The sequence below is a fragment of the Actinacidiphila bryophytorum genome (assembly GCF_016916835.1).
Lineage (GTDB): Bacteria > Actinomycetota > Actinomycetes > Streptomycetales > Streptomycetaceae > Actinacidiphila > Actinacidiphila bryophytorum.
Genome location: NZ_JAFFIX010000037.1, coordinates 1 through 48,023, shown reverse-complemented (window position 1 = coordinate 48,023; position 48,023 = coordinate 1). Strand labels below are relative to the sequence as shown.

At 74.2% G+C, this 48,023-nt stretch carries 14 protein-coding genes; all 14 read right to left on the bottom strand.

From position 1 onward, the window contains the following. On the bottom strand, positions 1 to 1,629 hold a 1,629-nt coding region (locus tag JT723_RS32675; protein ID WP_205048500.1), incomplete at its 3' end, for a methyltransferase. Positions 1,630 to 1,632: 3 nt separating this feature from the next. Further along, positions 1,633 to 7,257 carry an SDR family NAD(P)-dependent oxidoreductase gene (locus JT723_RS32670; RefSeq protein WP_205048499.1) on the bottom strand — a complete coding sequence of 1,875 codons (5,625 nt, stop codon included), beginning with the start codon at positions 7,255 to 7,257 and terminating at the stop codon, positions 1,633 to 1,635. A gap of 21 nt (positions 7,258 to 7,278) precedes the next feature. After that, positions 7,279 to 8,133, bottom strand: a complete 855-nt coding sequence (locus tag JT723_RS32665) for a class I SAM-dependent methyltransferase (RefSeq protein ID WP_205048498.1) — start codon at positions 8,131 to 8,133, stop codon at positions 7,279 to 7,281. Next, on the bottom strand, positions 8,130 to 8,927 hold the full coding sequence (locus JT723_RS32660) for an alpha/beta hydrolase (RefSeq protein ID WP_205048497.1): 798 nt from the start codon (positions 8,925 to 8,927) through the stop codon (positions 8,130 to 8,132). The genes JT723_RS32665 and JT723_RS32660 overlap by 4 nt, the downstream gene beginning before the upstream one ends. A gap of 61 nt (positions 8,928 to 8,988) precedes the next feature. After that, the gene (gene fabD / locus JT723_RS36330; protein WP_205048496.1) at positions 8,989 to 12,447 is read right to left on the bottom strand and encodes an ACP S-malonyltransferase; all 3,459 of its coding nucleotides are present in this window, start codon (positions 12,445 to 12,447) and stop codon (positions 8,989 to 8,991) included. After that, positions 12,444 to 16,094: a type I polyketide synthase gene (locus tag JT723_RS32650; protein WP_205048495.1), complete on the bottom strand. Its 3,651-nt coding sequence runs from the start codon at positions 16,092 to 16,094 to the stop codon at positions 12,444 to 12,446. Before JT723_RS32650 ends, fabD begins: the two co-directional genes overlap by 4 nt. A 106-nt stretch (positions 16,095 to 16,200) precedes the next feature. Continuing rightward, a complete protein-coding gene (locus JT723_RS32645) occupies positions 16,201 to 21,291 on the bottom strand; it encodes a condensation domain-containing protein (protein WP_205048494.1) in 5,091 nt (1,696 codons plus the stop codon). 375 nt (positions 21,292 to 21,666) lie between these two features. Continuing rightward, on the bottom strand, positions 21,667 to 22,062 hold the full coding sequence (locus JT723_RS32640; RefSeq protein ID WP_205048493.1) for a VOC family protein: 396 nt from the start codon (positions 22,060 to 22,062) through the stop codon (positions 21,667 to 21,669). A gap of 64 nt (positions 22,063 to 22,126) precedes the next feature. Further along, the gene (locus JT723_RS32635) at positions 22,127 to 22,969 is read right to left on the bottom strand and encodes an ABC transporter permease (RefSeq protein WP_205048492.1); all 843 of its coding nucleotides are present in this window, start codon (positions 22,967 to 22,969) and stop codon (positions 22,127 to 22,129) included. Beyond that, complete coding sequence (locus tag JT723_RS32630) at positions 22,966 to 24,015, bottom strand: ABC transporter ATP-binding protein (RefSeq protein WP_251513110.1); 1,050 nt, start codon at positions 24,013 to 24,015, stop codon at positions 22,966 to 22,968. The genes JT723_RS32635 and JT723_RS32630 overlap by 4 nt, the downstream gene beginning before the upstream one ends. Positions 24,016 to 24,095: 80 nt before the next feature. Continuing rightward, a complete protein-coding gene (locus tag JT723_RS32625; RefSeq protein WP_205048491.1) occupies positions 24,096 to 24,680 on the bottom strand; it encodes a hypothetical protein in 585 nt (194 codons plus the stop codon). Positions 24,681 to 24,787: 107 nt separating this feature from the next. Continuing rightward, on the bottom strand, positions 24,788 to 33,064 hold the full coding sequence (locus JT723_RS32620) for an SDR family NAD(P)-dependent oxidoreductase (RefSeq protein WP_205048490.1): 8,277 nt from the start codon (positions 33,062 to 33,064) through the stop codon (positions 24,788 to 24,790). After that, entirely contained in the window at positions 33,061 to 41,979 is an 8,919-nt protein-coding gene (locus JT723_RS32615; RefSeq protein ID WP_205048489.1) for an SDR family NAD(P)-dependent oxidoreductase, read from the bottom strand. The genes JT723_RS32620 and JT723_RS32615 overlap by 4 nt, the downstream gene beginning before the upstream one ends. After that, positions 41,966 to 48,001 (bottom strand): SDR family NAD(P)-dependent oxidoreductase, encoded by a 6,036-nt coding sequence (locus tag JT723_RS32610; protein ID WP_205048488.1) that lies wholly within the window; start codon positions 47,999 to 48,001, stop codon positions 41,966 to 41,968. Before JT723_RS32610 ends, JT723_RS32615 begins: the two co-directional genes overlap by 14 nt. Positions 48,002 to 48,023 lie beyond the last annotated feature (22 nt).

Below are 48,023 nucleotides of genomic sequence, written 5' to 3'. Positions count from 1 at the left end.
TCCGCCACGGGTACAGAAGTCCGGGTTCCGTCGCTTGAGGTCGGAGAGGTCCCAGCGGGTGACGTCACTGATGAGGTCGGTGCCCGCGACCAGGTGCTTCCACAGCTCGTCCAGATTCCGCGAGCCTGCGAACCGCCCGCTCAGCCCCACGATCGCCATCGGCTCCATGTCGTCCGACTCGGAGCCGGACCAGGAACCGGACGGGGCCGCAGGACCCACGACCGGCGGCGGCTCCGGCTCCGTAACCTGCTCCGCCTGCACGGACAGACCCAACGTGTCGACGAATGCCGTCAGTTGGGCGAGCGTGCCGTGCTCGAAGAGCACCGTCGTCGCCAGGTCGGTACCCAGCACCGCATTCACCCGCTGCACGAACTGGATACCGAGGATCGAGTCGAGCCCGTAGTCGCGGAAGGCGCGGTCTTCGGTTATGCCCGTCTCGGGCATCTGCAGCGCGGCGGCCAACTCACCCAGCAGCACCGCCCGGTGGCTTCGCGGCGCACCGGCCGCCGGTTCGCGCGGGACGGGCTCTGCTGCAGAAACCGCCACCATGGCGGCGGGACGTACCGCGGCTGCCTCCGGCAACACGCCGTCGCTCTCCGCGATCACGATCTGGCCCTCGACACCCGGGACGTCGGCCACGGGGAAGAAGACGGACCGGAATCCCGCCTCGGAGAGCACCTGCTGCCAGGACGCCGAGGGGAGCGCCGGGCTTGCGGGCATGCGCAGTTCGGGGTCCTCGTGCAGCCACCAGCCCTCCAGCAGTCCGAAGGCGACGTGGGAGAGCATCGAGCTGTCGTTCATCTCGTTGAGCACGAGCAGGCCGCCCGGTTTGAGCAGCGACTTCGCGTGCGCCACGGCGTCCCGAACCCGCCGGGTGGCGTGCAGGACGTTCGTCGCGAGCACGATGTCGTACGAACCCGTCTCGACGCCCTGCTCGGCCGGGGGCTGCTCGATGTCGAGGATGCCGGTGACCAGATAGGGCGCCTGCTCGCGGAAGTCCGACTCGGCCTGCTGGAGGAAGGCACGGGACAGGTCGGTGAAGCGGTACTCCCCGACCGCGTCCCGGACGCCGCTGAGGGCCTGGAAGACGTCCTGGCTGGTGGAGCCGGTACCGGCGCCGACCTCCAGGAGGCGGATCCGGGCGGAGGGGTCCTCGGTGCGGCGGTGCCGGACGTATCCGATGACGGCCTCGGCCACGACCTCGTTGAGGAAGTCGGCCATCGGGTTGCCGCGGTAGACGGAACGTACCAGTTCCGACGAGCCGCCGGGGAAGAGCACGTCGGTGACGAGCCGCTCGCCTGCGAGCAGCTGCGGCAGGGCGCGCAGCATCGCCTCGGCGATGACAAGCCGGGGGCGGGTGCTCGCGTCGGCGGACAGCTCGGCCTTGCGGCGCTCCCACTGCGCCCAGGCCTCGGCCGGGGGTTCGGCGTCGAGAGCGAGGCACAGGTCTCCGACGCGGCGCACCATGCCCTGGTCCTGCAGCCGGTCCATGCTCGACGCGAACCAACGGGCCACGTGCTGTGGCGCGTTGTGGCGGGCGGTCACCTCGGGGACGTCGGTCACGTCGTCGCCGCACCAGCCTGCGGTGCGCAGTTGCGCCCAGAGCAGCCTGCCGAGAAGCTCGTCCATTGCTCAACGCTCCGTTTCGTTCGTTCCGGCGAGCGGTGCGAAGGACCGCTGCCGCACCACCGCGAGCAGGTGCCGCTGGACGGCGGGCAGTGCCGACAGCCGGGGCGCCGGGTCCGCAACCCGCGGCGGTCGGGGCGGTTGCTGCGGGGTCTGCTCCCGCGGCACCGGTGAGGGCAGCGCGGCCGCGGGTCGCCAGTGGCGTTCCCGGGCGAAGGGGTAGGTGGGCAGGCTCAGCCGCCGCGGGGCGCCGCCGGGGTGGAGGAGCCGCCAGTCGACGTCCAGGCCCTTGGCCCACCACTGGAGCAGCGTCGCGAACCGGCCGCGGTCCACCCACGTCCGTGCGGTGTCCCGCAGGTCGTCGTCCTCGGTGAAGAGGGCGACGACGTCGCGGTGTTCCGCCGTGCGCGCGTGGTGCCAGTCGCCGGGCCGCCCGTCGAGGAAGCGGTCGAGCTGGTCGGCGAGTTCGTCCACCGTCCGTACGGCGACGGCGAATCGGCTCTCCATGGCGTCGCGGCCCTGCTGGAGGGTGTGGGCGAGCGCGACGAGTTCGCTTTCCGCGACATGCCCTGCGGCGATGAAGTCCCGCAGCCTGCGGGCCTGTTCGTGCAGCCGGTCGTCGTTCCTCGCGGACAGGACGGCCAGGGCGGGGCGTCCGGTCGGCGGGAGGTCCTGGCGCAGCGGCTGGTACTCCTCCAGGACAACGTGGGCGTTAGAGCCGCCGATGCTGAACGAGCTGACGCCGGCCCGCCGCGGCAGCGGCTCGCCCGCGGGGCCGGTCGGGGCGGGCCACGGCTCTGCCGTGTCGACCACCCGGAAGGGGCTTCCGGCCAGGTCGATGTACGGGTTGGCGGGGGTGGCGTGCAGGCTGGGGGCGATCGTGCCGTGGCGCAGTTGGAGCAGCACCTTGATGACACCTGCGACGCCCGCGGCCAGTTCGAGGTGGCCGATGCCGGTCTTGACCGATCCCAGCGCGGTGCGTGCGGTGTCCGCGGCGGGGCCGTCGGCGTACAACTCCTGGAAGGCGGCGGTGAGTCCGTTGATCTCGATCGGGTCGCCGAGCTTGGTGCCGGTGCCGTGGGTCTCGATGTAGCCGACGGTCCGCGGGTCGATGCCGGCCTGCCGGTAGACCTTGACGAGCAGGTCGGCCTGGGCGCGCGGGTTGGGTGCGGTGAGCGCCTGCGCCCGGCCGCCGTGGTTCTCCCCCGTCGCGCGGACCAGCCCGTAGATGTGGTCGCCGTCCTGCTCGGCGCGGGAGAGCGGCTTGAGGTAGAGCATGCCGGCGCCTTCGCCGCGCACGAAGCCGTCGGCGTCCGCGGAGAAGGTGCGGCACCGTCCGCTCGGGGACAGCGCACCCGACTTGCCGAGGCCGGTGTGCAGGCTGGGTTCGACCAGCAGGTTGACGCCGCCTGCGACGGCCGCGGAGCACTCCCCCGAGCGGATGGCGGTGACGGCGCGGTGCAGGGCGACAAGGGAGCTGGAGCAGGCGGTCTCGACGGGCTGGCTCGGGCCGCGCAGGTCGAGCAGGTAGCTGAGCCGGTTCGGGCCGAGCGAGGGGATGCGGCCGACGGCGCTGTGGCCCTCGACGTCGGCGTCCGGGTCGCCGAGCAGGCCGTAGCCGCTGTCGAGGGTGCCGACGAACACGCCGGTGTCGCTGCCGGCCAGCGAGGACGGTGCGTGGCCCGAGTCCTCGACGGCCGCCCACACGGTCTGCAGCAGGAGCCGCTGCTGCGGGTCCATCCGGGCTGCCTCGTGCGGTGAGATGCCGAAGAAGGCGGGGTCGAACTCGGCCACGCCGTCGATGAGTCCCGCCCACGGGAAGGCGGGGTCGGCCCGCTCACCCCAGCGCTCCGGCAGCCCGGCCTCGATGCAGTCCCGACCTGCCAGCAGGTTGTCCCAGAACTCCCGGACGTCGCGGGCCTTGGGGAAGACACCGCTGATCCCGACGATCGCCACCGGGTCGCCGCCGGTGTGCGGGACGGCCGCCGGTACGGCGGCAGGCGCGGCAAGCGGCACGGCGGCAGGTACAGCCTGCGGTACGTCCTCCGCGGCGGGCGGTGCCGCCAACTGGGGGTAGGCGGCGCCGAGATGGGCGGCGAGCCGCCCGAGGGTGCTGTGCTCGAAGAGGACCGGCGGGGTGAGGTCGATGGAGTACCGCGCGTTGATCCGGTTGGTGAACTCGGTCAGCGTGATCGAGTCGAAGCCGTAGTCGTGCAGTTCGGTGTCGGCGTCGATCTCGGCGGGCCGGACCCGCAGCAAGGCGGCGGCGAGGTCGGCGAGTTCGGATCGCAGTTCAAGTCGCGGGGTGCTGCCCGTGCGCTGCGTGTGCGGGCGCGCCGTCGCCGGGCGGGCGGGGGCGGCCAGAAGGGCCCGCAGCCGGTCGGGGTCGCCCGCGACGACGAGCACCTGGCTGTGGCCGAGGGCGAGCGCGGTGTGCAGGGCGCCGAGGCCCGCCCGGGTGCTCATCGGTTCGAGGCCGTGGGAGCGGTGCAGGGCGGTCAGGGTGGCGGCGTCGACGCCCATGCCGCCGTCGGCCCACAGCGGCCAGTCGACGGCGACGGTACGCCCGTGCCGCTCGCCCCTGGCGACCTGTTCGGCCCGGCGGTCGGCGAAGCGGGAGAGGAAGCCGTTCGCGGCGGCGTAGTCCGCCTGGCCGGCATTGCCGAGGGCGCCGCTGACCGAGGAGAACAGCACGAAGAAGTCCAGCGGGAGGTCCCGGGTGGCCTCGTCCAGGTTGCGGGCGCCGGCGGCCTTGGGGGCCAGGACGGCGGCGGTGTCGGCGGCGGTCTTGGTGGCCAGGTAGCCGTCGCGCAGCACACCCGCCGCGTGCACCAGGCCGTCGATGCGCCCGTGCCGTGCGACCACGTCGGCCACCAGCTGCCGGGTGGCCGCCTGGTCGGTGACGTCGGCCTGCCGGTAGTCCACGTGGACGCCGTCGGCGGCGGGGAGGTCCGCGTGGGGCGAACGCCCGGTGAGGACGACGGTGGCGCCGTCCGCGTGCCGGGCGATGTCCGCGAGGAGCAGTCGGCCGAGGCCGCCGGCCCCGCCGGTGATCAGGTACACCCCGCCGGTACGCCACGGCGCCGCCGGTTCTGGCGCGGCGGGCTCGGTCCAGCGGGCGGCGCGGAGCCCGGTCCGGTCGGCTCGTACCCGCGTCGCGCCGCCCGACGTGGCCGCCTGGTCGAGGAGTTCGCGGACCTCCCGTGCGTCGGCGTCGGCCCGCAGCTGGACCTCCTGGCCGCGGATGCCCGGGTATTCGCGCCCGGCGGTGAGCAGTATTCCAAGCAGCCCGGCGGTCAGGGAGCCGTCGGTGACGGCGAGTTGGACGAGCAGCGGGCCGGGGGCACGCGAGCGGAGTTCGTCCAGCAGCCGGACGGCGTCGTCCTCGTACGCCCCGGTCAGCCGCAGGCACTCCAGGCCGGGCGCGGCGGGGGTGCGTTCGTCCAGGACGACCAGCCGCTCGGCGGGCACGGGGGCGGATTCCGCTTGCGGTGCTTCCCAGGCGGGGACCAGCAGCAGGACGGAGTCCGTTCCGCCGGTGTGGCCTGTGCCCTCGCTGTCGGAGGTGGCGGCGGCGGTGTCCGCGGAGTGCCAGTAGCGCTCGCCCTGGAAGGGGTAGGTGGGCAGCGGCACCCTGCGGTGCGGCCTGTCCTGCCACCAGGCGGCCCAGTCGACGTCCTCACCGCGCCGGTAGGCCTGTGCCAGTGCGCCCGCCTCGTCCGCGGGATCGTCCCCGGGCGCCGAACCGGCAGCCAACTTCCCCAGTATGCGCGCCAGTTCGTCCAGGCTGCTGGCGACCAGCGCATGCCGGTGCGGCAGGTGTGTGCGGCCGAGGGCGAGGGTCGCGGCGACGTCCTGGAGCCGCAGTCCTGCGGAGTCCCGGGTGAGCCGGTCGGCGAGGCGGGCCGCCTGGCGCTGCAGCGCCTGCGGTGTCCCGGCCGACAGGGGCACCGGGTAGGCGGCGTCCGGTGTGCCGGCGGAGGCCGCGGTCCTGACGGGCGGCGCCTCCTCCAGCACGACGTGGCAGTTGGTGCCGCTGAAACCGAAGGAGCTGACGCCGGCGCGGCGCGGGTGGTCCGCGGACGGCTCCCAGTCGCGCAGTTCCGTGCTGACGCGGAAGGGGCTGCCGGCCAGGTCGAGGTGGCGGTTGAGGCGGCGCACGTGCAGCGTCGGCGGGATCTGCCGGTGGCGGAGGGCCAGCAGCACCTTGAGCAGGCCTGCGACGCCCGCGCTCATGATGGAGTGGCCGAGGTTGCCCTTGTGCGAGCCGAGGGCGCAGTAGCCGGTGCGGTCGGTGTGCGCACGGAAGGCCTCGGTCAGCGCGCGGACCTCGATGGGGTCGCCGAGCTTGGTGCCGGTGCCGTGCGCCTCGACGTAGCCGACGGTGTCGGGGCTGACGCCCGCGCTGTCGTACGCCTGGCGCAGCAGGGCCTGCTGGGACCGGCTGCTCGGCGCGGTGATGCCCTTGGTGCGGCCGTCCTGGTTCACCGCGGAGCCCTTGATCACCCCGTGGACGGGGTCGCCGTCGGCCAGTGCTGCGCTGAGCGGCTTGAGGACGACGGCGCCGACGCCCTCGCCGATCACGATGCCGTCGGCGTCGTCGTCGAAGGTCTTGCAGCGGCCGTCGGGTGAGAGCATGTTCGTCTTCGAGGCGAGCACCTGGAACTCGGGTGAGGTGAGCACGAACACCCCGCCCGCGAGAGCGAGTTCGCTCTCGCCGCGGCGGATGCTCTCGCACGCGAGGTGGACGGCGACCAGCGAGGCGGAGCAGGCGGTGTCGACGGTCAGGCTGGGGCCGGTCAGGTTGAGGTGGTAGGAGATGCGGGCGGCCAGGATTGCCATGTCGGTGCCGAGGAAGACCTGCGCGTTGGCGCCGTCGGCGCGCACCGAGCGGTCCAGGTAGTCCGAGGCGCGGGCGCCCACGTAGACGCCGACGCGGCGCCCGGCCAGCGAGTCGACGGCTATGCCGCCGTCCTCGAAGGCCCGGTAGGACTCCTCGAGGAACAGGCGCTGCTGCGGGTCCATGTGCTCGGCCTCGGCGGGCGAGATGCCGAAGAAGCGCGGGTCGAACCGGTCGTGGTCGTCCAGCAGCCCGGCCCATTTGCTGACCGAGCGGTCGGGGCGCTGCGGGTCTGGGTCGTAGAAGGCGTCCAGCGGCCAGCCGGGCCGGTCGATCTCCCGGACCCCGGTACGTCCCTCGCGCAGCAGCTCCCACAGCTGGTCGAGGTCGCGGGCGCCGGGGAAGCGCCCGGACATCCCGACGACAGCGATGTCGCCGGGGTCGGCGGCGGGCTCACCGGCTTCCCCTGCCGCCGCGGCGGTCACGGTTGCCCCTGCGGGTGCCGTGCCCTCGGCTCCGTCCTCGCCGTCGAGCCGGTCGCCGTACTGCTCCACCACGAACCGGGCCAGCTCGCGTACGTCCTGGTGGTCGAACATCACCTCGACGCCGAGGTCCAGGCCGAGTTCGGCGTTCGCCCGCTCGACCACCTCCACCGACATCATCGAGCTGACGCCCAGGTCGACGAATCCGCCGTCCAGGTCGTCGGCGTCGGCTTCTGCGCCTTCCTCGGCGAGGACGGCGCTGAGGACGGCCTTGAGCCGCCGCTCCACGGCATCGAGGGCACGGTTCATCCCTGAAAGTCCCTTTCGTGCTTACTTCTCGCCGGCCGACAGATACATCTGGCGCAGGATCGCGTGCTTGTCGTTCCGCATCAGGTCCCGCCAGGACCGGGCGACCTCGCCCAGCGCCTTGCCGCTCAGGTAGCCGTCGCGGACGAGCTTGGTGGGGATGCCGACGCCCTCGGACCCGAGGAAGCTCTTGCTGCCCACGATGTCGCTGTGGGCACTGACGACGGTGAAGGTGACCGCCGACAGGCCGCCGCGGCCGAGGATGCCGGGCAGTTCGCGGCCGATCGTCGGGTTGCCGCCCTCGTCGGCCCGCGAGCGGCAGTACGCGCCGTACAGCTCCGCGAGGGCCGGTATGTGCGGGGATGTCATCAGGTGCATCTCGAAGTCGTTGTCCACGAACACCGCACGGCCGCCCGGCTTGAGGATCCTGGCGACCTCGCGGACCGCCGCGACCGGGTCCGGGAGGTGTTCGAGCACCAGCCGGGTGAGGGCGAAGTCGTAGGTGTCCGACGGCAGCCCGGTGTCCAGGATGGACGCCTGCACGATGTCGAGGCGGTCGCCGTAGGCGCGCGAGAGCCGGTCGCCTGCGACCTCGACCAGCAGCGGGTCGATCTCGACGGCGGTGACCCGGATCGCGGGGTGCAGCTGGAGGATCTTCCCGGTGGTGAAGCCGGGGCCGCTGCCCAGCTCGACCATCGCGATGCCGTCGCGCAGCCCGTTGTCCCGGTAGTGCCGCGACTCGTCGGGCCAGAACAGCTCGACCTGGGCGCTGAGCCGTTCGATCTCGCGCTCGGGGCTGCTGGCGATGCTGCTGACCCGGTAGGAGGAGCGGTGCTCGGCCGGGTCCGTCACGTCGGTCAGTTCGGTCAGCTCGGTCACTTCGGGGCCTCCTGCGCGGGTGCCATGGCCTTGAGGAACGCGTGGGTGCGGTCCGCTACGGCCCGCCACCGCGGGTCGAGCATCGAGAGGTGGCCGACGCCGTCGAGCAGCACCGGCTCGGTGCCGTAGGCCTTCGCGGTGGCCTGCACCGACCGGGCGGAGACCACCCGGTCGGCGGTGGAGCCCAGCACCAGCAGCGGCACGGGCGGCGCCGAGGGGGCGGCGAGCACCCGCTTGTTCACCGCGTAGTTGACCTTGTCGGACTCGGGCTGGACCCGGGCGGCGACCGCGGCGCGCTCGGCCTCGGGGAGCGCGTCGGAGTAGAACAGCCGGGTCGGGAAGGCGCCCGCGCCCTTGTTGAAGGCCCGCAGCGCCCGCAGGTCGCGGAAGTGCCGGAAGATCAGCCGCAGCGACTCGGGGCCGAGCCCGGCCGGGGGCACGGAGTTCAGCAGCGCCAGTCCCGCGACGGCCTCCGGGTGGTCGCGGGCCACCAGCTGGGCCACGGCGCCGCCCATGGAGTGGCCGACCAGCACCGGGGTGCCGTCGATCTGCGACATGGCTTCGACCACGTCGGCCACGTAGTCGTCCAGGGTCAGGTCGTGCAGGCGGTCGCGGCCAGAGCTGCCGCCGTGGCCGCGCAGGCTGACGGCGTGGCAGTCGTGGCCGCGCTCGGCGAAGTACGGCAGGAAGTGCTCCTCCCAGCACCACGCCCCGTGGTAGGAGCCGTGCACGAAGAGCAGCGGCGCACCGGTGGCCCCGGTGGCGGACGGACGGTGGATGACTTCGAGGGACACGGATCTGGCTCGCAATCTCTTAGGTGGGGCCGGCGGTTCCCGTCGGCGCGGTCCGGTGTGCTCAGCGGACGGCGGGCTCCCGGTCCCGCGGTGCGGGGCGGCCGGTGCGGCCGTCGACCGAGGTGTCGCCGGTACGGCCGGTGCCGCCGTCGAGCGGCGCGTCGCCGCTACGGCCGAACATTTCGGCGAAGCGGCTGTTGACCAGCTCGGCGGTGGCGGTCATCAGCCGCAGGCCGATCTCGTCGGCGTGCCGGTTGCGCCAGTCCTCCAGGTCCGTGCCGCGCACCCACTGGTTGAAGCTGCCGAGGGCCGGTCCGCAGTGGATCTGGTAGTCGACACGGCGCTCCGGGTCGCCGTCGAGCGCGGCCCGCGTGGAGTGCGCGAAGTACCACTTGAACAGCAGCGCCATCCGGTACTTGGGATTGCGCTCGGCCTTCTGGATCTCCGCCGCCGGCTGGTGGGCGCGGACCTCCGCCCAGACCTGGTCGAAGTCCCGGTGGAAGTACTTGTCCTGGATCATGCGCAGCGTCTTGCCGTCGATGGCGTCGAGCGACTCGAAGTGCTTGTAGAGCTGGTAGAGGCGGTTGGACCGGCCGGGGAAGAAGGTGCCGCGCTGCAGGACCTGCACCTGGGCGCCGATCTCGAACATGTCGCCCGCGGGCGCATAGGCGGTGTCCTGCACGCCTGCGGTCTGCAGCATGTCCTTGACCGCCGCGCTGGTGCCGGCCTCGACCGTGCACTGGTTGACCGAGCCGGTCAGTACGAAGGCGGCGCCGAGGACGAAGGCGGCGGCTGCGGCAGCGGGGCTGCCGATGCCGCCGGCGGCGCCGACCCTGACCCGCTGGGGGTAGCCGTGGGCCGCGGCTGCCTCGTCGCGCAGGGCGATGACGGCCGGCAGCAGCGCGACGAGGACGCCGCGGTCGGTGTGCCCGCCGGAGTCGGCCTCGACGCACAGGTCGTCGGCCATCGGCAGCTCCCGCAGCAGCTCCGCCTCCTGCCTGCTCAGGGCGCCTGCGGTGACCATGCGGGCGACCAGGTCCTCGGGGGCGGGGGCGAGGAAGGCCCGTGCGACCTCAGGGCGGGACAGCTTGGCGATGATCCGGTTGGCCCCGCTGACCCGGCCGTCGGGGCCGCGGCGCAGGCCCTTGGCCCGGTAGCGGACCAGGGCCGCGGTGATGCCCATGTACGCCGACGCCTCCACGACCCGCACCCCGTAGCGCAGGTAAAGGTCGACGGCGGCCTCCTCGGCCTCCGGGTGGGAGGGGCTGTGGATGAGGTTCATCCCGTACGGCTCGCCGTCGGGCAGTGCACGCTGGATGCGGCGGATCGCGTCCTCGATGCCGTCGGGGCCGACCATAGCGGTGCCGAAGAAGCCGAGCATGCCGGCCCGGCCCATCCGTACGACGAGGTCCACGGACGCGATGCCCCGGTACATGGCCCCAGCCAGGTAGGCGTGCGTGAGGCCGTAGTCGCGGCGGAAGTCCGCGTCCCCCAGCGAGGTCGCGGTGACGGCGAGCGGCCACAGGGGCAGTTCTGGCTCGGCGGCCGGGGTCGTATCGGCGCCGGTCGCGCGGGCGGGCATGGCGGGCACCACCGCGGGAGCCGGGGCAGGGGACGGGGACGGGACCACCGGTGCCGCGGAAGGTACCGCCGCGGTCTGCGGGGCCGGCTGAGGCGCGGTGAGCGGCCCGGCCTCCTCCCGGATCTTGCCGACCAGCTTGGTCAGTACGGTCCCGGGTCCGACCTCGGTGAAGTCGGCCTCGCCCAGGCCCAGCAGGTAGCGGATCGTGTCGTTCCACTCGACCACGTGGGTGAGCTGCTCCGCCAGGCCGCCGGCGATGGCGCCGTCCTGGTGGGGGCGGCCGGTCACGTTCGACAGCACGGGGATCCGCGGGGTGCGGAAGGCCGCCTCGCGCAGCGCCGGCGTGAACGCCTCGCGGGTGCCGGCCATCAGCCGGGAGTGGAAGGCCCCGCTGACGTTGAGCGGGACGTAGTGCTGGGCGCCGCCCTGCAAGAAGGCGTCGCGGGCCGCGGGGATGTCGGCCCTGGGTCCTGCGACGACGACCTGGCGGGGCGAGTTGTGGTTGGCGACGTCTACGGTCGTCAGGCCCTCGCGGCGCAGCAGGTCGCGCACCTCCTGGACGGTCAGGCCGATGACCGCGGCCATCCCGCCGTCCTCCGCCCGGCTCATCAGCTCGCCGCGCCGCTCGACCAGCCGCAGGCCGGTCTCGAAGTCGACGGCGCCGGCGGCGAAGAGGGCGCTGTATTCGCCGAGGCTGTGGCCTGCGACGTAGTCGGGGCTGACGCCGGTGTCGGCGACGCGCTTGAGGTGGCTGAGCGCGTTGACCACGTACAGCGCGGGCTGGGTGAAGCGGGTGTCGCCCAGTTCGCGGCGCGGGTCCTCGACGCACAGTTCGCGCACCGAGTAGCCGAGGACGCGGTCGGCGGTGGCGGTGAGGTCGGGGAACTCCTCGAAGAGCCCGGCGCCCATGCCCTTGAACTGCGAGCCCTGTCCTGGGAAGAGGTGAACGGTCATGCGGCCTGCTCCGTGGGTCGTCGGTCGGGCTGGGCGGCGCTGTGCGAGGGCGGCGGCGGTGGCGTCGGCGAGTGGCTGCGTGTCGCGCCGGTAGGGGATCAGGACCGGGTGGCTCACCGCGTCGGCGCGGTTGCGGCGCAGGAAGGTGTCGAGCGTGCCGCCGGGACTCAGGTCGATGTGCACCGGGTCGCCCGCGGCGGCGAGGGTGCGCACCGCGGCGGGGAAGTCGATGGGGCGGCGGACGACGTCCCAGAAGTAGTCGCCGTCCAGGCGCTGCGGCCGGCTGCCGTCGATGCCGGAGACCAGGGGTATGCGGGGCGGGGCGGGCCGCAGGTCCTGGAGGAGTTCGCGGAAGTCGGCGGCGAAGGCGTCGATGTGGGAGGAGTGGAAGGCGTGCGGCACCGGCAGGACCTCGGCGGGGATGCCGCGTGCGGTGAGGTCCGCCCGCAGGGCCGCGATCCGCTGGACCGTGCCGGACACCACGAAGTGCTCGGGGTAGTTCACCGACGCCAGTTCCGTACCGTCGAAGACCGGGTCGCTCCGGTACGCGGCGGTGTCGTGCAGCACGGCGAGCATCCGCCCGGGCGGGCCTGACCGCTCGCAGGCCTGCGCCTGCCCGACGACGGCGGTCAGCACGTCCTCGACGGGCAGCACACCAGCGACGGCCGCCGCCGCGAACTCGCCGAGGCTGCTGCCCGCGACGTAGTCGGGTTCGACACCGCGCGAGCGCAGCACTCGGGCCAGCGAGTACTCGACCATGACGATCGCCGGGTGGGTGATCAGCAGCCGGTCGAAGGGCTCGGCGGGCGGGTGCTCGACCCCGTAGAGCTGCTCGACGACGGAGACGCCGGCGAGTTCGCGTACGACGTCGTCCAGGTCGCGCATGGAGTCCCGGAAGACCGCGTCCCCGTCGAAGAGCGGACGCCCCATGCCGTGGTACTGCGAGCCCTGGCCGCCGAAGAGGAAGGCGACGGGCCGGGTCACCGGGCGCCCTCGATGTACTCGGCGAGCTGCGCCACCGTCGACATCCCGTACAGGTAGTACAGGTCCAGCTCGACGCCGTGTGCCCTGCGCACCTCGGCGGCGAGTTCGACGCCGAGCAGGGAGTGGCCGCCCAGTTCGAAGAAGCTGTCGTCGGCGCCGATCTTCTCGACGCCCAGCACGCGGGAGAAGAGGTCGGCCAGGGCCTGCTGGGTGGCGCCGGCGGGGGCGAGGTAGGCGGTGGCCAGGTCGGGGCGCGGATGGGTGCCCGCGGCCTCGGCCGGGTCCTGGCCGGCGCGGCCGGTGGAGCCGATCCACTTGGCGTAGCGGGCGGCCAGGTCGGTCGCGGAGATGTCGACCTCGACGGCGCCGGTGACGGCGAAGGCCAGTTCGAAGCAGGCCAGGCCTTCCTCGGTGGTGAGCACCGACGGCCTGACCCGGTCGAAGAGCGCGGCCGGCAGGTACTGGCTGATGCCGACCCATTCCACGGTCCAGGAGTCCCAGGCCTGTACGGTCCAGGCCTGCTCGGTGTCGCGGGCGCGCGCGGTGGCGTACGCCTTCGCGTAGTTGCCGACGGTCGCGATGTGGAAGAAGCCGTCGCCGCCGAGGACCGAGCCGAGCGAGTTGGTCATGATGCGGAAGTCCAGCTCGCGCCCGTCGAACATCCGGTCGAGCAGGACGAGGCTCGCACCGACCGCGCCGAAGTGCCGCCGCCAGTCGTCGGTGGTGGCCGCTCGGACGGTGTTGACGCGTTTGGCGTTGGACGAGCCGGGGGCGTGGATCAGGCCGTGCACCGGGCCGTACCGCGTGTCGATGTCGGCGCGCAGGGCGTCGTTGACGGCGGGGTCCTCGGCGAGGTTGCCGAGCCAGTGCGCGCCCAGGCCGCTCAGCTCGCGGGCCTTGCGGATGCGGGCGGCGACCGGGTCGTCGCCGGGGTGGCCGGCCAGCCAGGCGTCCCAGTCGTCCCGGTCCGGGAAGCCGGACTCCTCCAGGAGCAGCAGTCGCCCGCCGCGGTCGCGCACGATGTGCTCGGCGATGAGCGAGCCGATGCCTTCGAGGCCGCCGAAGACCAGGTACGTGCGCCCTTCGCGCAGCCCTGTCGGCCGGGGGGTGTCGGCGTCGACGCGGACCGGTTCGTAGCCGCGGACGTAGCGCTTGCCTGCGCGGTAGGCGGTGAACAGGTCGCCGGTGCCGCCGCGGACCTCGGCGAGCAGCTGGGCGGCCCGGCGCTCCGCGGTGTCGGCGCCTGACAGGTCCACGACCCGGGAGACGATGTGGCCGTAGGTCTGCTGGAGCACCAGGCAGGCGCCGCCGACGGTCGCGGCGTGCACGTCGAGGTCCTCGGTGCCGGTGACGTCGAAGACGTCCGCGGTGACCGCGGTGAAAGTCAGCGGCCGTTCGACGCAGAGCGCGTCGAGGGCCTGGGCGAACCGCAGGACCGGGAAGAGCACGGCCTCCTGCTCGGCGAGCAGCGCCGCCCGTTCGAGCCGCTGCGGCGGCTCGGCGCGCCGGCTGCGCAGCGGCCAGCAGTACAGCACGGCGTCGGGCAGCTGCTCCCGGTCGCGCAGTGCGGTGAGCAGGGCGGTGCAGCCGTCCGGGTCGGCGGGGTCGAGGACGAAGGAGCCGTCGTCGCGGCTGTCGTAGCCGCTGCCCGCGGTCACCGTCACGACGTCGTTGTCGGCGGCCAGGGCCGCGCTGACGCCTGCGGCTGCGCCTGTGTCGTCCGCGAACACCAGCCAGGTGCGGCGCCCGGCCGCGGGCGAGGTGAAGGGCAGCGGGCGCTGCTTGAAGACCGGCAGCGAGAACCAGTCGCCCATGTCGGGCAGTTTGGTGAAGTACGCCTCGTCGCCGCGGTCGGCGCTGACCGGTGCCGGCTCCGGCTCGTACCAGTGGCTGCGGTGCTCGAAGGGGTACGTGGGCAGCGGCACGCGGTGCGCGGACCCGGCGGGCCAGCGGGCGCCCCAGTCGACGTCCTCGCCGTCGAGCCAGGCGGCGAGCCCTTCGGGTCCCGCGGTGTCGCCGGGGCCGAGCAGGGCGTCGGGGTCGGCTTCGGCCAGGGCGCGTGCGGCGCTGCCGACGGAGCGGGCGAGCAGGGCGCGGCGGATGCGGAAGTGCCGGCGCCCGCACTGCAGGGTGTGGGCGACGTCGGCAAGTGCCAGCTCGGGGTGGGCGGCCAGGTGGCGGGCCAGCGCGTCGGTGGCCCGGTCCAGGGCGGCCTGCGAGCGGGCCGAGAGCAGCAGGACCTGCTCACCATCCGAGGCGGCCGAGGCGGCCGAGGCGGCCGAGGCGGCAGGGGAGGCTGCGGCGGCAGGGGAGGCTGCGGGCGGCTCTTCCAGGACGACGTGGCAGTTGGTCCCGCCGATGCCCATAGAGCTCACCCCGGCGCGGCGCGGCGTTGGGCCTTCGGGCCAGGGAGTCAGGGCGGTCTGCACGTAGAAGGGGCTGGCCGCGAAGTCGATCTCGGGGTTGGGCTCGGTGAAGTTCAGGCTCGGCGGGACCACCTGGTCGCGCAGGGCGAGCACCGACTTGATGAACCCGGCGATGCCCGCTGCCGCGTTGAGGTGCCCGATGTTGGTCTTGACCGAGCCGATCGGGCAGTAGCCGACGCGGTCGGTGCCGGTGCGGAAGGCGTTGGTGAGGGCGGCGACCTCGATTGGGTCGCCGAGCGAGGTGCCGGTGCCGTGCGCCTCGACGTAGCCGATCTCGTCCGGGGAGACACCGGCCTCGGCAAGGGCCTCGACGATGACCCGGGTCTGCCCCTCGACGCTGGGCGCGGTGTAACCGACCTTCAGCGAGCCGTCGTTGTTGACGGCGGTGCCCTTGACGACGGCGTAGACGTGGTCGCCGTCGGCGACGGCGGCCGACAGCCGCTTGAGGACCACGACACCGCAGCCGTCGCCCCACACCGTGCCCTGGGCCTGGGCGTCGAAGGCCCGGCAGTGGCCGTCGGGTGACTGGATGCCGTCCTTGACGTACCGGTAGCCGCGGTCGTTGGGCACGACGATCGACACGCCGCCGACCAGGGCCATGTCGCTCTCGCCGAGCAGCAGGCTCTGCCGGGCCAGGTGGACGGCGACCAGCGAGGTGGAGCAGGCGGTGTTGACGTTGATGCTCGGCCCGGTCAGGTCCAGCTTGTACGACACCCGGGAGGGCAGGAAGTCCTTGTCGTTGCCGATGAGCATCTGTTCGAGGCTGGTGGACCGCCAGAACGACGGTGTGCGGCCCAGGACTTCGAGGACATAGGAGTTCATGCCGAGCCCGGCGAAGACCCCGATGTCGCCGTCGTAGGCGCCGGGGTCGTAGCCGGCGTCCTCCAGGGCCGCCCAGGCGCACTCCAGGAAGAGGCGGTGCTGCGGGTCGGTGGCCCGGGCCTCGTTGGGGTTGATGCCGAAGAAGTCGGCGTCGAACCCTGCGATGTCGTCCAGCGTGGAGGCGGCCTTGACGTAGTCGGGGTCGCGCAGGTCGGTGGCCGGTACGCCGCGGGCGAGCAGTTCCTCGTCGGTGAAGAACCGCACGGAGCAGACGCCGTCGCGCACGTTGCGCCAGAACTCGGCGATGTCCGCCGCGCCGGGGAAGGCCCCGGACATGCCGATGACGGCGATGTCGAGGTCGGTCGGTGCGTGCGCGGATGCCGTCGGCTGCACAGTCACGGAAGGGGCTCCTGTCGGTCCTGGCGGTCGTCGGGGTCGTGGACGTCACGGCGGGATCGGTCGGTGCCTGCGATCCGGGCCTCGGCGCGGGGCTCTGCGGGGCCGCTCATGCGGGGGCCGCCAGCCGGGCCATGGCCGCCCGCCGCGCCCGGCCCTTGCGCAGGCTGCGCTCGTACGAAGGCCCCGCGGCGGCCGAGGCGAGGTGTCTGCTGAGGGAGTCCACGGTCGGGTGCTGGAAGAGGGCGACGCTCGGCACCTCGCGGCCCAAGGCCTCGCCGAGCCGCAGCGAGAGCTGCACCAGCAGGACCGAGTGGCCGCCGAGGTCGAAGAAGTTGTCGTGCGGGTCAAGATCGGGGACGCCGAGCAGTTCCCGGTATGCACTCTCGACGGCCGCCCTGACCGCCGCCGCGTCGAGCCCGGCACGGGCGGGTGGGCCGGCCCCCGGCAGCGGTACGTCGGACGGCGCTTCTGCGGCCTGCGGTTCCGGGAGGGCGCCTGCGCTGCCGGCCGGCAGCTGCGGGTCGTCGCAGACCGCGGTGAGCAGGCGTTCGTAGCGGTCGGCGAGCGAGGCGACGGTGTCCTGGTCGAAGAGCGCGGGATTGTGGAGCAGCAGCAGCGTGTAGGCGCCGTCGGTCTGGACGACCTCAAGGGTCAGGTCGAACATGCCGGCCTGGTGCACGCCCAGCATCGGTTCCAGCGCGAGCGTCGCCGGGTCTGCCGGCGCCGCGGCGGGGAGCTTGAGCCAGTTCTGGAAGACGAAGGAACTCTGCACCGTGCCGCCGTCGCGGCCGAGTTCCGAGACCGGGAAGTCACCGTGCTCGAAGGCCGCGTAGACCTCGGTGCGGACCCGGGCGACCAGTGCGGCGAAGGACTCGGTGCCGGCGAGCTGGGTGCGGACCGGCACCTGGTTCACGAAGTAGCCGACGGTGTCCTGGAAGCGCGCTTCGGGCCGGCCGTGCAGCGGGGTGCCGACGACCAGGTCGGTGCGGCCGGTCCACTGGTGCAGCAGGGCCGTGTAGGCGCTGAACATCACCACGAAGGGCGAGGCCCCCAGGTCCGCCCCGGCGTCGCGGACCCGGTCGGTGAGCCCGGCGGGCAGCCGCCGCTCCAGCACCGCGCCCTGGAAGCGGGCCGCTTCCGTACGCGGCCGGTCCAGCGGCAGCCCGAGGTCGGCGGGCGCCCCCGCCAGCCGGTCGCGCCAGTACGCCCGCGCCGCGGCGCCGCGCTCGCCGGCCAGATAGCGGCGCTGCCAGTCGACGAAGTGCGCGTAGGAGGAGGCGGGCGGCGGCAGGTGCACCGCGTCGCCGCGGACCTCCGCCGCGTACAGCACGGCCAGTTCGCGCAGCAGCACCAGCAGCGAGGTGCCGTCGAAGACGATGTGGTGCAGCGTGACCACGAGGACGTGGTCGTCCGGTGCGCGCGAGAGCAGGTGGACCCGCAGCAGGGGTCCCTCGGCGAGGTCGAAGGGCGCCCGCGCCCGCTCGGCGACCAGGCCCAGCATCTCCTCGTCGCTGCGCGGTCCGGTCTCCTCGACGGTGCAGGAGACCGCGGCGGTGGCGCGTACCGTCTGGACGGGTGTGTGGCCCGCTACGTCGACCGTGGTGCGCAGCGCGGGGTGCCGCTCGGTCAGCCGGCGCAGCGCCGCCTCCAGGGCGGCCGGGCGGACCTCGCCGCGGACCCGGAAGGCGTGCGGCAGGTGGTAGGCGGAGTTCCCTGGAGCCAGCCGCTCCAGGGACCAGAGCACCTGCTGTGCCGCGGACAGCGGGAAGGGCGCCGCGGTGTCGGGCGCCGCGGCGGCCTCCGGCGGTGCGGGACGCCCGCCGGCGGTGCGGTGCTCGGCCACGACGAGGGCGGCCAGGTCCTCGACCGAGCCGCTCTCGAAGACCGACCGGGTGGCCAGGTCCACGCCGAAGCCGTCCTGGATCGCGGTGCGCAGGGCGACGGCGTTGATCGAGTCGAAGCCGTACCGCAGCAGCGACTCGCCGGTCTCGATCCGGTCCGCGGGGACGGCGAGGATGCCGGACAGCCACGTCACGACGGACTCGGCGACGGCGGCCTCGGTCACCTCCTGCCGGTCGCGCACCCCGGGTGCCGGGGGCACCGGCTCCGGGCGGGCGGGCAGGGCGGGGGCGGCGGCCTCGTCGGGGGCCGGGACCCAGTAGCGCTCGCGCGCGAAGGGGTAGGTCGGCAGCGGGACCCGGCGGCCGCCGTCGCCGAACAGCTCGCCGTAGTCCAGGTCGTAGCCCTGGGCGTAGAGGTCGGCGACGACCTGGAGGTGCTCGACGGCCTCGGCCCCGGTGGCCGTCGCGGCGGCGCGCAGGCTCTGCTCGCCGACCCTGCGCAGCGCGGGCCGCTGGTCGCGGCGGTCGCGCGGGGCGGCGTCCGAGACGTGGGCGGCCGGGTGCCGGCCCTGGTCGAGCCAGCCGCGCAGCACCTCGGCCAGCTCTGCCAGGTCGGCGACGACGCAGGCGAGCCGGTGCCGGTGGTGCCGCCGGCCGGTGAGCAGGGTGAAGGCGACGTCGGCGATCTCCAGGTCGGCACGTGCGGTGCAGGCGGCCAGCAGCCGCTGGGCCTGCCCGCGTACCTGCTCGGCACTCTGCGCGGAGAGCACCACGAGGTGGGCCGGGCGGTCGGCGCGCACCGCAGGGGTGGCCGGCGCCTCCTCGATGACCAGGTGCGCGTTGGTGCCGCTCAGCCCGAAGGAGCTGACGGCGGCGGTACGCGGGCCGTCCTGCGGCGCCGACCACGGCACGGGCCGGGTGTTGAGGTAGAACGGGCTGTTGTCGAGGTCGATCGCCGGGTTGGCGCGCTCGAAGTTGACCGACGGCGGGATCGTCCGGTGCCGCAGTGCCAGCAGGACGCGCAGCACACCGGCCACGCCCGCGGCGGACGTGGTGTGCCCGATGTTGCTCTTGATCGAGCCGATCGCGCAGTACGACGTCCGGTCGGTGGAGGCGGCGAAGGCCCGGGTGAGCGCCTGGAACTCGATCGGGTCGCCCAGCGGCGTGGCGCTGCCGTGCGCCTCGACCATGCCGATACGTGCCGGGTCGATGCCGAAGCGGTCGTAGACCTGGCGCTCCAGGCGCTCCTGCGACCGGGCGCTGGGGGCGGTGATGCCGTTGGTGGCGCCGTCCTGGTTGGTGCCCCAGCCGCGGATCACCCCGTACACGTGGTCGCCGTCGGCGACGGCGTCGTGGTACCGCTTGAGCACGACGACGCCGACGCCCTCGCCCGGTGCGAAGCCGTTGGCGCGGTGGTCGAAGGAGTAGCAGCGGCCGTCGGGCGAGAGCATGCCCGCCTGGCCCGCGCCGAGCAGGAAGCCGGGCGTGGAGGTGACGTACACCCCGCCGGCGAGGGCCATGTCGGTCTCGCCGCCGGTGAGGCTCTGGCAGGCCAGCTGGATGGCCACCAGCGAGCTGGAGCAGGCGGTGTCGACGGTCAGCGCGGGCCCCTGCAGGTCCAGCAGGTAGGAGATGCGGGCGGACAGCGCCGAGGGCGCGTTGCCCCACATGGCCTGGGCGGGCGGATTGAGGCCGCACAGCATCTGGTAGTCGCCGCCGTTGAAGCCGGCGTACACCCCGCAGGCCAGACCCTCGACGCTGCGGCCGGCGTGGCCCGCGTCCTCCAGGGCCGTCCAGCACTCCTGGAGGAACAGCCGCTGCTGCGGGTCCATGTAGGTGGCTTCGAGGCCGGAGATGCCGAACATCTGCGGGTCGAAGACGTCGATGTCCTCCAGCAGGCCGGCGCGCGTCGTGTAGCCGTGCGGGGACGCGGGGAAGCGCGAGTAGAAGTCGTCCAGGTCCCAGCGGGTGACCTCGGAGACGAGGTCGTCGCCGGCCAGCAGGTGCTCCCACAGTTCGCCGGTGTCGGCCGAGCGGGGGAATCGGCCGCTGATGCCGATGACGGCGATGCCGCCACTGGGGGCGGCCGTGGGCCGGGGCGTGACCGCCACGGCTGCGGGGGCCGGGGCGGTGCCGGCCGTATCGGGCGTCGTGGGGGCGGCAGTTGCCCCCGCGGTGCTGAGGATGTGTGCCGTCAGCTTCTCGACGGAGCTGTGGTCGAACAGGACCGTCGAGTCCAGGGCGGTGCCCAGCTCCTGGTTGATGCGGTGCAGAAGCTCCACGCCGGTCAGCGAGTTGATGCCGAAATCGGCGAACGGCATGTCCAGCTCGACGTGTTCGGGACGCAGGCCGAGCGCGCTGCCGAGGGCCGCGATGACGGTGTTCCGCACCTGCGGCTCACGCGGGGACGCGGAGGGCGGCGGTGGGGCGGGCGGTGTCGTCGGGGCGGGCTCGGGCGACGGGTCCGCGTCCCCGACCTCGGCAGTCGTGCGGATCAGGCCGTCGCTCTCGGCCACCACGACGTGCCGTCCGCCGTCCGGCACCGGTCCCGTGGGGAGGTAGACGGCGGGGAAGCCCTCGGTGGCTAACAGGGCGCGCCAGCCGGCGAGGTCGGGGCGCGGGCGGGCGGGCGGCAGCCCGTGGACCAGGTGCTCGAAGACGCCAGGCCCTGCCGGTTCGTCCAGGACCAGCAACCCGTGGCGTTTGAGCGCGGCCTTGGCCGCGCGCAGGGCCTCGCGGGTGTGCGGCGCGGCGCCGATCGCCCCGCGTGTGACGAGGACGTCATAGCCGCCGGAGGGCAGTTCGCCGAGCCGGTGCGGCTCCTCGACGGCGAACTCGACGGCGGGGCTGCGGCCTTGCAGCCGCTCGCGCAGCTCGGGTGTGCCGGGGGCCTGCCCGATCTCCAGGACGCGCACGGCTGCCGTGCCGGGCAGCTCGGCGCGCGCGTCGGCGTACGCCTCGACCATGTCGGCCACCACGGCGGCGGTGTGCGTGGGCACATCAGCGGAGGCGAGGACCTGCCCCGGGACCACGTCGGCGGTGGTGAGCCGGCCGGCGAGCAGGTCCGGCAGGGCGCGGAGCACCGCGGCGGCGGCCTCCAGCCGCTGCCGCTCCCCCGGCCGGCTCCCGCCTGCCGTGATCTCGGCCCAGGCCTGCTCGAAGTCCTCGTCCCCGTACGCCGCCGGCCCCGCGCCGGCGACCAGCCGGCGGCTGGTGGACAGCCACTCGCGGACGGCCGCCGGATCCGCCGTACCGCTCCCCTCGTCGGGGACGGACAAGGTGCGCAGGCGCGCAGCGAGCAGCCGCAATATCGGCCCGTCCGCCTCGTCCGACGGTGAATTCTGGAAAATGGACATTCTGCCAACGCCCCCCGGTCGGCCAGTGACACGCCACCGCGCATGTTCCGTCGACCGACGGTACATGTCTGATGAATCCGGCGACGCCGATGAGAAAGGAGGGCGGTGCGAATGACCGTCTTCCCCCGTGGCATTACACATACGGCGTCCCCCTGGACGCCGCCCCGTCTTGACCCCCGTCAGAAAAGCTCCCGTAAAGGGTCGTTGCCGACCCCGTCCTCAGCATATACGGACTGCCCCAGGGGTTCCACCGTTCATTGCGGGCAATACGTCACAGCTATCGGCGACCGCATGCGGACCTGCGAAAAGGCAGGGCGGAGCGGGGCCGCGGGAGGACATTCCTCCCGCGCGCCACAGCCCGTCCCTACTCCCCCGTCAGGCCGCTTCCGGGTCCATCTGCCGCAGCTCGATGAAGTTCTCCTCGGTGTCGCGGCAGTAGGCCACCCAACCCACCCCGGGTATCGTGACCTTGGGTGATACCAGGGTGCCGCCGTTGGCGACGACCGCGGCCATGTCGTCGTCGATGGCCGTCGACTCGATACCGCACATGAAGGCGTTGAGCAGCTGGCTGTCCACCTTGCCGGGGCGCTTCATCAGTGTTCCGGGCAAAGCGGGGTCGTCCTCGGTGCCGGTCTCGATGAGGTAGAACTCGTCGGTGCCGCCCCACTCGCCGCCCCACTTCTCGATGTGCCAGCCGAAGGTGTTCCGGTAGAAGTCGGCAGCCCGGAGCACATCGTCCGCCTGGATGGTGAAATACACGATTCGTGCCATGGTCTCTCTCTTCCTGGTGAGCTGTCAGCGGTGTGCAGTCAGCTGTCGTGGTGTTTTCGCGGCGTCAGCGGATGGCGCGGCTCTTGAAGGAACGCAGGCCGAGCATGAAGAACAGCGCGGCAAAGCCGATCAGGCCGACCAGCACCCAGCCGATGGCGAGTGACGGTGTGTGCGCGCCGTTTTCACTCAGCGGCACCATCGCGTAACGCAGTCCCTCCGCCGAATACGTCAGGGGGTTGAACAAGGTGATGACCCGGAAGACCGGCAGCGAGTGCAGCGACGCCCACGGGTACTGCAGGCACCCGGTGAAGAGCATCGGCGTGAACAGCGCGGCGAAGGCCAGGGCGATGTGCTCGGACGGCACGACGGTGCCGAACACCAGGCCGAGCGCGGAGCCCAGGACGGCGGTGAGCACGATGAGGACGGCCATCAGCGGGATCGACCCCGACTGCACCAGGTACTCGTCGCCGAGGATCCAGTAGGCGAGCGGGAAGAGGATCGCCGCGCTGATCAGCCCGCGCAGGGTGGCGAAGAGCACCTTCTCCAGCACGATCGCGCCGACCGGGGTCGGGGCGAGGAGGCGGTCGTCGATCTCCCGGGTGAAGCCGAGGTCGAGTGCGAGCGGGAGCATGATGCCCTGGACCGAGGCCAGGAACACCGTCAGGGTGACGATGCCGGGCAGCAGCAGGCCGCCGTATCCCGGGACCGCGATGCCGATCTTCGGCAGGACGACGCCGAAGACGTACAGGTACAGCAGCGGCTGCATGAAGGCCTGGATCAGGAACGCGACGAATCCGCGTGCCGTGACCAGGATGTCCCGGCGCAGGATCGCCCAGAACGCGGTCATCGCGAGCTTCGAGGTGCCCGCCGGGAGCGGGCGGGTCGTCGTGGTGACGGCGGCGGTCACGGTCGCAGGTTCCTTCCGGTCAGGTGGATGAAGACGTCTTCGAGGCTGGGCGTGGACAGCCGCAGGTCGCGGACCTGCGCACCTTCCTGTGCCACCGCCTCGATGACGGCGGGCACGAGGGCGCCGGCGTCGTCGGAGAACAGCCGGAAGCGGGCGATGCCCGACTCCCCGTCGCCGTCCGTCGCGAGCGGCTCGACCTGCTTGGCGTCCAGCGCGCGCAGCCTGCGCAGCAGGTCGGCGGCCGGCCCCTCGGCCAGTGTGGGGTCCGCGCCGTCCGCGGCCGCGTCGGTGGCGGCGGGGGCGCCGCCGGGCAGGGCCGCGTGCAGCTCCAGCAGGCCGCCGCCGGGAATGATCTTCTTCAGCTCGTCCGGGGTGTCCAGCACCAGCACCTTGCCGTGATCGACCACCGCGACCCGGTCGCACAGCTGCTCCGCCTCGTTCATGTCGTGGGTGGTGAGCACGATCGTCACCCCGCGCTCGTTGAGTTCGCGGATGCGGTCCCACAGGAAGTACCGGGACTGCGGGTCGAGGTTGTTGGTCGGCTCGTCCAGGAAGAGCACGTCCGGGTCGTGCATCAGCGCCCGGGCCAGCATCAGGCGCTGGGCCATGCCGCCGGAGTAGCGCGGCACCTTTTCCTTGGCCCGGTCGGCCAGGCCCAGTTCGGCCAGCAGCCGGTCGGCGCGCGCCTCCCGCTCGGCCTTCGGCACCCCGTGGTAGGCGGCGTGGTAGGTCAGCACCTCACGGGCTTTCAGGCTGCGGTCGAGGTTGTTGGTCTGCGGCAGCACCGCGATCCGCGGTTTGACCCGCAGCGCGTCGGCGATGTCGGCGCCCGCGATCCTGACGGCGCCCGAGGAGGGCTGGACGGCGGTGGTGAGCACGCCGACGAGGGTCGTCTTGCCCGCGCCGTTGGGCCCGAGCAGGCCGAATATCTCCCCGCGCCTGATGGTGAAGGACACGCCGTCGACGGCGTTCCCCTCCGCCTTGGGATAGGTCTTGACCAGGTCCTGCACTTCCACCGCTGATTCGCCTTGCACTGCTGCCTCCACGTGCCCTCCTTGAGCCGGCGGCCTTTGTGGGCGGCTGCCGGACGTGCGGGGCACGTCCGGTGCGGCCCGGGACGGGTCGATCACTTGACGACGGTGAACACGGCGTCGGCGTGTTCGCGGATGTAGCCGGAGACCCGGTCGAGCGAGGCGGGTCCGATCGCGCGGTAGCGCGCGTCCAGGCCGCGCATGGTCTCCGCGTCGAGCAGGGCGAGCAGACGGGCCGTCCGCTCCCAGTCCCAGCCCTGCGCCGCCGTGCCCGTCTCGCGCTCCTGCCGCTCGACCTCCGCGGTGGCCCGGTCGAGTTCCGCCCGCCAGTCGCGGACCAGGGCGAGCAGGTCGTCGTCCCCCATCCGGTCCAGGCTCTGGTCCAGCAGCGTGAAGAAGTCGGCGTCCACCACCCGGTGCGGCATCTCCTGGCAGAAGCCGGTGATCGCGTTCGAGCCGTGGTAGTGGAGCACCCAGTAGCCGAAGAGCGCGGCCCGCACGTCGTCGAGCGCGCGTACGACCTCGGGCCGCTCCTCCAGCGGGACCGTGCCGATCCGGCGGATGATCAGCGTCATCGCGTGCGCGAGCAGCTGCCCGGTGGGCTGGGCGGCCAGGTCGGCCGCGGTGATCTCGGGCAGGGGCACGTTGTCGTCGGTGGGGGAACCGCTGGGCGTCGTCATGGGATCCTTCGGCTCGGTTCTGTACGGGGACGGTTCGGTACGCCGTCGGGCGGCGGGCGTATAGGCGCCGGTGGGGGTGTCGGCACGCGGGGCGGTGTCTGGTCGGGTCATCTGCTCGGCACCGCCTCGTCCAGCAGGCGGTCGGTGATCTGGCTGAGCGTGTTCGCCTCGCCGAAGAGGGCCGCGGGCACGGTGATCCCGTGGTCCTGGCCGAGCCGGTGGGCGAGCTGGGTGAAGGCGACCTGGTCGAAGCCCCATTCGCCGAGGTCGGTGTCGCCGTCGACGGCGCCCTCCTCGACGTCGAGGATCGTGGAGACCAGGTCGCGCAGCGCCCGGGTGACCTCCGTCCTGCGCCGGGCCTCCGGCGCGCGGCGGGCCTTCGCGGCCAGCCGCCCGAGGAGCGGTACGGAGCCGCCGTCCGGCTGGAGGGCGACGGTGTCGTGCCGGGGCCAGGCGAAGGTGGTCTTCAGCAGCGTCACATGGTCCAGCGGCCCGGCGAGCAGGCATTCCAGGGCGTCCATCGCCTCGGGGCCGCGGATCGGGCTCTGCCCCATCCGCGCCATGGCCGCCCGGGTGCTCTCGTTGTCGCCGAGGCCGACCGCTCCCCAGTAACCCCAGTCGATCACCTTCACGGGCGCCTTGGCGCGGGTGGCGAGCCGGCGGGCGGCGGCGTCCTCGAAAGCACTGGCCGCGCTGTAGCCGCCGTCGCCCGGCAGCCGGGCGCTGGTGGCGAAGGAGGAGAAGTACAACAGGAAGTCCAGCTCGTCGGCGCCGAAGACCTGCCCGATCCGCACGCTCACCGTCGCCTTCGCGGTCAGCGTGTCGCGCAGCCGCTGCTCGGTCGTACGCGCCAGGGTCAGGTCGCGGCTCACCCCGGCGGCGTGCACGACGCCGTCCAGCCGCCCGAACCGGCGCAGGACGTCGGCCCGCACCCCGCGCAGCGCCGCGAGGTCCGAGGCGTCGGCCTGTACGTACTCGGGCCGGGGTCCGAGCGCGCCGAGCCGGTCGAGCCTGGCCCGCAGTTCGGCGTCCGGTGCGCGCCTGCCGACCCACACCACCTGGGCTGCGTAGGTGCGCGCGACGTACTCGGTCCAGACCTCGCCGATGGCGCCCGCGCCGCCGACGACGACGTATACCCCGCCGTCGCGGTAGGCCCGCGGCTTCTCGGGCAGCCCGGTGACCGGCAGCATTACGGGGCGGAGCCAGCCGTCGCGGCGGTGGGCGACGCTGCCGCCCTGCGGGTCCGCGGGCAGCGCGAGCAGCTGCCGCATCGGCGGCGGGGCGTCGGCGCCCGCGTCCACCAGCCGTATGCGCCAGGCGGGTTGCTCCTTGGCCAGGACGCCGAGGACGCCGTGGACACCCGCGTGGGCGGGGCGGACCCGGTCGCCCTCCGCGAGTGCGTCGGTCGTCACCGCCGTCCAGGTGAGGGTGCGGCCCGCGTGCCCGGTGGCGAGCAGCGCCTGGACCAGGCGCAGGGCGGTGATGACCGCGGTGTCCTGGGCCGTGAGGACGGTGTCGTCCAGCGGTGCGCCGGCCGGCCCCTCGGGGAGGTACCAGTAGAGGCGGTCGACGGGGCCGTACGGGCGCAGCACCCCCGCCAGGTCGTCGGCGCTGCGCTCAGGCCCGGCCTCGACGGCGACGAGGTCGGCATGCAGCGCCCGCAACTCCTCGCGCTGCGAGGGCGATCCGCCGATCACGACGGCCCGGCCGCCGACGTCCGGGGTTCCGGTCGGCGCGGGCATCGGCTCCCAGACGGTCCGCAGCAGGACGGGCTGTCCGGGATCCTCGGCCGACGGCCCGGGGTCGGGTGCCGGTGGGGCCTGGTCCGGGGCCGGCGGGTGCTGGTGCGTGCCTGGCGCGTCCTGAACGGCGGCCGTCGGGGCCTGGCCTTGTACGGAGCCGGCCGCGACGGGTTCCGGCCGCGACGGCGTGTCCGCCGGGGGTGTCGCGGGCGGTGCCGCAGGTGGTGTCGCGGCAACCGGTTCCGCCGGGGTGACCCAGTAGCGGTCGCGGGCGAAGGGGTAGCCCGGCAGGCTCAGCCTGCGGCGGCCCGCGCCCGCGGCCGGCCACGGCACCGCAAGTCCCTTGGTCCACAGGTCGAGCAGGACGTCGTAGCGCCGCTCCCGCAGCCAGCCGCCGACCCGCTCGGAGTGGCCCGGCTCGGCGGTGCGGCGGCTGATCTCCGCCCGGTGCGGCCGGGTGCGCGCGCTGTGCACGCGCGGGTCGTCGCCGGTGCCGTCGAGCCGGCCGCGCAGCAGCGCTGCCAACTCCCGGACGTCCCCGGCCTCGACGGCGAGCCGGTGCTCCATCGCGTCGCGGCCGGTCTGCAGGGTGTGGGCGAGGTCGGCCGGGTCCACGTCCGGGGTGCGGTCGAGGTGGCCGAGCAGGTCCCTTACCCGGGCGGTGAGTTGGTCAGCGGTCCGCGCGGACAGCACGAACGCGTGGGTGGCGGCGGCCGGTTGTGCCGCCGGCGCGTCGATACGGGCGGGCGCCGGCGGGACGTACTCCTCGATGACGACGTGCGCGTTGACACCGCCGATGCCGAAGGAGCTGACCCCGGCCAGCCGTGGCAGCGCGCGGCCGGTGCTGTCCCGCGGCGCCGCCCATTCCTCGTTCTCCCGGACGAGCCGGAAGGGGCTGCCGTCGAGCCGGATGTACGGGTTCACCTCGTCGGCGTGCAGGCCGCGGACGAGCGTGCGGTGCCGCAGCTGGAGCAGGACCTTGATGACGCCTGCGGCTCCCGCGGCGAACTCCAGGTGGCCGATGTTGCTCTTCACCGAGGCCACCGCGATGTGCGGCGCCTCGGCGGGCGGTGCGCCCGCGGCGGCGTAGAGCCGGCCGAAGGCGGTCTTGAGGGCGTTGATCTCGATCGGGTCGCCGAGTGCGGTGCCGGTGCCGTGCGCCTCGATGTATCCGACGCTCCTGGGGTCGACGCCGGCCCGCTGGTAGACCGTGGTCAGCAGCTCCGCCTGGGCGTTGGGGTTGGGCGCGGTCAGCGCCTGCGCCCGGCCGCCGTGGTTCTCCCCGGTGGCGCGGACCACGCCGTGGATGTGGTCGCCGTCCCGTTCGGCGTCGCGCAGCCGCTTGAGCAGCAGCATGCCGACGCCTTCGCCGCGTACGTACCCGTCGGCGGAGGCTGCGAAGGTCTTGCAGCGGCCGTCGGGGCTTAGCATGCCCTCCTTCGCGAAGCCGACGTGCATGCCGGGGTCGGTCAGGGTGTTGATGCCGCCGGCGACCGCCATCGAGCAGTGGCCGAGGGAGAGCGCGGTGGCGGCGCGGTGCAGGGCGACGAGCGCGCTGGAGCAGGTGGTCTCCACCGGCTCGCTCGGCCCGTGCACGTCGAGGAAGTAGCTCATCCGGTTCGGCCCCATCGAGGCGGCGAGCCCCGCGGAGGAGTACCCCTCGGCTGCCCGGCCCGCCTGGGCGATCAGCTGCCCGTAGGTGCTGACCGTGCCGACGAAGAGGCCGAGGTCGGAGCCGGCCAGTGCGCGGGCCGAGTAACCGGCCTCCTCCAGCACCTGCCAGACGTGCGTCATCAGCAGCCGCTGCTGCGGGTCCATCAGTTCCGCCTCGCGCGGCGAGATCCCGAAGAAGAGCGGGTCGAAGGCCGCAATGCCGTCGATGGTGCCGGCCCAGCGCGCCCCGGCGGCTGCCGGGTCCGCGGCGAGCTGCGCCCGCCAGTCCCAGCGTTCCAGCGGGATCTCGGTGATGCAGTCGCGGCCCTGGACGAGGTTGTCCCAGAACTGGCCGGTGTCGCGGGCCATCGGGAATTCGCAGCTCATGCCGATGATCGCGACCGGTTCCTGGCCGCCGGCCGCCGGGGGCGCGGCGGGCGCGGGGCGGCGGACCTGCTGCTTGGGCAGCCGGGCGGTCGGCCGGGGCGGCTCCTGGACCTGCTCGTTTGCCGGCTCCGGGGCCGGGGCTGGGGCCGGGGCTGGGGCCGGAGCGGCGGGCTGTTCCGGGGTCCGGGTGGGGAAGGCGGCGGCCAGCGCCTGCGGGTGGGTCTCGACCAGATGGTCCGTCAGGCGGTCCAGGGTCGGGTACTCGAAGAAGACCGGCGGGGTGAGGTCGAGCCCCAGCGCGCTGTTCACGCGGGCGGCGAAGGTGGTGAAGATGATCGAGTCGAAGCCGTAGTCGTTGAGCGGGACGTCGCTCTCGATCTCGGCCAGGTCGACCTTGAGCAGCTCGGACACCGTGGCCGCCAGGTCCGCGAAGGTGCGGGCCCGCAGGTCCGCGGGGACCGCCGCGTCGGCGGCCTGCGCGGGTGCGGTCTGCGCGGCGACGGGCGCCGCCGGGCGTTCGGCCGGCTGTACGTCCCTGGCCACGACCAGTACCTGCGGCTCGGCGCCGGCCATGGCCTGATAGAGCGCGGCCATCCCGGCGGGGGTGGGCAGTGGCCGCAGCCCCATGCGCCGGTTGAGCGCGGCCAGGACGTCGCCGTCCAGGCGCATGCCGCCCTCCGCCCACAGCGGCCAGTCGACCGACACGGTGCGGCCCTGCCGCAGTCCCTCGGCGGCGAGCCGGGTGCGGTGGGCGGCGAAGCGGTCGAGGAAGCCGTTTGCCGCCGCGTAGTCCGCCTGGCCGACGTTGCCGGCGACGGCGGCGAGCGAGGAGAACAGCACGAAGTGGTCGAGCGGCAGGGAGCTGGTGGCCGCGTCCAGGTTGACCGCGCCCGACACCTTGGCGGCCAGCACCTCCGCGAGCTGCTCGGGGGTCTTGGCGCGGACCAGTGCGTCACGGTGGACGCCCGCCGCGTGGACGACGCCGTCGAGCCGGCCGTGCGCCGCGAGCACGTCGTCCACCAGGCGCTGGACGGCGGCCGGGTCACCGACGTCCGCGGTGCGGTACTCGGCGCCGACCCCGGCCTCGTGCAGTGACCGCAGGACGCCCTCTGCAGCCGCCGGTTCGGACCGGCCGACCAGGACGATCCGGGCGCCGGGCGCCCGTGCCCCGATCTCCGCGGCGAGCAGCGCGCCGAGCCCGCCCGCTCCCCCGGTGACCAGGTGGACGCCGCCGTCCTTCCAGGGGGCGGGCGCCGGGGTCGTGGTGGGCACCGGCTGCCAGTCCATTACCTCGCGGCGGCCCGCGCGGTGCCGGATCTGCTCGTCGGCGGTGCGCGCGTCGGCGGCCAGCAGGGCGTCCAGGTCCCCGGATTCACGGTCCGTCTCGATCACCTGGACGCGGACGGCGGGGTGTTCGAGCCGTACGGTGCGCAGCAGTCCCGCGAGTCCGCCGAGCAGACCGGACTCCCCCTCGGGCAGCGCCAGTTGGACCAGGCTCGGCGCTGAGGGCTGCTCGCCGAGCAGTTGCTGTACGTGCGTCAGCATCCGCTCGGCCGCAGCGCGGAAGCGCTGGTCGAGGGTGCCTTCCGTGCCGGCCAGGCCCACGACCCGGCCGCCGAGCCGGGCGGTGGTCTGCGCGTCCAGTGCGCTGAAGACCACGGTGGTCCCGGGATCGCGTGCGTCCTGCCCGGCCCGGGCGGCCGTCCAGGCCGGGGCGAGCACCTGGACGTCCACCGCGGGCTCGACGCCGGCGGGTGCCGGGGCCGTCGGCCCGGCGGCGCGCAGGCTCAGCCCGCGCAGCCGGATGCGCACCGAGCCGTCGATGTCGCTCACGTCGATGTCGAAGGTGTGGAAGGCGGTTCCGCCGTCCCTGCGGCGTACGGAGGCCCAGGCCTGCTCGGGCAGCGGGCCGAGGATCTCGACCTCGTCCACCGAGAAGGGCAGGGCCGGGCCGCCGTCGCGGGCGACGCCGATGCAGGCCTGCAAGGCGGCGTCGAGCAGACCCGGGTGGGCGGTGTACGGCGTGGAGGTGCCGCCTGCGGGCAGGTCGAGGCGGGCGAGTGCGACGCCGTCGCCGAGCCACAGGGTGGTCAGGCCGCGCATGGCGGGGCCGTAGTCGATGCCGATCGTGTCGTAGGCCGCATAGCACTCGGCGCCGGGCAGGCCCGTCGCGTCGCAGGCGGCCCGCAGGGCGTCGATGTCGAGCCGGGGGGCGTCCTCGCCGCCGTGCTCGCGCACCCGGGCGACGCCTTGGGCGTGGACGGTGTCCGGGGCGTCGGGGTCGCACAGGGCGACGTCGAGCCGCTCGTCCTCCCGGGGCGTCAGCTCGACGCGGACCCGTACGCCGCCGGCGCCGGCCCGCACCGGCCGCAGCCACACCAGCCGGTCGATGTGGACCGCGTGCCGCTCGTGGTCGACCCGGCCGGCCACCGATTCGAGCACGGCGGCCTGCAGCAGTTCGACGGTGGCCGCCGCCGGCAGGGTCGGTTCGCCCTGGACGCGGTGGTCGGCGAGGAAGAACTCCTCACCGGTGAAAGCGGCTTCGAAGCGCTGCGCCCACAGCGTCGACACGTTGCGCCCGCGCAGCAGCATGCCGTCGCTGGTGGGGGCGGCGGCGGCCGGCTCCGGCTCTGCGGGGGTGAACCAGCAGCGCACCCGGTCGAAGGGGTAGGTCGGGGCGTCGGTGCGGTGCACCCGCGCCGTGCGGTGCAGCAGCCGCCAGTCGACACCCGCGCCGGCGGCCCAGACCTGCGCGAGCCGGTCGAGCTTGCCCTTGCGGCCCCAGGTCGCGATCAGCTCGCGGGCGTCCTCGTCGGCGTCCAGGACGCCGAGTTCGCTCTTTCCCGCCCTGACGTCGCCGCTGTGGATGCCGGGGGTGGCACGCCCGGCGAGGAAGGCTTCGAGCCGCTCGGCCAGCTGCTGCGTCGAATCGGCGACGACGGCGAGCCTGCTCGCCATCGCGGCGCGGCCGGTCTGCAGGGTGTACGCCAGGTCGCCGAGCCTTGCCGCGGGCCGCTCGCCGATCCAGCCGAGCAGTTCGCGCGCGTAGGCGGTCAGCCGCTCGCGGTTGCGGGCCGACAGCACCACCAGCTCGGGCTGCCCGGCGTCGGGCCGGTCGGCGGCGGGCGGAGCGGAGCGCGGCACGTACTCCTCGACCACCAGGTGCGCGTTGGTGCCGCTGATGCCGAAGGAGCTGACGGCCGCCCGGCGGGGAAGGCCGTCTGCGGCCTGCCACGGCTCGCTGCCGGTCACGACCCGGAAGGGCGAGCGGGCGAAGTCGAAGTGCTCGTTGGGCTGTTCGAAGTGCAGGGAGGGCGCAAGCTCGCCGTGCCGCAAGCCGAGCAGGACCTTGGTGAGGCTCGCGACACCCGCGGCGGCCGAGGTGTGTCCGATGTTGGTCTTGACCGAGCCGATCGCACAGAAGCCGGTGTCGTCGGTCCACTCGCGGAAGACGGTGGCCAGGGCCTCCAGTTCGATCGGATCGCCGAGCTTGGTGCCGGTGCCGTGCGCCTCCACGTAGCCGATCGTGCGGGGGTCGAGGCCCGCTCGCCGGTAGACGGCCCGCTCCAGGTCGATCTGGCTGCGCACGCTGGGCGCGGTGATGCCGTTGGTGGCGCCGTCCTGGTTGATGCCGGAGGCGACGATGAGCCCGTGGATGCGGTCCCCGTCGCGTTCCGCGTCGGACAGCCGCTTCAGCACGAGCGCGCCGACGCCTTCGCCGGGGACGAAGCCGTCGGCCCGGTCGTCGAAGGCCCTGCTGCGGCCTGAGCGGGAGAGCATCCCGGCCGCGCACATGCCGGCGTAGGTCTCCTCGACCAGGTAGAGGCTGACCCCGCCGATCAGCGCCATGTCGATCTCGCCTGCGGCGAGCGCCTGGCCTGCGAGGTGGGCGGCGACCAGGGACGACGAGCAGGCGGTGTCGATCGGGACGGCGGGTCCCTTGAGGTTCAGCAGGTAGGCCAGCCGGGCCGCCGCGACGGCCGCGCTGTTCCCGACGATGCCCACGGTCGGCACCCGGTGCCGCTGGAGCAGCAGGCTGTACTCGTTGCCCATGAGGCCGAGGTAGACCCCGCAGCGGGTGCCGCTGAGCGCTTCCGGGCTGTAGCCGGCGTCCTCGAAGGCCCGGTAGCCCTCCTGGAGGAAGAGGCGGTGCTGCGGGTCCATACCCTCGGCCTCGGCAGGGGAGATCCCGAAGAAGAGCGGGTCGAAGGACTCGATGTCGTCCAGCGCGCCCAGCGCCTTGGTGTAGGTGCCGCCGGACCCCGGGGTCGGGTCGAAGGTGCGGTCGGCGTCCCAGCGTGCCGCGGGGATGTCGCCGACACTGTCGCGGCCCTCGCGCAGGTTGGTCCAGTAGCCGTCGAGGTCGGCCGCGCCGGGGTAGCGCCCGGCCATGCCGACGACGGCGACCGGCTCGGGCGGCCCGCCGCGCCCGGCGGCGGGGGCGAGGGGTTCGGCGGGTTCGGCGGGTTCGGCGGCCGGGAGGATGGCCGGGGCGGCGGCCGGCGGTGCCGGCGCCGCAGCTGCGGACAGCGCACTGCGAGCGTCCTCGACGCTCAGCCGGCCCGAGCGGACGGCGGTCAGGATCTCCCGAGGGGTCGTCATACGGTGCTCCGGCGCTGCGCCATGGTGGTCGTCTCCTCGTCGGATCCGGCGAACGGTCGGCCCGCTCCGGTCAGCCGGCCCAGCAGCTGCTCGGCGGCGTCGATGTCCAGGGTTCCGTCCTCGACCCGGCGCAGGACGTCGTCCAGCGTCAGGTCCTGGTCCGCGTCCACCCGCGGTTGAGCGCCTTCAGGCACGGGCTCTGGTGCGGGCTCCGGCGGCAGCAGCTCGGCTTCCAGATACGCGGCGAGCAGCCGGACGGTCGGGTAGTCGTAGACGCGGGCGGCGGTGAACTCCACGCCGTGGCGCTCCTCGATGAGCTTGGCCCACTGCACCGCGAAGATCGAGTCGAGGCCCAGGTCGGCGAAGGGCCGGTCGGGGTCGACGCTGCCCGCCGGCATCTCCAGGACGTCGGCCAGACCCGCCGCAAGCTCCTCGACCAGGGCTCCCGCAGCCCGCCGCACCGGCGCCGGAACGGCGGTGACCGGTGCGCTCACCGGGATGGCCGCGGGCGCGGCGACCGGGATGACGGCAGCGTCGTCGGCCGTCGCCACCACGGTGTGCTGGTCGAGGTCGGCTGCCATGCCGAAGGGGAAGCGGACGGTGGAGAAGCCCGCGGCGGTCAGTGCGTCGCGCCAGCCCTGCGGGGCCAGGACGGGGCTGCCCTGCAGCCGCAGCTGCGGGTCCTCGGTCCGCCACCAGCCTTCCAGCAGCCCGAAGGTGAGGTGCAGCCAGACGCGCTTGCGGGTCAGCTCGTTGAGCAGCAGCACACCGCCGGGCCGCAGCATCTGCCGTACGTGGTCGAGGGTGTCGCCGATCTGCCGGGTGGCGTGCAGCACGTTGGTGGCCACGACGACGTCGTACGTACCCGCGCCGATGCCCTGCTCGCCCGGTGGCCGCTCGATGTCCAGGACCTGGCACTCCAGGTAGGGCGCCGTCTGGCCGAACTGCTGCCGGGCGTGCCGCAGGAAGGACGCGGACAGGTCGGTGTAGCGGTATTCGGCGACGGCGGCGCCGTACGGGTGCAGCCGGTCGAAGAGGACCTTGCTGGTGCCGCCGGTGCCCGCGCCGACCTCCAGGATGCGCAGCTGCGCACGGGGTTCAGCGGCGAGCCGCCGGTCGACATGGGCGGCCAGGGCGTCGGCGAGTGCGCTGTTGGCCTCCTCGTTGCCCTGGTAGAGGGCCTGGAGCAGGTCCATCGAGGAGTCGGGGAAGAGGATCTCGTGGGCCAGCCGCCGGCCGGCGAGCAGGTCGGGCAGGCCGCGCAGGGCGGCCTCGACCAGTTCGACCTGCGCGGCGACGGCGGGACGGTCACCCCAGGCGTCCTTCGCCGCCGCCCAGGCGTCCCAGCCGGGCGCCTCGCCGCCGGGCACGCCCTGCCCGGCGGCGAGCAGCCGCAGGCTCTCGGCGAGCCAGTCGCGCAGGTGCGGTGGCAGTCCTGCGGCCTGCTCCGGCAGGCCGGGGCCGACGTCCGTACCGTCGAACCAGCCGGTCGCCCGCAGTTGCGCACGCAGCAGGCCGGTGGCGAGCACGTCGAGATCCGGGGTCTGCCCTGCCGCTTCTTGTGCCGCCTCGTATGGCCTTTCCTGCGCCGCTTCCTGTGCTGCGGGCAGCGGGCGGAGCGTCAGGCGGTGCAGCCGTACGCAGACCCGGCCCTGCCCGTCGCACACGTCGACGTCCACCGAGGCGGCCGTACCGGGGTGCGGCCTGACGTACGCCCACGCCTCCTCGGGAACCGGCCCGAGCAGGTCCGCCCGCTCGACCGCGAACGGCAGCCCCAGGCTGCCGGATCCGCCCGGGCCGCCGGTGGTGGCGAGTGAGGCGATGGCCTGGAGCGCCGCGTCCACCATGGCCGGGTGCGCCAGGTATCCGTCCCTGCCGGACCGGAGCTGCGCGGGCAGCCGCAGCCGGGCCAGCACCTCGCCCGTACCGGTCCACACCTGGACCAGGGCGTGCATGCCGGGCCCGTACGTGATGCCGGCGGCGGCGAAGGCGGCCCGGCAGTCGGCGCCTGCGACCGGGCCGTGGGCGCAGCGCGCACGTACCCCTGCCAGGTCGAGCACCGGCTGCGTATCGCCGGACGGGCGGGCGCGGCCGGTGCAGTAGACCACCGGCGCGGGGTCGGCGGAGCGGACCTCGAAGGAGACGGTGCCCCGGTCCCGGTCGGGGGTCAGGGCCACCCTCACGGGTTCCGGGCGGCCCGCGGCAGCCAGCGGCAGCGCCCAGACCACGTCGGTCAGTTCGACGCCGTCCGCGGGTGTGCCTGCGGCGTGCGCGACGGCGGCGCGTACCAGTTCGAGGTGGGCGGCGGCGGGCAGCACCCGTGCGCCGCGCACCCGGTGGTCGGCGAGGAAGAACTCCTCGCCGGTCCACACGGACTCGTACAGCAGACCCCACAGCGTCGAGACGACGCGGTCGAGCAGCGGGTGCGGGCGGCTGCCCGCGTCGGGGGCGATCCAGTACCGGTCGCGGGCGAAGGGGTACGTCGGCAGGCTCATCCGGCGCGGCGCCGGGCCTTCGCGCAGCGCGGCCCAGTCGACCGGCACACCCCGCACCCAGGCGTCGAGGACGCGTCCGGGTGCCCAGGTGCGCTGTTCCGCGGCCGGGACGCCGTCGGGGCGCTCACCGTGCGGGTCGGTCCTGCCGCGCACCCAGCGCCCGGTACCGCCCGCGGTGAAGGCGGCCAGCTGCTCGCGCAGGTCGTCGGTCCCGGTGGCGTGGAGGGCGAGCCGCTCGGCCATCTCCTCGCGGCCGGCCTGGAGGGTGTGGGCCAGGTCGGCGAAGCGGCCTTGCGGGCAGCGGCCCGCGGTGACGAAGGCGAGCAGCCGCCGGGCGCGCTCGAGCAGGCCTGCCTCGTCGCGTGCGGACAGCACGACGAACTGCGGTCCGTGGGAGCCGCTCGCGGACGGCGGCTCGGGCGCCTCCTCCACGACCACGTGCGCGTTGGCGCCGCCCGCGCCGAAGGACGAGACGCCCGCGCGCAGCGGCGTACCGGCTGCGGGCGGTTCCCAGGGGGCGGCGGTCCGCTGCACCGTGAACGGTGTCGCGTCGAAGTCGATGTGCGGGTTGGGGGTCTCGGCGTTGAGCGACGGCACGAGCGTGTGGTGGCGCATCTGCAGCAGCACCTTGGTCAGTCCCGCGATGCCCGACGCGCTCTCGGCGTGGCCGATGTTCGACTTCACCGAGCCGATGGCGCAGAAACCGGTGCCGGCGGCCTGGGTGGTGTCACCGGTGTCGTGGCGGAAGGCCCGGGTGAGCCCGGTGATCTCGATCGGGTCGCCGAGCGCGGTGCCGGTCCCGTGCGCCTCGACGTACGACACCGAGCGCGCCGGTACGCCGGAGCGGCGCAGCGCCTCGGACACCGCGGTGCTCTGGCCTACGGGGCCGGGCACGGTGTAGCCGCCGGTGCGGCCGTTGGCGTTGACGTGGCTGCCCTTGATCACGCCGTGGATGTGGTCGCCGTCGGCGATGGCGGCGGCCAGCGGCTTGAGGACGACGGCGCCGACGCCCTCGCCGTCCACGAAGCCGTCCGCGTCCGCACCGAAGGGCGCGCTGCGCCCGCCCGGCGAGAGCATGGTCATCTCGCTGAGGCGGACGTGGTGGTCTGGGTGGACGACGAGGTTGACCCCGCCGGCGACGGCGCAGTCGCTGGTGCCCGCGCGCAGGCTCTCGACGGCCAGGTGGACGGCGGTCAGCGAGGAGGAGCAGGCGCTGTCCACGGCCATGCTGGGTCCGCGCAGGTCGAACAGGAAGGAGACCCGGTTGGCGATCGACCAGAAGCGCACGCCGGTGGGGTAGTTGCCGTTCATCGCGCCGACGAACACCCCGACCCTGCGCTCGGGGCTGAGGGTCGCTGTGGTGTGGCCCGCGTCCTCGATCGCGGCGTGCACGGCTTCGAGGAAGACGCGTTCCTGGGGGTCTATGTGCCGGGCCTCGACGGGCGGTATGCCGAAGAAGCCGGCGTCGAAGGCGTCCGCGTCGGCGAGGAAGCCGCCCCAGCGGCTGTACGTGTGCCCGCGGGTACCGGGCACCGGGTCGTGGTAGGCACGCCAGTCCCAGCGCTCGGCGGGGACCTCCCCGATCGCTGAACGGCCGGCGAGCAGCAGGTCCCAGAAAGCGTCGACGTCGGCGGCCCCTGGGTAGCGGCCGGACAGGCCGATCACCGCGATGTCGCCGTCCTGCGGGGTGGCGTCGGCGACTGCGGGCCGGGGTGCGGGGACCGGTGCCGGGACCGGGTTGCGGTCTGCCGCCGCGGTCGGCTCGGGCGCGGATTCCGCCTCGGCCGCGGGCTCGCCCACCAGCCGGGCCAGGTCTTCCGGGCGGGTCGCCAGCAGGTGGTCCACGACCTCGTCGATGCTGGTGAACTCGAAGAAGAAGGTGCTGCCGACGTCCGCCACGGCGGCCCGCAGGTGCTCGGCCAGCTCGACGGACATCACCGAGTCCAGGCCGTAGTCGCGCAGCGAACGGCGGGCGTCGATCCTTTCAGGGGCGAGCTTGACCGTCGCGCCGACCAGCGCCTTGAGGTGGGCCACGGCCCTGGGGCGCAGCGCGGTCCGGTCACCGGCAGCCGCGGTGGACGCGGCGACGGACACAGACGGGACCGCCGCACCAGCAGCGGGGGCCGTCTTCATGAAGCCGACGTGGTCGTGCGTGCCGCCCAGCAGCCGTTCGAGGACGTCCATCGCCTCGGCCGGCTCGATGGACCCCTGCCCGAGGCCTGCCATGCGCGCCCGGTGGGCGTCGTCGGCGACGACGCCGACGCTGCCCCAGTAGCCCCAGTCCACGACCTTGACCCGCCAGTCGCGGCGGCGGCGCAGCCACTCGGCGTAGGCGTCGGTGAAGGTGCTGCCCGCCGCGTAGTTGGCCTGGCCCGGCGGGCGGGCGTGGGCGACCAGCGAGGAGAAGAAGAGGACGAAGTCCAGGTGTTCCGCGGCGAAGGCGGTCGAGACGGCCTCGCTGACGGCGATCTTCGCTTCCAGTACGGCCCGCAGGTCCGACTCGGGCATGGACCGCAGCATCCGGTCGCGCAGCACGATGGCGGACACCACCACGCCGTCCACCCGGCCGAACCGGGCCACCACGTCACGGCGTATCCGGTCCAGCGCGCCGGGGTCCGAGCCGTCAGCCGTGACGTACACCGGCCGCGGGCCGAGGGCGCCGAGCCGGTCCAGGCGTGCGTCCATGGCCGCGTCCGCCGGGCGCCGCCCGATCCACACGACCTGGGCCGCGTAGCGGCGTACCACGTACTCGGTCCAGGCCTCACCGATGCCGCCGGCCCCGCCGACGACGACGTAGACCCCGCCCGGCCGGTAGGGCGGGGCGGCGGGTGCGGGCAGGGTGAGCGGGCGCAGTTCCTGGCGGTGCCAGCGTCCGCGGCGGAAGGCCAGGGTGGCGCCGTGCGGGTCCGCCGGCAGGGTGCGGAGCGCGGCCACCGGCCAGGGCACCCCCAGCGCGAGGTCCACCAGCCGTACCGACCAGCGCGGCTGCTCCTTGGCGAGCGAGCCGGTCAGCCCGTGCACGCCTGCCGCGGCCGGGTGCGGGTCGCCGTCGGCGGGGCCGACCTGCTGGGTCTGCTGCGTGACCACCGTCCAGCCGAGCGGGGTGTCCGCGTAGCCGGCCCGCAGGAAGGCCTTCACCAGCCGGAAGCAGTGCACGACGGCCTCGGTGCCGTCGGCGGCGTCGGCGGGGGCGATCCAGTAGACCTGGCCGACGCCCGGCTCGGCCCGTACGTCGGTGAGGTCCTGGACGCGTACGTCCGCGTGCGGGTGCGCGGCCCGCAGCCACTCGCGCTGCTCCTGCGTCCCGCCGACGACCAGTACGACGTCGGGCTCTGACGGCTCGGCCGCGGCGGGGGTGTACTCCTCCCAGACCGGGTGCAGCAGGTGCTGGTCGGCCGGGGCCGCGGGTGTGGCTTCCGGGAGGCCGACGGCGAGGCCGCGCAGCCGGACGCAGACCCGGCCGTCATCGTCGCAGACGTCGATGTCCAGGGTGCCGGGGCGGGCGGCGCCGGTGCGGATGTGGGCGTATCCCGCGGCCGGTGTCGGGGCGAGGATCTCCGCCTCGGCGACGGCGAAGGGGACCGGCGGCTTGCCTGTGCTCCCGCTGGTGCTGGTCGCGGCGTCCGCGAGGGCGACGGCTGCGTGCAGCGCGCCGTCCATGACTGCCGGGTGCAGCCCCCCGTTCGGCGCGGCGGCGCCGGGTGCCCGCAGCCGGGCCAGCACCTGGCCGTCACCGACCGCCAGCTCTTCGACGGCGCGCATCGACGGGCCGTACGCGATGCCCGCGGCGGCGTGCAGCGCGTAGCAGCGGTCGGCGGGGACGGGGCGGTCGCAGGCGGCGCGCAGGGCCGGCAGGTCAAGGACGGGACGCGTGTCGGAGGCGGCGGTGACGTGGGCGGTGCCCAGCGAGACGACCGACCCGTCGGCGGTGACCCGCAGCCCGGTCGCCCCGCCGGCGCGCGGGGTGAGCGTGACGGCCACCTCGACGGGCGCGGCGCCGACAGTGACCGGGCGCGGCCATGCCACGTCGGTCAGCCGGACCGTCCGCTCCCCCGGTCCTGCGGCCGGCTCCACGGCCGCGCGCAGGAGTTCGAGCTGCACGGCGGCGGGCAGGACGCGCTCGCCGCCGACCAGGTGGTCGGCCAGGAAGTGCTCGCCACCGGTGAGGGTCGTGCGCAGCCGCGTCCCCTCGTGCCCGGACTCCTGGCGCAGGCTCAGCACCTCGGCGCGGACCGTTTCCGGCGCCGTACCGTCGGCCGCGGGCGGCAGCGGGGTCCCGTGCGGGTCGGGCGCCCAGTGCCGCTCGCGGGCGAAGGGGTAGGTGGGGAGCGCCAGGCGCCGCCGTACGGCGCCGGTGTGCAGGGCCGACCAGTCGACGGGCTCACCCGCGAGCCAGCGGTCGAGCACTGCGGCACCTGGCCCGCCGGTCTCACCGGTTCCGCCACGCAGATGCCGGGTCAACTGCTCGCGCACCTCGTCCAGGGAGTGCGCGACGAAGCCGAGCCGCTCGTCCAGCGCCTCCCTGCCGGTCTGCAGCGTGTACGCGATGTCGGCGAGGTCCGCGTCGGTGTACGTGTCGAGCGCCGCGTGCAGGCGGCGCGCCTGCTCCGCGAGCCGGTCGCCGTCCCGGGCGGACAGCACGACGGTCGCGGGCTCCGGGCGGGCTGCGGCGGCCGGGAGTTGCGCGGGGTAATCCTCCACGACCACATGGGCGTTGGCCCCTCCCGCACCGAAGGAGGAGATGCCGGCCCGGCGCGGGCGCTCCCCTGCCGGCCACGGGGACGTCTCGCGCTGGAGGCGGAAGGGCGTGCTCCCGAAGTCGATGTGCGGGTTGGGTTCCGCCGCGTGCAGGGACGGGACGAGTTCGCCGTGCCGGAACTGCAGCAGGACCTTGGTGAGCGCGGCGATGCCCGAGGCGCTCTCGGCGTGGCCGATGGCGGACTTCACCGAGCCGAGCGCGACGGTGCCCGCTTCGGCGCCACGGTCGCCGAACGCCCGGGTGAGGCCTGCCAGTTCGATGGGGTCGCCGAGTTCCGTGCCGGTGCCGTGGGCCTCCACGTAGCCGATGTCCGACGGGTCCGCGCCCGCCTGGCGCAGCGCGCGCGTGATGACGTCGGCCTGCGCCTGCGGGTTGGGCACCGTGTAACCGGTGGCCCGGCCGCCGTGGTTGACGGCGGTGCCCTTGACGACGCCGAGGATCCGGTCGCCCGCGGCCACCGCGTCCTCCAGCGGCCTGATCAGGACTGCACCGACGCCCTCCGCCGGCACGTACCCGTCGCCGCCCGCGCCGAAGCTGGCGCAGCGCCCGGTACTTGAGGCGAACCGGCCCTGGGCGAGCATCAGGTACTTGTTCGGGTGGATCGTCACGTTGACGCCGCCGACCAGCGCGGCATCGCATTCGCCGCTGCGGATCGCCCGGCAGGCCAGGTGCAGTGCGGTCAGCGACGACGAGCACATCGTGTCGAGGGCGATGCTGGGGCCGTGCAGGTCCAGGGTGTACGAGACCCGGTTGGCGACCGAGGAGGCGTTGCCGCCCACCGCGTAGCGCCGGCCGCGCATCTGGTCCTGGGCGGCGTGCAGTTGGTACTCCTCGTACATCACGCCGACGAACACCCCGACCGTGCGGGGCAACGTCGCGCGGGTGTATCCGGCGTCCTCGACGGTCTCGTATGCGCACTGGAGGAAGAGCCGCTCCTGCGGGTCGAGCAGTTCTGCCTCGCGGGGAGCGATGGAGAAGAACAGCGGGTCGAACTCGTCCACGCCGTCGATGAAGCCGCCCCACTTGCTGTACGTGCGGCCCGGCTCGCCCTTGCGCGGGTCGTAGTAGGCGCCGTGGTCCCAGCGGTCTGCGGGGACCTCGGTGACGCAGTCCCGGCCGGCGCGCAGGTTCTGCCAGAACTCGCCGGTGTCGCGCGCTCCCGGGTAGCGTCCGGCGACGCCGACGATCGCGATGTCGAGCGCAGCGGCGGACGGGGCGCCCGGAGCCGGGGAGGCGGGAGCCGCGGGGGCGGGAGCGAAGCGGTGACCGGTCAGGCGGATGCGGCCGCCGGGCGCGACCTGCCGGGCGGGCACCGCGGCACGTACCGGTGTGCCCTCGGCCGGCTTGCTCTGGCCCGGCCCCGGGTGGTCCTCGGCGGGCGCGCGCCCCACCGCTGCGGCGATCGCGGCGCCTGCGTGGCCGAGCAGGTAGTCGGTCAGCTCGCCGACCGTCGGGTACTCGAACAGCAGGGTCCGCGGCAGCGGTCCGAGGTCGCGTTCCAGCAGCAGCGTCACCTCCACCGCCTTGACGGAGTCGGTGCCGTACTCGTTGAGCGGCACTGCGGCGTCGAGGCGTTCCGGGGCCAGTTTGAGCACGGCGGCGAGGCGGCCCGCGACGTAGCGGCGCGCCTTCTCCCCCAGGTCGTCGTCAGGCGCTGGCATCGGTGGTCTCCTTGGCTCCGCCGGACGGGACGGTGAGGTGGGGATAGGCGGCGCCGAGGTGGCGGGCGAGCCCGCCGAGCGTGGTGTGCTCCAGCAGCTCGGTGGCGCCGACGTCCAGGCCCAGGGCCAGGTTGATGCGCCGGGCCAGCTCGGCGAGGGTGACCGGCTCGAAGCCGTAGTCGTTCAGTTCGGTGTCCTGGTCGAGGTCGGCCGGGTCGACCAGCAGGATCTGCGAGACCAGGGCGGCCAGTTCTGCCTGGATGCGGGCGGCCGGGGCCGGGTCGGCGGGGCGGGCAGGTGGGCTCGGTGGCGCGGGTGGGGCCGCTTGGGCCGGCTCGGCATGCTCGGCATGCGCGGTGACGAAGCGGTCCCGCAGCCGGGCCGGGTCGCCGGTGAGGGCGACCAGGTGGCTGCGCCCCGAGGCCAGGGCGCGGTCGAGGGTGCGCAGGGCGTCGGCCGTGCCGAGCGGGGCCAGGCCGAGCCCGCGCATCACGTCCACCGTCGCGCCGTCCACCGCCATGCCGCCCTCGGCCCACAGCGGCCAGCCGACGGAGACGGTGGTGCCGTGCCGTTCGCCGCGGGCGGCGAGTGCCGCCCGGTGGTCGGCGAAGCGGTCGAGGAAGCCGTTGGCGGCGGCGTAGTCGGCCTGCCCCACATTGCCGAAGGCGCCGGTGGCCGAGGAGAACAGGGCGAAGAAGTCGAGCGGCAGATCCCGGGTCGCGGTGTCCAGGTTGCGGGTTCCGGCGCTCTTGGGTGCCAGGACGGCGGCCAGGTCCTGCGGTGTCTTGTGCGCGAGCAGGCCGTCCCGCAGCACCCCGGCGGCGTGCAGGACGCCGTCCAGCCTGCCGTGTTCCGCGAGCACGTCGGCGACCACCTGCCGTACGGCGTCCAGGTCGGCGACGTCGGCCTGCCGGTAGGTGACCCGCGCCCCGCCCGGCAGGTCGGGCGCGGGCGAGCGGCCGACGAGGACGACGTCCGCGCCGGGGGCACGGCGGGCGATGTCCGCTGCCAGCAGCCGCCCGATGCCGCCGAGCCCGCCGGTGACCAGGTAGACGTGGCCGGCGCGCCACGGCACCGGGGCGTCTGCTTCGGGGAGTTCGGCCCAGCCGGCCACCCGGCCGCCGCGGCTGCGGGTCCCGGGAGGCAGCCGCAGCGCCCGGTCCAGGTGCGCGGTCACCGCCGCGGTGTCGGCGCCCGCGGGCACCTCCACGGTCTGGGCTTCCAGGCCCGGGTACTCCTGGGCCGCCGACAGCAGCAGCCCGGCGAGTCCCGCGGCGGGCAGCGCGTCCTGCGGTACGACGAGCTGGCATCGGGTCGGCTTCGGGGCACCGTCCGCGCTCAGCCGCTGCACCTCGCGCAGGACGAGGGCGGCGTCGTCCTCGTACGCCTCGGCGCGGCCGTCGAGCAGGACGACGTCCGCGCCGGGCACGGGGACGTGGGAGTGCCGCCGGGTCAGGAAGACGACGCGCTCGGCGGCCGGTTCCGCCTCCCGCTCGGCCGCCTCCTGCCACACCGGGGCGAGCAGCAGGGTGGCCTCGGCGGGTACGGCCGCGGTCGCGGCTGCGGGTCCGGCTGCCGCCGCAGCTGCGGGTAGGGCGACCGCCCGCAGGTGCAGCCCGCGCAGGGCCACCAGCAGCCGGCCGTCCTCGTCGCACAGGTCGAGGTCGAGGACCTGGTCCGTGGCGGCGGCGCGGCCCTCGCGGGGGCGCACCCACACCCACGCCGGACCGTCCAGGGGTGCGTGGACGGCGAGTTCGTCGAGCGCGAAGGGCAGTGCGGCGCCGCCCGCACCGGTCCGGCCGGGCAGCGGGGCCAGGCCCGCGGCGGCCTGGAGTGCCGCGTCGAGCAGCCCCGGGTGCAGGGTGTACGGGCTGCGGCCCGCCGGTCCCGGCAGCGCCACCCGGGCCAGCACCTGACCGCTGCCGACCCGTACCTCCTGCAGCGCACGCATCCGCGGGCCGTAGGCGATGCCTGCCTGCGCGCAACGGTCGTACACCTCGTCGGCGGGCAGGGTCCGGGTGCAGTCGGCAAGCAGGCCGTCGAGGTCGAGGACGGGTGCCGGCTCGGGTGCGCGCAGGTGGGCGCTGCCCTGCACGAAGCGCAGGTCCTCGTCGCCGGCACGGGCGATGGTGAAGCCGAGCGTGTCGTCCGCGGCGGCTTCGAGGGTGATGCCGAGGGTGGCGGCGCCGGGGGTCTCGCCCGGGTCCACCGGGCGCTGCCAGACCACGTCGGTGAGGTACAGCCGGGCGTCGCCGGGTGAGCCGAGCGTCAAGTGGGCGGCGCTGTATGCCATTTCCAGTGCGGCGGCTGCGGGCAGCAGGGGCCGTCCGCCCACCCGGTGGTCGGCAAGGAAGAACTCGGCGCCGTCCAGGGTGGTTTCGTAGCGCTGCTCCCACAGGGTGGAGACGTTGCGGTGCACGAGGGGGTGCAGGGCGCTCACCGGAGCCGTAGGGGCGGCGGTCTGCTTGATCCAGTGCCGCTCGCGGGCGAAGGGGTAGCCGGGCAGGCCGACGCGGCGGGGGGCGCGCCCGCGGTGCAGCAACTCCCAGTCGACGCCGAGCCCGTTGACCCATGCGGCCAGCAGCCGGTCGTGCTTGCCCTTGGTGATCCAGGCGGCCACGGCCTCGCGGGCGTCGTCGTCACCGGCGAAGAGCGCGGCCAGCTCGCCGCCCCGGACGGCCCGTCCGCGGTGCCGGTCACCGGGTCGCCCTTCGACGAAGTCGGCGAGCCGGTCGCGCAGTTCGCCGGTGCTCCGGACGGCGAAGGCGAGCCGTTCCGCCATCTCCTCGCGACCGACCTGCAGCGTGTACGCCACGTCGGCCAGCCGGGGCGACTCGGACCGCAGATGGTCCAGCAGGCCGCGTGCGAGGTCGGTGAGGCGATCGGGGTCCGCGGCGGACAGCACGATCAGGCCGGGCGCCTGATCCTCGGGCTCCGGCCGGGGCGGCTGCGGGGCAACGAACTCCTCGATCAGCAGGTGGGCGTTGGAGCCGCCCGCGCCGAAGGAGGAGAGCCCGGCCCTGCGCGGCACACCGTCACCGGACACCCAGGCTGCCAGCTCCCGCTGGACCCGGAAGGGCGTCGCGTCGAAGTCGATGTGCGGGTTCAGCTCCTCGGCGTGCAGCGAAGGCACCAACTCCCGGTGTTTCAGCTGGAGCAGGATCTTGGTGAGCCCGGCGACGCCGGAGGCGCTCTCCGCGTGGCCGATGTTGGACTTCACCGAGCCGATCGCCACCTGCCGGCCGGGGGCGCCGCCGAAGGCGCCCGCGAGCCCGGCGATCTCGATGGGGTCGCCGAGCGACGTCCCGGTCCCGTGCGCTTCGACGTAGCCGACGGTGGCCGGTGCCATGTCCGCCGCGTCGAGTGCCCGGCGGATGACGTCCGCCTGGGCCGCGGGATCAGGCACGGTGTAGCCGCTGGTGCGACCGCCGTGGTTGACGGCACTGCCCTTGATGACGGCGTGGATGCGGTCGCCGTCCTCGATCGCGCTGGCCAGCGGCTTGAGCAGCACCGCACCGACGCCCTCGCCGGGCACGTAGCCGTCCCCGCCCGCACCGAACGCGGCGCACCGGCCGCTGTCGCCCAGGAAGCCGCCCTGGTCCAGCAGCAGGAACTTGTTCGGGTGGACCGACAGGTTCACCCCGCCGGCGAGCGCGAGGTCCGATTCGCCGCGCCTGATGCTCTCGCAGGCCAGGTGGATCGCGGTCAGCGACGAGGAGCACATGGTGTCCACGGCGACGCTCGGGCCGCGGAAGTCGCAGACGTAGGAGACCCGGTTGGCGATCGAGGCGGGCACCCCGCCTGCGGCCAGCGCCCGGCCGTGGGCCTGCGCCTGGGCGCCGAACAGCTGGTACTCCTCGTACATCACGCCGACGAACACCCCGACCTGGCCGTGGTCCGCGGCGGCCTGCCGGGTGTAACCGGCGTCCTGGAGCGTGGCGTAGGCGCACTCCAGGAACAACCGCTCCTGCGGATCGGTCAGTTCGGCGTCGGCGGGCGACATCTGGAAGAAGAGGGCGTCGAACTTGTCGACGTCCGAGAGGAATCCGCCCCACCGGCCGCCGCCGGTGACCGCCGGGTCCCAGCGGTCGGCCGGGACCTCGGTGACGCTGTCCACACCCGCCCGCAGATTCGCCCAGAAGTCCGCCAGGGACGCCGCACCCGGATACCTCCCGGCCACCCCGACGATCGCGACGTCGTCGGGTCGAGGTCCGCCCTCGTCCGCCCCGCCACGCCGCTGCACGGCGGCCAGTGCGCGGACGCGCCCGTGGTCCGCGGCGGCGCGGGGCACAACGGCCGTGCGCTGCACGGGGATCGGCGGAGCGTCCGAGCCGAGGAGGGCGGCGAGCCGCTCGCCGTGCTCGGTGCGGAAGTACGTGGCGAGGGCGTGGACCGTGCGCTGTTCGAAGAGCAGGGTCTTGGCCAGCGGCCCGAAGCTGCGCTCCAGTTCCCGGATGATCTGCAGGGCCAGGACGGATTCGACCCCGTGCTCGGCGAGCGGTACGTCCGGAGCCAACTCGTGGGCGGGCAGCTTGACCTGGGCGGCAAGTACGGACGTCAGGTAGCGGACCGCACGGGCGTGGTCGGGTGCCTGCACCACGGCGACCTCGACGGGTTCCCCCTGCGCCGGGGCCTGTTCGTCGTCCAGGGAGCGGACGGACACCCCGGCAAGGCGGACGCAGACCTGCCCCTCGTCGTCGAAGAGGTCGACGTCGAGGGTCCCAGAGCCGGGGCGGCGGCGCAGCCAGGCCCACGGCTCGGGCGGGCAGGCGCCGAGCAGGTCGACCCGGTCGACGGCGAAGGGCACGGCGGTGCGGCCCGCGGCGAGGTCGAGCGCGATACCGGCGTGCAGGGCCGCGTCGAGCAGGGCCGGGTGCAGGGCGAACCCGGCGTCGCCGCCGGGTGTGCGCAGCCGCGCGACCACCTGGCCGTCGCCCGCGTGCACCTCGGCGAGGGCGCGCATGCCGGGTCCGTAGCCGATGCCGCACGCGGCCAGCGCCTCGTAGCAGCGGTCCACGGGTACGTCGGCGAGCCCGGCGAGCAGCGCCTGCCGCTCGAGGACGGGCCGCGGGTCCGCAAGCGCCTCGGGCTCCCCGGTGACGGCCTCGCCGGTGGCGTGCAGGTCGTCGGAGCTGACCTCGAAGGCGATGCGTCCCTCTCCCGGGACGAGGACGACGCGCAGCTCGGCGTCGGGCGCGGGCACGTAGGGCCGCAGCCAGACGACGTCGGTCAGCGCGGTCACCGGCTCGGGGACGGTCAACTCGACGGCGGCGCGGGCCATTTCGAGGACGGCGACGCCCGGCAGCATCGGCCGCCCCTGCACCGTGTGGTCGGCCAGGAAGAACTCGCCGCCGGTGAAGCGGGCGCTGTAGCGCTGGGCACCGAAGTCGGAGGTGTTGCGCTGGGCCAGCGGGTGCAGCACGGCGGTGCGGGAGCCCGCACCCGGGGCCTGGTACTGGTCCTGGGCCTGGTCGATCCAGTGCCGCTCGCGGGCGAAGGGGTACGTCGGCAGGCCCGCCCGGCGGGGTGTCCCGGCCTCGTACAGCGCGGCCCAGTCGATGTCGAGGCCCTGCGTCCACAGGTCGAGCACGAGGTCGTACCTGCCGCGCCTGACCCAGCGCCGCAGGGTGTCGGCGTCCTCGTCGTCGGCGAACACCGCGGCGACAGGGCGGTCGCGGTCGGCCCGCCCCTGGTGCAGCCCTTCGGTGTCACCGGCGAGGAAGGCTTCGAGCCGGGCCTGCACCTCGTCGGCGTCGGCCGCATGGAAGGCCAGCCGGTGGCGCATGGCCTCCCGCCCGGTCTGCAGCGTGTACGCCAACTCGGCCAGCGGCACGGGGGTTTCCCGCAGGTGGGCGAGGAGCCGCGCGGCGGACTCGCGCAGCCGGGTCTCGTCCTTGGCGGACAGCACGATCAGCCCCGGTGCGTCGACCGCCGGACCGTCGGGAGCCACGTACTCCTCGATCAGCAGATGCGCGTTGGAGCCGCCCGCCCCGAAGGACGAGAGCCCGGCCCTGCGCGGCACACCGTCACCGGACACCCAGGGG

Bases quoted from the DNA above. Each gene is read 5' to 3' on its own strand.
- JT723_RS32670 (WP_205048499.1), bottom strand. From the start codon at position 7,257: ATGAACCGTGCCCTCGATGCCGTGGAGCGGCGGCTCAAGGCCGTCCTC.
- JT723_RS32645 (WP_205048494.1), bottom strand. From the start codon at position 21,291: ATGTCCATTTTCCAGAATTCACCGTCGGACGAGGCGGACGGGCCGATA.
- JT723_RS32640 (WP_205048493.1), bottom strand. From the start codon at position 22,062: ATGGCACGAATCGTGTATTTCACCATCCAGGCGGACGATGTGCTCCGG.
- JT723_RS32625 (WP_205048491.1), bottom strand. From the start codon at position 24,680: ATGACGACGCCCAGCGGTTCCCCCACCGACGACAACGTGCCCCTGCCC.
- JT723_RS32620 (WP_205048490.1), bottom strand. From the start codon at position 33,064: ATGACGACCCCTCGGGAGATCCTGACCGCCGTCCGCTCGGGCCGGCTG.
- JT723_RS32615 (WP_205048489.1), bottom strand. From the start codon at position 41,979: ATGCCAGCGCCTGACGACGACCTGGGGGAGAAGGCGCGCCGCTACGTC.